The organism is Pseudomonas sp. Con_6 (assembly GCF_059379395.1).
Genome location: NZ_CM182011.1, coordinates 2748101 through 2805238 on the forward strand (window position 1 = coordinate 2748101; position 57138 = coordinate 2805238).

The 57138-nt window shown below is 65.5% G+C and carries 44 protein-coding genes and 2 pseudogenes (1 of these 46 running past the window's edge); 22 read left to right on the forward strand and 24 right to left on the reverse strand.

Annotated features, from left to right (window positions below):
* The 3 genes from AC5QPF_RS12300 to AC5QPF_RS12310 all read left to right on the forward strand — a co-directional run.
* A protein-coding gene (locus tag AC5QPF_RS12300) for an SDR family oxidoreductase (protein WP_494963468.1) crosses the window boundary here: on the forward strand, positions 1-145 show its final stretch. Its footprint begins 620 nt before the window's first position; the window shows 145 of its 765 coding nt (coding positions 621-765); the start codon falls outside the window, past its left edge; it ends in the stop codon at positions 143-145.
* Between the two features lie 95 nt (positions 146-240).
* A complete protein-coding gene (locus tag AC5QPF_RS12305; RefSeq protein ID WP_494963469.1) occupies positions 241-1647 on the forward strand; it encodes a cytosine permease in 1407 nt (468 codons plus the stop codon).
* Between the two features lie 76 nt (positions 1648-1723).
* Complete coding sequence (locus AC5QPF_RS12310; protein ID WP_494963470.1) at positions 1724-2548, forward strand: LuxR C-terminal-related transcriptional regulator; 825 nt, start codon at positions 1724-1726, stop codon at positions 2546-2548.
* On the opposite strand, the gene AC5QPF_RS12315 is transcribed toward AC5QPF_RS12310, so the two are convergent.
* From AC5QPF_RS12315 to AC5QPF_RS12325, 3 genes are all read right to left on the reverse strand, one after another.
* Entirely contained in the window at positions 2545-3708 is a 1164-nt protein-coding gene (locus AC5QPF_RS12315; RefSeq protein WP_494963471.1) for an MFS transporter, read from the reverse strand. The genes AC5QPF_RS12310 and AC5QPF_RS12315 overlap by 4 nt on opposite strands.
* 121 nt (positions 3709-3829) lie before the next feature.
* Positions 3830-4372: a 2-amino-4-hydroxy-6-hydroxymethyldihydropteridine diphosphokinase gene (gene folK, locus AC5QPF_RS12320; RefSeq protein WP_494963472.1), complete on the reverse strand. Its 543-nt coding sequence runs from the start codon at positions 4370-4372 to the stop codon at positions 3830-3832.
* A gap of 49 nt (positions 4373-4421) precedes the next feature.
* Positions 4422-4523, reverse strand: coding sequence for a hypothetical protein (locus AC5QPF_RS12325; protein WP_494963473.1), 102 nt, complete (start codon positions 4521-4523; stop codon positions 4422-4424).
* 309 nt (positions 4524-4832) lie between these two features.
* Here AC5QPF_RS12325 and glnQ point away from each other — a divergent pair.
* Positions 4833-4961 (forward strand): annotated as a pseudogene (gene glnQ, locus AC5QPF_RS12330) (glutamine ABC transporter ATP-binding protein GlnQ); the annotation flags it as partial.
* 203 nt (positions 4962-5164) lie between these two features.
* On the opposite strand, the gene AC5QPF_RS12335 reads toward glnQ, so the two are convergent.
* The 4 genes from AC5QPF_RS12335 to AC5QPF_RS12350 are packed head-to-tail and all read right to left on the reverse strand — an operon-like array spanning position 5165 to position 8332.
* Positions 5165-6226 carry a beta/alpha barrel domain-containing protein gene (locus tag AC5QPF_RS12335; RefSeq protein ID WP_494963474.1) on the reverse strand — a complete coding sequence of 354 codons (1062 nt, stop codon included), beginning with the start codon at positions 6224-6226 and terminating at the stop codon, positions 5165-5167.
* Positions 6227-6234: 8 nt separating this feature from the next.
* On the reverse strand, positions 6235-7167 hold the full coding sequence (locus AC5QPF_RS12340) for a DUF6282 family protein (protein ID WP_458976395.1): 933 nt from the start codon (positions 7165-7167) through the stop codon (positions 6235-6237).
* A 17-nt stretch (positions 7168-7184) separates the two neighbouring features.
* Complete coding sequence (locus tag AC5QPF_RS12345) at positions 7185-7943, reverse strand: aldolase/citrate lyase family protein (RefSeq protein WP_494963475.1); 759 nt, start codon at positions 7941-7943, stop codon at positions 7185-7187.
* Positions 7940-8332, reverse strand: coding sequence for a cupin domain-containing protein (locus AC5QPF_RS12350; RefSeq protein WP_494963476.1), 393 nt, complete (start codon positions 8330-8332; stop codon positions 7940-7942). Before AC5QPF_RS12350 ends, AC5QPF_RS12345 begins: the two co-directional genes overlap by 4 nt.
* A 178-nt stretch (positions 8333-8510) precedes the next feature.
* Between AC5QPF_RS12350 and AC5QPF_RS12355 the strand changes: the two genes are divergently transcribed.
* The 5 genes from AC5QPF_RS12355 to AC5QPF_RS12375 all read left to right on the forward strand — a co-directional run bounded on the left by AC5QPF_RS12355 (position 8511) and on the right by AC5QPF_RS12375 (position 15595).
* The gene (locus AC5QPF_RS12355; RefSeq protein ID WP_494963477.1) at positions 8511-9941 is read left to right on the forward strand and encodes an aldehyde dehydrogenase family protein; all 1431 of its coding nucleotides are present in this window, start codon (positions 8511-8513) and stop codon (positions 9939-9941) included.
* A gap of 183 nt (positions 9942-10124) precedes the next feature.
* A complete protein-coding gene (locus AC5QPF_RS12360; RefSeq protein WP_494963478.1) occupies positions 10125-11714 on the forward strand; it encodes an FAD-dependent oxidoreductase in 1590 nt (529 codons plus the stop codon).
* Between the two features lie 67 nt (positions 11715-11781).
* A complete protein-coding gene (locus tag AC5QPF_RS12365; RefSeq protein WP_494963479.1) occupies positions 11782-13122 on the forward strand; it encodes an MFS transporter in 1341 nt (446 codons plus the stop codon).
* A gap of 75 nt (positions 13123-13197) precedes the next feature.
* Positions 13198-13998 carry an IclR family transcriptional regulator domain-containing protein gene (locus tag AC5QPF_RS12370; protein ID WP_494963480.1) on the forward strand — a complete coding sequence of 267 codons (801 nt, stop codon included), beginning with the start codon at positions 13198-13200 and terminating at the stop codon, positions 13996-13998.
* A gap of 235 nt (positions 13999-14233) precedes the next feature.
* On the forward strand, positions 14234-15595 hold the full coding sequence (locus AC5QPF_RS12375) for a winged helix-turn-helix domain-containing protein (RefSeq protein WP_494963481.1): 1362 nt from the start codon (positions 14234-14236) through the stop codon (positions 15593-15595).
* Here the strand turns inward: AC5QPF_RS12375 and AC5QPF_RS12380 are convergent.
* A complete protein-coding gene (locus AC5QPF_RS12380; RefSeq protein WP_494963482.1) occupies positions 15583-18366 on the reverse strand; it encodes a winged helix-turn-helix domain-containing protein in 2784 nt (927 codons plus the stop codon). The two genes, AC5QPF_RS12375 and AC5QPF_RS12380, sit on opposite strands and share 13 nt — an antisense overlap.
* Before the next feature lie 299 nt (positions 18367-18665).
* Between AC5QPF_RS12380 and AC5QPF_RS12385 the strand changes: the two genes are divergently transcribed.
* The 4 genes from AC5QPF_RS12385 (at position 18666) to AC5QPF_RS12400 (ending at position 23684) form a co-directional block, all read left to right on the forward strand.
* A complete protein-coding gene (locus AC5QPF_RS12385) occupies positions 18666-19298 on the forward strand; it encodes an antibiotic biosynthesis monooxygenase (RefSeq protein WP_494963483.1) in 633 nt (210 codons plus the stop codon).
* A gap of 112 nt (positions 19299-19410) precedes the next feature.
* On the forward strand, positions 19411-21249 hold the full coding sequence (locus AC5QPF_RS12390; RefSeq protein ID WP_494964163.1) for an amidohydrolase family protein: 1839 nt from the start codon (positions 19411-19413) through the stop codon (positions 21247-21249).
* 57 nt (positions 21250-21306) lie between these two features.
* Entirely contained in the window at positions 21307-21936 is a 630-nt protein-coding gene (gene ycaC, locus AC5QPF_RS12395; RefSeq protein WP_494963484.1) for an isochorismate family cysteine hydrolase YcaC, read from the forward strand.
* Between the two features lie 173 nt (positions 21937-22109).
* Positions 22110-23684, forward strand: a complete 1575-nt coding sequence (locus AC5QPF_RS12400) for a hypothetical protein (RefSeq protein WP_494963485.1) — start codon at positions 22110-22112, stop codon at positions 23682-23684.
* Positions 23685-24061: 377 nt separating this feature from the next.
* On the opposite strand, the gene AC5QPF_RS12405 is transcribed toward AC5QPF_RS12400, so the two are convergent.
* The 10 genes and pseudogenes from AC5QPF_RS12405 to AC5QPF_RS12450 form a co-directional block, all read right to left on the reverse strand.
* Positions 24062-25120 carry an autotransporter domain-containing protein gene (locus tag AC5QPF_RS12405; protein ID WP_494963486.1) on the reverse strand — a complete coding sequence of 353 codons (1059 nt, stop codon included), beginning with the start codon at positions 25118-25120 and terminating at the stop codon, positions 24062-24064.
* Between the two features lie 300 nt (positions 25121-25420).
* Complete coding sequence (locus AC5QPF_RS12410; protein ID WP_494963487.1) at positions 25421-27895, reverse strand: hypothetical protein; 2475 nt, start codon at positions 27893-27895, stop codon at positions 25421-25423.
* 2 nt (positions 27896-27897) lie between these two features.
* Positions 27898-28248, reverse strand: a complete 351-nt coding sequence (locus AC5QPF_RS12415; RefSeq protein WP_494963488.1) for a hypothetical protein — start codon at positions 28246-28248, stop codon at positions 27898-27900.
* A 68-nt stretch (positions 28249-28316) separates the two neighbouring features.
* A pseudogene (glgX, locus tag AC5QPF_RS12420) lies at positions 28317-30459 on the reverse strand (glycogen debranching protein GlgX); the annotation flags it as partial.
* Positions 30460-30573: 114 nt separating this feature from the next.
* A complete protein-coding gene (locus tag AC5QPF_RS12425; RefSeq protein ID WP_494963489.1) occupies positions 30574-30852 on the reverse strand; it encodes a DUF2934 domain-containing protein in 279 nt (92 codons plus the stop codon).
* The gene (locus AC5QPF_RS12430) at positions 30849-33641 is read right to left on the reverse strand and encodes a malto-oligosyltrehalose synthase (RefSeq protein ID WP_494963490.1); all 2793 of its coding nucleotides are present in this window, start codon (positions 33639-33641) and stop codon (positions 30849-30851) included. Before AC5QPF_RS12430 ends, AC5QPF_RS12425 begins: the two co-directional genes overlap by 4 nt.
* Entirely contained in the window at positions 33638-35704 is a 2067-nt protein-coding gene (gene malQ / locus AC5QPF_RS12435) for a 4-alpha-glucanotransferase (protein ID WP_494963491.1), read from the reverse strand. Before malQ ends, AC5QPF_RS12430 begins: the two co-directional genes overlap by 4 nt.
* A complete protein-coding gene (gene treZ, locus AC5QPF_RS12440) occupies positions 35701-37464 on the reverse strand; it encodes a malto-oligosyltrehalose trehalohydrolase (protein WP_494963492.1) in 1764 nt (587 codons plus the stop codon). Before treZ ends, malQ begins: the two co-directional genes overlap by 4 nt.
* A 3-nt stretch (positions 37465-37467) precedes the next feature.
* Positions 37468-39027, reverse strand: coding sequence for a glycogen synthase GlgA (gene glgA, locus AC5QPF_RS12445; protein WP_494963493.1), 1560 nt, complete (start codon positions 39025-39027; stop codon positions 37468-37470).
* Positions 39028-40002: 975 nt separating this feature from the next.
* Positions 40003-40359 (reverse strand): response regulator, encoded by a 357-nt coding sequence (locus AC5QPF_RS12450; RefSeq protein WP_494963494.1) that lies wholly within the window; start codon positions 40357-40359, stop codon positions 40003-40005.
* A 269-nt stretch (positions 40360-40628) separates the two neighbouring features.
* On the opposite strand from AC5QPF_RS12450, the gene AC5QPF_RS12455 reads away from it, so the two are divergent.
* The 6 genes from AC5QPF_RS12455 (at position 40629) to AC5QPF_RS12480 (ending at position 48508) form a co-directional block, all read left to right on the forward strand.
* Complete coding sequence (locus tag AC5QPF_RS12455) at positions 40629-44129, forward strand: response regulator (protein ID WP_494963495.1); 3501 nt, start codon at positions 40629-40631, stop codon at positions 44127-44129.
* On the forward strand, positions 44102-44947 hold the full coding sequence (locus tag AC5QPF_RS12460) for a CheR family methyltransferase (RefSeq protein ID WP_494963496.1): 846 nt from the start codon (positions 44102-44104) through the stop codon (positions 44945-44947). Before AC5QPF_RS12455 ends, AC5QPF_RS12460 begins: the two co-directional genes overlap by 28 nt.
* Entirely contained in the window at positions 44944-45519 is a 576-nt protein-coding gene (locus AC5QPF_RS12465) for a chemotaxis protein CheB (protein WP_494963497.1), read from the forward strand. The genes AC5QPF_RS12460 and AC5QPF_RS12465 overlap by 4 nt, the downstream gene beginning before the upstream one ends.
* Positions 45513-46748, forward strand: coding sequence for an ATP-binding protein (locus AC5QPF_RS12470; protein WP_494963498.1), 1236 nt, complete (start codon positions 45513-45515; stop codon positions 46746-46748). The genes AC5QPF_RS12465 and AC5QPF_RS12470 overlap by 7 nt, the downstream gene beginning before the upstream one ends.
* A gap of 53 nt (positions 46749-46801) precedes the next feature.
* Positions 46802-47179 carry a response regulator gene (locus AC5QPF_RS12475; RefSeq protein ID WP_494963499.1) on the forward strand — a complete coding sequence of 126 codons (378 nt, stop codon included), beginning with the start codon at positions 46802-46804 and terminating at the stop codon, positions 47177-47179.
* A 93-nt stretch (positions 47180-47272) separates the two neighbouring features.
* Positions 47273-48508, forward strand: coding sequence for a phospholipase effector Tle1 domain-containing protein (locus tag AC5QPF_RS12480; protein WP_494963500.1), 1236 nt, complete (start codon positions 47273-47275; stop codon positions 48506-48508).
* A gap of 66 nt (positions 48509-48574) precedes the next feature.
* Here the strand turns inward: AC5QPF_RS12480 and AC5QPF_RS12485 are convergent, their stop codons facing one another.
* The 3 genes from AC5QPF_RS12485 to AC5QPF_RS12495 are packed head-to-tail and all read right to left on the reverse strand — an operon-like array spanning position 48575 to position 51231.
* Entirely contained in the window at positions 48575-49177 is a 603-nt protein-coding gene (locus tag AC5QPF_RS12485; protein ID WP_494963501.1) for a TetR family transcriptional regulator, read from the reverse strand.
* A gap of 6 nt (positions 49178-49183) precedes the next feature.
* A complete protein-coding gene (locus AC5QPF_RS12490) occupies positions 49184-50035 on the reverse strand; it encodes a 3-hydroxybutyryl-CoA dehydrogenase (protein ID WP_494963502.1) in 852 nt (283 codons plus the stop codon).
* A gap of 11 nt (positions 50036-50046) precedes the next feature.
* A complete protein-coding gene (locus tag AC5QPF_RS12495; protein ID WP_494963503.1) occupies positions 50047-51231 on the reverse strand; it encodes a beta-ketothiolase BktB in 1185 nt (394 codons plus the stop codon).
* 174 nt (positions 51232-51405) lie between these two features.
* Between AC5QPF_RS12495 and AC5QPF_RS12500 the strand changes: the two genes are divergently transcribed.
* A complete protein-coding gene (locus tag AC5QPF_RS12500; protein ID WP_494963504.1) occupies positions 51406-52416 on the forward strand; it encodes an AraC family transcriptional regulator ligand-binding domain-containing protein in 1011 nt (336 codons plus the stop codon).
* On the opposite strand, the gene AC5QPF_RS12505 is transcribed toward AC5QPF_RS12500, so the two are convergent.
* Positions 52413-52850 (reverse strand): carboxymuconolactone decarboxylase family protein, encoded by a 438-nt coding sequence (locus tag AC5QPF_RS12505; RefSeq protein WP_494963505.1) that lies wholly within the window; start codon positions 52848-52850, stop codon positions 52413-52415. The two genes, AC5QPF_RS12500 and AC5QPF_RS12505, sit on opposite strands and share 4 nt — an antisense overlap.
* Positions 52851-53067: 217 nt before the next feature.
* Positions 53068-53919 (reverse strand): LysR substrate-binding domain-containing protein, encoded by an 852-nt coding sequence (locus tag AC5QPF_RS12510; RefSeq protein ID WP_494963506.1) that lies wholly within the window; start codon positions 53917-53919, stop codon positions 53068-53070.
* Between the two features lie 91 nt (positions 53920-54010).
* On the opposite strand from AC5QPF_RS12510, the gene AC5QPF_RS12515 reads away from it, so the two are divergent.
* A complete protein-coding gene (locus AC5QPF_RS12515) occupies positions 54011-54469 on the forward strand; it encodes a deaminase (RefSeq protein ID WP_494963507.1) in 459 nt (152 codons plus the stop codon).
* Positions 54466-55680, forward strand: a complete 1215-nt coding sequence (locus tag AC5QPF_RS12520; RefSeq protein WP_494963508.1) for a cyanate transporter — start codon at positions 54466-54468, stop codon at positions 55678-55680. Before AC5QPF_RS12515 ends, AC5QPF_RS12520 begins: the two co-directional genes overlap by 4 nt.
* Here the strand turns inward: AC5QPF_RS12520 and pdxR are convergent.
* Entirely contained in the window at positions 55673-57106 is a 1434-nt protein-coding gene (pdxR, locus tag AC5QPF_RS12525) for a MocR-like pyridoxine biosynthesis transcription factor PdxR (RefSeq protein ID WP_494963509.1), read from the reverse strand. The two genes, AC5QPF_RS12520 and pdxR, sit on opposite strands and share 8 nt — an antisense overlap.
* Positions 57107-57138 lie beyond the last annotated feature (32 nt).

The following is a 57138-nucleotide window of genomic DNA, read 5'->3' on the forward strand; positions in this document are numbered from 1 at the left end:
TTCCGACACCGCGCTCGAAGGCATGCAGGGCCGCCTGTGCGATCCGGCTGAAGTCGCCAGGGCTGCACTCTTCCTCGCCAGCGACGATTCCAGCTTCGTCAATGGCACCCATCTGTTCGTCGACAACGGCTACACCGCCGCCTAGCCACACGGAGCCCGCACGCCCTGAAAAAGTGCGGCTCCTGATGACCTGTACTGCCAAAACAAAACCTACAACATCCCGGCAAGAAGGAACGTTTTATGCAGATCGAAAGCAGAAGCGTGGAGTTCATTCCCGAGAATGAACGTTATGGCTCGCCCAAGCGGCTGTTCACCATCTGGTGCAGTGCCAACATGCAGGTCACCACCATGGTGATCGGTGCACTGGGCATCGTCGCGGGGCTCAATCTTGGCTGGACCGTGCTGGGGCTGATCCTGGGCAACCTGATCGGCTCGATCTTCATGGCCGCCCACTCCGCGCAAGGCCCGCACCTGGGCATTCCGCAGATGATCCAGAGCCGTGCGCAGTTCGGCGTGGTCGGCGCCGGCTTGCCGCTGGCCATCGTGGTACTCGCCTACATCCTCTTTACCGCTGCGAATGGCGTGGTGATGCGGGATTCCATCAAGGCGGTCGTGCCGGTCTCGGACAACGATGCAATCATCCTGTTCGGCGTACTCACCTTGATCGTCGGCTATGTGGGATATGAACTGATCCACCGCATCGGTGCGTGGATGAGCGCGATCTCCAGCATCATTTTCGCCCTGGCGGCCTACACCGTCTTGAAGCACGGATTGCCGGACGGCGTGTGGCAGTTGTCGGCAAGCTCGTTCAAGTTCGCCGTCTTCTGCCTGGTGGTGACCCAGGCCGCTTCCTGGACGCTGGGCGCCGGCCCCTATGTGGCCGACTATTCGCGCTATCTACCGACCAGCACCGCGACGCGTTCGACGTTCTGGTACAGCTACCTGGGGATTGTGGTCGGCTCCTCTGTCGTGATGTTGCTGGGTGCGATCATGGCAACTGCCGCCCTCGACGTACTTTCCGATCCCGGCAGTGCCATTGCCAGGCTGTTCCCCGGCTACGAGCAGCTGGCGTACTTCGTCATCATCGTCGGGGTGCTGGAGTGGAACGTGATGAACCTGTACAGCTCGTACATGTCCACCACCACCATCTTCACCGGTTTCAAAGGCACGGCACGGATCGGCAAGCTGGCCAAGTTCTTCATCATGGCGGTCGTTGCCGTGATCGTGACCTGGATCGCGATCGCCGCCCAGTACAACTTCGGCGCCTATTTCAGCGACATCCTGATCGGCCAGGTGTATGTGCTGGTGCCATGGAGCGCGATCAACCTGGCGGACTACTACTGGATCCGCAAGGGCCGCTACAGCGTGGCAGCGATGTACGACGTCAATGGCATCTACGGCAAGGTCAACTGGAACACCCTGGGCATCTACGCGACCGCCGTGGTGATACAGATCCCCTTCATGGAACTGTCCTCCTACAAGGGCCCGATCGCGCAGATGGTCGGTACGGACATCTCCTGGCTGCCCGCGCTGATCGTTCCTGGCGTGCTGTACTACCTCGTGAACCGCAACAAGCAACTGCACCTGACGCCGTTCGAACGCACCTCATCACCTGCCGCCCCGATCAGTGCCCTCAAGCAGGCATGACGCGGACGGGGGACCACTGGCAGCCGGTAGCGAGGGAGCGCTATCCTTCCAGGGGCCCTGGCACAGGAGGATTTCGATGGACAGCCAAGACGTCGGCGTCGCGGCAAGACTGATCACTGCCATCGGTAGCTCGAACATGGGGCGGTGCCTCTGTGCACTGCTCGATGGCAGGGTCAGCTTCGACATGAGCTGCCTTTATCTCTTTCGCTTCGACCAACCCGCCGAGCTGCTTCACAACGGCTACGGCGGACTCGTTTCCGCACGGACCCTGGATGGCTACAGCCGCGGCGGCTACCTGCTCGATCCGTTTTATGTCGCCAGCATGAACCGTCATCCGGGTGGGCTGTGGAGGATGACCGACCTGGCACCGGACAGCTTCTTTTCTTCCGGTTTCGCCATCTCGCCTGACCTTCATCCCTGCGTCTCTTCCACCCATGGCAGCGAGATCGACGAGATCGGCTATATCGTCCATCTGCAGGCGCGTGCCGCGCTGGTGTTCACCTTGATGAAGGCGCAGGAGCACGGTGCTTTTACCGAGTCCGAGATTGACTGTCTGCAGCAGCTCACGCCGCTGGTCCGGGCGGCGCTGGAGCAGCATGGGCGGCAGTTGCCGTATCAGGTGGAAGCCACGGATGTGGACAGCAAGCTGGAGAGCGCTTTCGTCGGCGTCCTTGGCCAGCTCACCGAGGCCCAGCGCTTTATCGCCAAGTTGCTCCTGCAAGGCCATAGCAACGCTTCCATCGCGCGTCAGCTGGGCATCTCCGAAGGGACGGTGAAGGTGCACAAGCACAACCTCTACCAGCGCCTGGAGATTTCCAGCCATGCGGAACTGTTCCGCCTCTTCATCAGCTATATCGCCCAGGCGGGGGATCGTGTCCCGGGGCCTGGTGTAGATGCTTAGCGCTTGTCGCCAAGACGCCAGGCCAGCCAGCGACCGCCGCTGACCAGCCATACCACCCCGGCAATCACCCAGACCCCCACCAGCATTCCCTGCACCCCGGCCTGTCCGATCAGCTTCCCGGCGACGAAGGGAAACCCGAACACACCGATGAAGTACGCCAGGCTGAACAGCAGCAAGGCCTGCGCCGTCAGCCGCTCGTGTGCCTCGTTGGCTGCCAGGCCATTGATCACCGAGTAGTTGAGTCCATACCCGACGCCGAGCAGCGCCGCCGTCAGCACATAGCCGACACTGCCCTGTACCCACTGCCCGAAGCCGAGCACCGCCACCAGCATCAGGGTGGTCAGTACCCAGGAACTGGCGAACGGATTGCGCTTCACCACCCATCCCGCCACCAGCAGCCGGCAACAGATCGCCGCACCCATGAAGCCGATGAAGAACAGCGAGTAATCCAGCCCGAGGCTGGCGGCGTAGCTGGTCTGGAAACTGCCCAGGCCACCGAAGATCGCACCGCCCAGGCCCACCAGCAGGATGGAAAACGCCGAGCGCGAGCGAAGTACCCGGGCGGTGGCGGCGAGGCTGATATGCACCGGGTCGGAGGGACGTGCTTGCTGGCCGCTGCCCAGGCGCCAGAAATAGGCACCGCTGAGCGCCGCCGCCAGTGCCGCGCAGAAGAACGCCACCTGCACCGGCAGGCCTGCCAGCGCGGCCAGCTTGCCGAGCAGCGGACCGCTGCCGATGCCGGTGAGCATGCTGCCGGAAAGCAGGGCGAAGCAGTGGGTACGGCGAGTGGGTTCGACCATGGCCGCGACCATGATCGGGCCGACGGTGTAGAAGATGCCCCAGCCGATCCCCAGCAACACGCCGCAGGCCAGCAGCGGCGTGCCGAGGCCGGGGACCGTGGCGAAGCCCAGTGAGGCCGCCACCAGGCACAGCGCGGCCACGGCGACGCTGCGGGCGGCGCCGATGCGCTGCATCAGGTGGCCGGAGCCGAGCACTGCCAGCAGGGTGCTGACCATGGCCACGGCAAACACCTGGCCCGCGTCCCGCTCACTGCCGCCGAAGGAATGGACCAGCAGCGAGAGGAGGAAGGTGGCGCCGTAGGAGATGGACAGCAGGAAGCAGGCGATGCAGAACAGGGTGAAGCGCGATGCGGCGGACATTTCTACCTTCCGGTGCGGGGGAAGGTGCCTTTCTAGCATGGGGCTGGAAAGGGAAAGTCATGGGAATGCCGGAGTTGAGTGGGGCAGAAATGGATCTGTCGTCTCTCCCACAGGGGCCCGGTTAATTCAGGGACATATGTTGTTCCGTTGGAGGCTTGCCCGGGATAAGTCCCTCGAAGCCAAACGGAAACCTGACCGGCGCCAACGCAGGCCCCGGTTTCAACTGCGTCCACAACTCCGCCATGCTCAACCCGAACTCCGGATGCCTCAACTGCGGCGCCAGCAACTGCAACGGATACAACACGAATGCCCGCGTCAGAATCTCCCCCCGCGGCACCCGCACTCCATCCACCAAGCCGGCGAAATCATCGAACAGCAACAGGTCGATATCCAGCGCGATCAGGCTCTGCGCCCCACGCCGCCGCCCGTGCAGTTCCTCGATTTCCTTGATCCAGGCAATCAGCTCGCGGGCCGACAGCCGGGTGCTGGCCGACACCACCAGGTTGAAGAACGGCGGATGCTCCCCGTCCAGCGATTCGCTCTCGTACACCGGCGAGCAACGCATGTCCCGCAGGTGCTCCCCGAGCATGTTCAAGGCGATATCGATATGGCTCTCCCGCTGGACATTGCTGCCCACGCCAAGGAATACGCGGTGGTCTGTCATGGCCATATGGCTCGCAAAAGGGCGCCGTCCGTGGCGCGATGCCCGGGACTCAGCCCAGGGTGTAGTTCAGCAGCAGCGTCGCCAGCAACGCGACGAGCGAGGCCACCACGGTACCGCCGGTGAACTTTTTCAGCGCTTCTGAAAGCGACACGTTCAAGTACTCCTTGACCACCCGGAACGCCAGATCGGTGACGTGGGTATCTAGCCGATGGTCTCGGACGAGTACGAGTCCGGCGAGGGCGGGAACACGATCGTCTTGTTGTCGTTGAGGAACACCCGGCCATGCACGTAGGCGTGATTACCTGGAGCAGGTGCGGATTCCCGACCAGGCGCACAATCCGCGGACGCGGGCGTTTCTCAGTCAGATCCTGCATTGAGGTAGCCAGGACTGGCCAATCGCTGGCAAGCCAGCTCCCACAGGTTCTCCACTGCCTTCGAGAGTGGTGCGGTCCTGTGGTAGCCGACCTCGGCGCTGGACCCGGAGATGGTCAAGGAGGTGCTGGATACCATGGTGGGGCTGGCGGAGGACGGCATGACCATGTTGTGCGTGACCCATGAGATGGGATTTGCGCGGACGGTGGCGGATCGGGCGTTTCTCAGTCAGATCCTGCATTGATGTAGCCAGGACTGGCCAATCGCTGGCAAGCCAGCTCCCACAGGTTCTCCACTGCCTTCAAGAACGGTGCAGTCCCTGTGGGAGCTGGCTTGCCAGCGATGAGACCATCAGCCGCACCTCGGATCTTCAGGGCGCCAACATCCGCCAACTCTCAGTGATCTCCCGGCACAATCTTTTCACCCGGGAAACCCCGTCGACTTTGGGGCGAACTCCTGCCACCAGCCGGGGCGACTTTCCTGTTGTTGATAGGTCTGCACCTGGTCGGCAGCACTGCCAAGCAAGGCTTGCACACTGCTATCACGACCGGCGACATAAGCCTCCAGCTCCTCGATAGCCTTGCTCAACACCCCATACCCCCCGGTAAACACCGCCGAGGTCATCTCCGTGGCACAGGCTCCGGCCAACAGGAACCGCGCCACATCCAGCCCGCTGCGCGCACCGTTGGTCGCGATCAGCGGATAGTCATCGCCCATGGCCTTGCGCGTCAGCATCAACCAGCGCGCAGTCAGCGGCAGGGCCCAGGACCCACCGATCGCCGCACTGGTTCCCAGCAACGGCTGGCCTGTCTCCAGATCCGGCAAAAAGCCCATGAACCGCCCCATCATCACCACGCTGTCGGCACCGCCCCGGCGCGCCGCCTTGGCCAGCCCGACCACGTCCTCGCTCTGCCCGGTGAGCTTGATCCACAAGGGCAGGGTGGTCGCTTCACGGATGCGCCGGACGATGGTCTCGATGCGCTCGGCGCCACGTTCCAGCACGATGGCGCCCTTGGCTGCTTCCTCGCCATGGGGTGCGCCGATATTCAGCTCCAGCACCCGCAACCCGGCTTGTTCGATGCGTCGGGCATACTCGGCGCATTGCTCCAGATCGCTGAGGATCAGGCTCGGCACCACGTAGGCATCCAGCACCCGGGCCTCGCGGTCGAGGCCGGCGAGTTCCTCGATCCACTCGTCGAAGTCGCGCTGCACCAGCCCCGAGCGGCCGAACAGGCTGGCATCCGCCGGCGGCGCGAAGTTCCAGGGCAGGCGCTGCCACTGGCTGTCCAGCAGCACGTAGTCGGTCTTGTCCAGTTGCTCCTTGGCCGCTTGCGACTCGTTGGTGGACTTGGCGATCACCGCGCCCGCGCCAGTGTGCAGCGCAGTGCGGATCGCCTCGGCGGTCATGGTCTGTTCGCCGGCGCCGCAGATCACCGGGTTCTTCAGCACGAGCTGGCCGATGCAGGTACTCAGTCGGGTCATGGCGGCGCTCACAGGTTCATCAGCCGGGCGGCGTTGCCGGAGACCATCTTGCGGATGTCGGCGTCGCTGTAGTCGAGGTCGATCAGTTGGCCAATGACATTGCGGAAACCGTCGGCGATGCTCGGGTTGCCCTGCTGGCCAAGGTCGGAACCGAGGATGGTGAGGTCGATGGTGCCGGCCTCGATCACCTGGCGCAGGAACACGTCGTCATAGAACTTGAACTTGGAACCCGGCACCCACATGCACATCGAGTGCTCCATGAACACGCCTTCCTTGGCCAACTGCCGCATGTCGTCCAGGGTGGCGTCGACCACGTAGGTCGGGTGGTTGACCAACAGGCGCTTGACCCCGCGCTTGCGTGCTTCCTCGAACAGCGGCCAGATCTCGCGGATGTTCAGGTGGCCGGCGGAAAGCACCACGTCCTGGGCAGCGATCAGGTCGAGGATGGCCTTGACCTCTTCCTTGAGCTTGCCGTCATCGTCCAGCACGGTCAGCGGGATGGGTTGCAGCATGCGCTGGGTGGTCTGCGGGAATTTCTCGACGAACTTCACGTCCTGGTGGTGGTGGGCGATATGGTTGGCCGAGGAGAAGGTCGGCATCCACACCAGCTTGGCACCGAGGTTCAGGCCGTGCTCCACGGCGTGGACGTTGAGGCCGCCCACCGAGTTGTTCAGCGGCACGCCCGAAAGCATGTGCACGTTCAGCTCGCTGAAGTGCTTGTTGAGCAGCTCGGTAACTGGCGTGCAGCTGTAGTAGTGGTCCTTGAGCAGCACGGCCTTGAGCCCGGCTTCCGAGGCTTCGCGCATGGCTTCGACATGGTCGCAGTAGCGCGGCATCACCGAGGGGCCGCTGTGGCAGTGCAGGTCGATGGCGCCGCGCAGCAGGCTGTCGATGCGGGCCTGGCGTTCTTCGTTGGCGGCGGGGGTGAGGATGGCGTTCATTGGGGTTACCTCTCTTGTTATTGGGGGCGGTGCAGGTGCTTGACCTGCTGGCTCCAGCCGGTGCGCAGCAGCGCCTGGTCGGAACCGAGAATGAAGAAGCTCACGCCGCGGGCGGCGAAGCGGTCGAGATCGTCGAGGTTGGCGACAAAAAGTCCGGCGGCCTTGCCGGCTTCGCGGGCGGCGTCGATGGCGCGCAGGGTGGCGTCTTCCACCCGCGGGTCGTCGAGGCGGCTGGCACCTAGGGAGACGCTGAGGTCGGCGCGGCCCACCAGCAGGCAGTCGATCTGCTCGACGGCGGCGATGGCGGCCAGGTGGTCGAGGGCTTCGGCGTCCTCGATCTGCGCGACGATGGCGTGGCGACCGTCCTCGGCCGCCATGTGCTCGGCCAGGTTGGCGCGGCCGTAGCCGCCGGCCCGTGGCGAGTTGGAGAAGCCGCGGCAGCCGTCGCGGTAGCGGGTGGCCCGCAGCAGTTCACGGGCCTGGTCGGGGTGGATGATATGCGGCAGGACCAGGCCGTCGGCGCCGAGGTCAAGGGCTTGCAGCAGGGTCGCAGGACGCTGGTCGGCCACCCGCACCAGCCCGCCCAGGCCGCTGGCGCGGCAGGCGAGCAGGGCGGTGTCGAGGCTGGCCGGGGTGAAGGGTGCGTGCTCGGCATCCAGCACCACCGCATCCAGGCCGACATCCCCGGCGATCTCCACCACGGCATGGGCCGGGGTCTTGATGAAGCTGCTGAGCAGGGTGTCCCCGGCGCGCAGCCGTTGGGTGAAGGTGCTCATGCCGAGACGTCCGCGTCGGCGAACTCGGCGGCCTGGTATTCGATCAGGTGGCGGTAGTCGTCGCGGATCGGCGAGAACACATCGAGGTTCATCACCACTTCGTCACCCAGCGGCTCGGCGTAGTGAACCACATGAGGCGGGATGCGGATCATGCTGCCCGGCCCGCCCTCGACCACCTCGTCGCCCAGGTGGAAGCGCACCCGGCCCTGCACGATGATCACCAGCTGCTCGAAGGTGTGGCTGTGGGGGAAGACATCCATGCCCGGGCTCAGCCAGTTCATCACGCACAGGGTGTCGTCGCCGCGGAAGGCGACGCGCTCGACGCCCTTGCGCACGACTTCGCGGGGCAGATCGTTCCAGTTATGCAGCAGGGCTTGGGCGAGGCTCATCGGTATCACTCCGTTTTGTTTCTTTTGTAGGAATATTGTTTCGCTGTGGGATAAAGCTAATCCTCGCCGGCGGCAGCGGTCAAGTGCCTTTTTCATGCCTTGACAGGTGCCGGAATGCGCTCATAGGATGTGTCACACATCAAAACAATATTTCGATGTAAGAAATAGGAGCTGATCAATGCGCGTAATCGAATCCCTTCTCATCGACGGCCAATGGTCCGCGGGCGGCCATGAGCGCCAGGCGGACGTGTTCAACCCGGCCACGGGCGAACTGATCGCCCGCCTGGGCCTGGCCTCCAGGGCGGACCTGGACCGCGCGCTGGACGCCGCCCAGCGTGGCTTCCAGGCCTGGCGCAAGGTGTCTGCCTATGAACGTTCGAAGGTGCTGCGCCGGGCCGCCGACCTGGTCCGCGAGCGTTCCGACGAAATCGCCGCGCTGATCACCCTGGAGCAGGGCAAGCCGCTGGCCGAGGCGAAGATGGAAGCCTTCGGTGCCGGCGACCATATCGACTGGTACGCCGAGGAGGGCCGCCGCGCCTACGGCCGGGTGATCCCGCCCCGTGCCCGTGGCGTACGCCAGACCGTGCTGCGCGAGCCGATTGGCCCGGTGGCGGCGTTCAGCCCGTGGAACTTCCCGGTCAGCCAGCTGGTGCGCAAGATCGCCGGGGCTTTGGCCGCTGGTTGCTCGATCATCGCCAAGGGCCCGGAGGAAACCCCGTCCTCGTGCATCGAGCTGTGCCGCGCCTTCCAGGACGCCGGTGTGCCGCCGGGCGTGCTCAACCTGGTGTTCGGCGTGCCGGCCGAGGTGTCCGACTACCTGATCCGTTCCGAGGTGATCCGCAAGGTGTCCTTCACCGGTTCCGTGCCGGTGGGTCGCAGCCTGGGTGCGCTGGCCGGGCAGTACCTCAAGCGCTGCACCCTGGAACTGGGCGGGCATGCGCCGTTCATCGTCTGCGATGACGTGGATGTCGAGGCCGTGGCGGCGCTGGGCGCGGGCTTGAAGTTCCGCAATGGCGGGCAGATCTGTGCCTCGCCGACCCGCTTCTATGTGCAGGACGGTGTCTACGACCAGTTTGTCGCGGCGTTCTGCCGGGCGGGGGCGGCGATCAAGATGGGCGATGGCCAGGACCCGTCCAGCCAGCTCGGCCCGCTGGCCAATCCACGGCGGATGGCGGCGATCCAGGAATATGTCGACGACGCCCTGGCCGTGGGCGCGCAACTGGCTCTCGGTGGCCAGCGCGGGGAGGGTGGTGGTTTCTACTATCCGGCCACGGTGCTGACCGATGTCCCGGAAAATGCCCGGGTGATGAGCGAGGAGCCGTTCGGCCCGATCGCCTCCATCGTGCGTTTCTCCAGCGTCGAGGAGGTGATCGACAAGGCCAACAGCCTGCCCTTCGGCCTGGCTGCGTTCGCCTTCACCCGCTCGATCCAGCGCGCCACCTTGCTGGCCGACGAGCTGGAGTCGGGGATGGTGTCGATCAACCACTTCGGCCTGGCCGCACCGGAAACGCCGTTTGGCGGGGTGAAGGACAGCGGCTATGGCAGCGAGGGTGGCAGCGAAGGGCTCGAGGCCTACTTCACCACCAAGTTCGTCAGCCAGGTGGGCTGACTTCAATCATCGGTTTAACGCTGTCGGTGTAGGAGCGGATTTATCCGCGATCGGCGGCGCAGCCGTCGTAAAACCTGAGTCCCGAGTTTGTCTGGCATATCCGGGATACAGGTTTTATGGCCGCTTTGCGCCCAATCGCGGATAAATCCGCTCCTACAGGGGACCGCGTAGAGAATAAGAACAATGCAAACCTTCGACTACATCGTCATCGGCGCCGGTTCCGCCGGCTGTGCCCTAGGCGCTCGCCTGGCCCGGGCCGGGCGCCAGGTCCTGTTGCTGGAAGCAGGGCCCGCGGACAACCATCCGTACATCCATATCCCCGGCACCTTCATCCGCGTCCACGGCACCAAGCGCACCTGGATGTACCGCACCGAGCCGGAACCCTTCGTCAACCAGCGCCAGGTCTTCATTCCCCAAGGCCGTACCCTGGGCGGCGGCAGCGCGGTCAACGCGATGATCTACATCCGCGGCCAGGCCGAGGACTACGAGGAATGGAAAGCCAGCGGCTGCCCCGGCTGGGGCTGGGACGATGTGCTCCCGGTATTTCGCCGCTGCGAGGGCAATGCGCGCCTCGGTGGACAACTGCACGGCCAGGACGGCCCGCTCAAGGTCAGCGATCCGCGCCACCGCCACCCGCTCAGCGAAGCCTTCGTCAGTGCTGCGGTGCAGGCCGGGGTGCCGGCCAACGACGACTTCAACGGCGCCCGCCAGGAAGGCGCCGGCTTCTATCAGACCACCACCAGCGAAGGCCGTCGCGCCAGTTCGGCGGTGTCCTACCTCAAGCCGCTGCGCGGCGATCCACGGCTCACGGTGCTGACCGAGACCCTGGCCACCAGCCTGCTGTTCGACGGTGACCGCGTGGTGGGGGTCAAGGCCAGCGACAGCCATGGCCAGCCGGTGACCTTCCGCGCCCGCGCCGAGGTGATCGTCAGCGCCGGGGCCATCGCCTCGCCGAAGCTGCTGATGCTCTCCGGCATCGGTCCGCGCGAGCACCTGCAGGACATGGGCATCACCCCGCGTGTCGACCTGCCCGGTGTCGGCGAGAATTTCCAGGACCACTTGAGCGCCTCGGTCTATGCCCGCACGCGCAAGCCGGATAGTCTGCTCGGCCATGACCGCGGCCTGCGTGCCCTCGGTCACGGGCTCAAGTACCTGGCCTCGCGCAAGGGCCTGCTCAGTTCCAACGTGGTGGAAAGCGGCGCCTTCGTCGATGCCACCGGCTGCGGCCGCCCGGACGTGCAGTTCCATGTGGTGCCGGCGCTGGTGGGGGATATCGACCGGCTGCCGCCGGAAGGCCATGGCCTGTCCGTCAACCCCTGCGCCCTGCGCCCGCGCTCTCGGGGCCGCCTGCGCCTGAAAAGCGCCAACCCGCTGGACGAGGTGGCGCTGAACGCCAATTACCTGAGCGATCCGGAGGACATGAAAACCATGGTCGCCGGGGTGAAGATGGCCCGCCGCATCCTCCGTGCCCCGGCCCTGGCCGAGGTGGTGGAGGGGATGCTGATGCTGCCGGACGAGGACGACGTGCCGGACGAAGTGTTCGAGGACTACGTGCGCAAGGTCGCCAAGACCGTGTTCCACCCCGCCGGCACCTGCCGCATGGGCCAGGACCCAGGGGCGGTGGTGGCACCGGACCTGCGGGTGCATGGCGTCAAGGGCCTGCGCGTGGCCGATGCCTCGATCATGCCGTCCATCGTCAGCGGCAACACCAATGCGCCGAGCATCATGATCGGCGAGCGCTGCGCGGACTTCATCCTCGCCGCCCAAGCCTGACCGGAGGTCTTCCCGCAAGGATGCGGACTCATTACTTCGCCGATACAACAATTACAAGAGTGCCGCGATGAACCTCATAGCCCGCAACACCTTCGACAACGAGCATGACAGCGTCCTGTACAACCGCATTGCCTGGCGGCTGCTGCCGTTTCTTTTCGTGCTCTACATCATCGCCTTCCTCGACCGGGTCAATGTCGGCTTCGCCAAGCTGCAGATGGCCGCCGACATCGGCCTGAGCGACCTGGCCTTCGGCTTCGGCGCCGGGGTGTTCTTCATCGGCTACTGCCTGTGCGAGATCCCCAGCAACATGATGCTGCAGAAGGTCGGTGCACGCTTCTGGATCACCCGGATCATGGTGATGTGGGGGCTGCTGTCGGTATCGATGCTGTTCGTGCAGACCCCCAACCAGTTCTATGTGCTGCGCTTTTTGCTGGGCATGGCCGAGGCCGGTTTCTACCCCGGCGTGGTGCTGTACATGACCTACTGGTTCCCTTCTTATGCCCGTTCCCAGGGCATGGCCTGGTTCAACCTCGGCATCGCCATGGCGGGTGTGATCGGCAGCCCGCTGTCGGGCTGGATCATGCAGACCTTCGCCGGCGTGGGCGGCATGGCCGGCTGGCAGTGGCTGTTCCTGCTGGAAGGCATGCCGGCGGTGATCCTCGGCGTCGTGGTGTTCTTCTACCTCGACGACCGTCCGGGCAAGGTGCACTGGCTGAGCGCCGAGCAGAACGCGCGGGTGGTGCGCCAGCTCGCCGAACAGCGCAGCGCCCAGGAGCAGGCCGGGGCCGGCCACAACTTCCGCGCGGCCTTCGTCAACAAGGACCTGTGGCGCCTGATCTACGTGAACTTCGCACTGCTGTGCGGCACCTACGGCGTGTCGTTCTGGTTGCCGCAGATCGTCCGCAACCTGGGTATCGAGAGCCTGACCCAGACCGGTTTCATCGCCGCCATCCCGTTCGCCGTGGCCTCGGTGGTGATGATTCTGGTCAGCCGCCATTCCGACCGCACCCGCGAGCGACGCTGGCATGGCACGCTGTGCAACCTGGCCTCGGCGGCGGGCTTGGCCATGGCGGCGTTCTTCCATGACCAGCCAGTGCTGTCCCTGGCCGGCTTGAGCCTGGCCATGTCCGGCGGGCTGGCCGGTTTCTGTGTGCTCTGGGCCTTGCCGGGCGTGCTGCTGACCGGCACTGCGGCGGCGGCGGGCATTGCCCTGATCGCCACCATCGGCAACCTGGGTGGCTATGCCAGTCCGTTCATGATGGGCTGGATCAAGCAGAGCAGCGGGCACCTGGAATATGGCCTGTACGTGCTGGCGGTGATGACCGTGCTGGGTGCGCTGGCGATGTCCGCCGTGAAGCCACCGAGCAGCAGGCAGCAGCGTCCATTAGGACAACCTTCGACGATTTAGTGTTGCGCACCAACACAAGTGTTTCGCCGAGCGATACAATCGGTCACTTTCCCCATCACGGATCGAGGTGACCGATTGGACCAGCAAGAAGAAAAGCCCAGCAGCGGTCCGGCGCTGCTGGAGTCGGTGGAAATGGTCTTCCGCCTGCTCGATGAACTCACCGCCGCCCGGCGTCCGCTGGGCGTCACCGAGCTGGCGCAACTGCTGCAGACGGCCAAGCCACGCACCTATCGCCACCTCGCATCCATGCGCCAGTTGGGCATCCTCGAACAGGACCCGGCCACCGAGAAGTACATGCTTGGCGCGCGACTGGTGGCCTATGGCGAGGCGGCCGGCGAGCAGTTCGACCTGCGTGCCATCGCCGACCCCTATCTCACCCGCATCCGCGATGCCACGGGGCAGACGGCCTTGCTCGCCGTGGCAACCCATGACACGGCGCTGGTGGTGTCCTGTGTCGAATCCAAGGCCAATGTTTGCATTTCGGTGAAACCGGGCAACCGTGTATTGCCGTATTGCTCGGCTCAGGGCCGTACCGTGCTGGCGTTTGCCGATGCGGCGAGCCAGCAGCGGGTGATGCGGCGCAAGATGCCGCAACTGACCGAGCGTACCTTGCATGAGCCGGAGGCATTGGCGCAGCGGCTGGAGCTGATTCGTGAGCGGCTGTATGACGATGCGGATGGCGAGGTGACGCTGGGGATCAATGCCTTGTGCTGCCCGATTTTCCGCGAAAACGACCAGATCGTCGGGACCATTGGCATTGTCGGGTCGAGCGCGGCGATCCCGTCGCCACCGCCGGCGGCGATGCTGAGGGAACTGCAGTCGGCGGCGGCGGAGATCAGCGAGCGGTTGCATGCGGGGACCTACCAGCGCCTGTGATATCGCATCGCGGGCAACGCCTGCTCCCACAAGGTTTTCGGTCGCCTTCGATACCGAGGCCTGACACAACACTCTGTGGGAGCGGGCGTTGCCCGCGATGGCGTCCGGACAGACAACACCCATGTGTCCGTCTCCTGCACCCCTTTGGCCGTATCACGCCCCCCGCCGCCATTGTCCCGCCACCCCAGCCTGCCAAGATGAATCCACGGATTCACGACGCAGGAGGTGAAAGGTTTTGGGGGCGCTGGCCAGTATTTCGAACAACGACGCGGTGCTGCATTTTGGCCGCTACGCACTGCACGCCAACCAGCGCCAGCTCCTCGCCGGGGACGAGCCGCTGCGTATCGGCGGGCGTGCCCTGGATATTCTCCAGGTGCTGCTGGAACAACCCGGCAGCGTCGTCGACAAGCAGACCCTGATCGCCCGCACCTGGCCCGACAGCGTGGTCGAGGAAATCAACCTGCGGGTGCATATCTCCGCCCTGCGCCGGGCCCTCGGCGACGGTTTCATCGCCCACGTACCCGGGCAGGGGTACCGCTTCGTCGCCCCGGTGCGGCGCGAGGGACAGGGCGCCTCGCACAACCTGCCCACCCGCCTGACCCGACTGATCGGCCGCGACGATGAACTCGCCGCCCTCGGCAAACTACTAGCGCAGCGTCGCCTGGTGACTCTCAGCGGGCCGGTGGGCGTGGGCAAGAGCGCCCTGGCCCTGGGCGCGGCCGAAGGGCAGGTGCAGCGCTGGCGCGATGGCGTCTGGCTGATCGATTTCGCCCAGGCACGATGCCCGCGGGAAGCGGTAACCATGCTGCTGCGCGAAAAGGGCCTCGACCCGTGCGAGGACTGTCCCCTGGGCGGCCTGCCCGGCTACCTGCTGGAACGCCGCCTGCTGCTGGTGCTGGACCATTGCGAAGCCTTGCCCCAGGGCAGTCGGCGCCTGGCCGAGGCGCTGCTGGCGCTGGCGCCGGGGGTGACGATCCTGGCGGTAAGCCGCGAGCCGCTGCGCATTCGCGGTGAAACCCTGCTGTCGCTGCTGCCCCTGGCGGTGCCACCCAGTGGCGATGGGCACAGTGTCGAACAGTTCATGAGTTATCCCGCAGTGCGTCTCTTCGTCGCTTGCGCCCAGGCCCGGCAGGCGGATTTCTGCCTCCGCCCGCAGGACCTCAAGCCGCTCTGGGAAATCTGCCGGCGACTGGACGGTCTGCCGCTGGCCCTGGAACTGGCGGCAGCGCAGATCGACGTGCTGGCCCTGTTGGGCCTGCGCGCACAACTCAATGCAGGCTTGCAGGTGCTCAACCGCGGCCGGCGCACCGCCCAGGCCCGCCACCAGTCCCTGCGTGCGGCGCTGGACTGGAGCTTCCAGCGGCTTTCCACCACCGAACAACAGGTGCTGCGCCGCCTGGCGCAACTGAGCCGGGCGTTCAGCCTGGAACAGGCGGTGGCCCATGTCGCGATCGAGGGCATCGGCCCGTTGCGGGCGGTGCGGGCGGTGGAGCAACTGGCGGCCAAGTCGCTGCTGACGCCGCACGACGCGCCGCTGACCTACCGGGTGCTCAACAGCACCCGCTGGTACGTGCAGCAGGGCGCTCAGCCGGCATAACGGTCCCGCGAGGCCTCGCGGGCGGGCAGTCGCTCCAGCAGTTGCCTGGCCTGCAGCAACTCGGTGGTGTCGAATCCTTCGCTGAAACGCGCGTACACAGGCGCCAGCAGTTGCCGCGCCGGCAGTGGCCGGCCGTCCTCCAGCCACAACTGCGCCAGGGCACAGGCGCTGCGCAGCTCCCAGACCAGCGCCTGCTGCTTGCGGGCGATGCCCAAGGCCTTGAGCAGCAGCACTTCGGCGTCCTGGCGGTGGCTGTCCAGCAGTTGCGTGGCGCGGGAGCAGAGCAGGGCGGCACTGGCCCAGCCGGCGTGGCCGTTGTGGGCGCGGGCCAGTCGGGCGTCGTCGACCCGCCCCGGGACCAGTGTCGCCAGCAGGTCGCCGAGCAGGCCATCGGTCGGTGTCGGTGGCGCCGGGTCGATGTCGACGGACGCGGCATAATGCCCGGCCCAGTCCTGGAACAGCCACAGCGCATGGCGCTCGGCGTAGTCGCGCAGCAGCAGCACCCGCTGCCGGGCCAGGTCGCGTTCGCCGTTGTACCAGGGCATCAAGCAGCCGCTCAGGGCCAGGGTATAGCACACCGTGGTGCCGTGGTTGATCTGCAAGGCCAGGTCGAGCGCCTGGTCTGCGGTGCGCGCGGCCTGTTCCAGAAAGCCTTGCAGCCAGAGGATGCGCGCCAGCAAGGTGAGGGCGGCGACGCTCTGGTCGTACTGCACGCCGAAGCCGTGGGTGAAGCGGTTGAGACGGCCACTGTGGGCCATGCGCTGCAGGGCGTCCTCGGCTTCGCGGCGGGCCGCTTCCTGGTCGCCGCAGAAGTGCAGGCCCAAGCCCCTCAGGCGTTGTGCGCTGAGGGCCAGCAACGGGTCCTCGGCCGGTCCGTGGCGGTCGAAATCACGGCTCAGTTGCAGGGCCTGCGGGTATTCGCCGCGGTACAGGTTGACCGCCATATGCCCGGAAATCGCCCGCAACTGGCCCGGCAGGTCGCCATGCCGTTCGGCCAGTTCGCGGGCGCTGGCGAAGGCCTCCAGGGTCTGCGCGGTGCCGCCCTGGCCGTGGTAGCTGAAGGTGCCCATGGCCAGCTTGAGGTTGACGTGCAGTTGCCAGCCGGGATGGGCTTCGCTGTCCAGGCGGCGCAGGGCCTTGCGGATATACCGACCGTGTTCTGCGAGTAGCGACAGTTCTTGCCAGAGGGGCGCCGACGCCGCGGTCAGGCGCGCGCCGAGCAGACCGGCATCGCTGCTGGCGAAGCTCCATTCCAGCGCGGCGCGCAGATCGTCGAGGCCGCGGGCGTAGCGCTCCAGCCACTGCCCGGTGCTGGTCAGCGCCCATTCCCGTTCGGCCTGCTGTATCACCGCCAGCAGGCGCTCGGCGTGGCGCTTCTGCGCATCCGGCAGCTCGCCGGCCTGTTGCAGCTTGCCCTGGGCGTAGCAACGGGTGGTGTCGAGCATGCGATAGAACACTTCTTCATCGCCGACATCGACGTTCAGCAGCGACTTGCTCACCAGTTGGCTGACCGCGTCGAGCACGTCCTCCGGGGCCAGGCGTTCGCCGGCGGCCAGGGCCAGCGCCGAGTTGAGGGTGAAGCCGCCGCGGAACACGCTGAGGCGGCGCAGGCAGGTGCGTTCGCTGTCGGCGAGCAACTGGAAGCTCCAGTCGAGGGTGGCGCCGAGCAGGTGCTGGCGGCGTTCTGCGGCGGGCGGCGTGGCGAGGTGGCGGCGCAGGTCGTCGAGCAAGGCGTCGAGGCCGAGGGTGTCCAGTTGCGCCGCCGCCAGTTCCAGGGCCAGGGGAATACCGTCAAGGTGACGGCAGAGGGCGATCACCGTGGCCAGGTTGTCCGTGCCCAGTTCGAAGCTTTCCCGGCTGGCCATGGCCCGTTCGACGAACAGTTGCACCGCGCCGTAGCCGAGGGCCTGCCGAGGGTCGACCACGCCCTCGGCAGGCGGACATTCCAGGGCATCCAGGCGTTGCAGGCACTCGCCCTCGGCGCGCAGGCTTTCGCGGCTGGTGACCAGGATCTGCAACTGCGGGGCGCAGCGCAGCAGGTGTTCGACCAGGGTGGCGACCGAGTCCACCAGGTGCTCGGCGTTGTCGATCACCAGCAGCAGGTGGCGCTCGCGCAGCCAGGTGCAGAGGGCGTCAAGGGGGGCCTGGTCGGGCAGGGTCAGGCCGAGCACGCCGGCGAGGTTGCTGACGATGGTGGAGGGGTTGCTCAGCGGGCTGAGGTCGAGCAGGCGCACGCCGTCGCGGTAGTGGCCGAGCAGTTGCTCGGCGACCCGCAGGGCCACGGTGGTCTTGCCGATCCCGCCGGGGCCGGCGAGGGTCAGCAGGCGCTGGCTGGTCAGTTGCCCGAGCAACTGGTTGACCAGCATTTGCCGGCCGATCAGGCGGGTGCGGCGCAGCGGCAGGTTGTGCTGCGCCTCGCCTGGAGTGGGCGCCGGGGATTCGCCGGCCTGCACCAGCGGGGCGACGAAGCTGTAGCCGCGCTGGGCCACGGTGACGATGTAGCGCTGGCCGTTCTGGCCATCGCCGAGGGCCTTGCGCAGGGCGGCGATATGCACCCGCAGGCTGATTTCCTCGACCACCGTGTCGGGCCAGACCCGGGCCATCAGCTGTGGCTTGCCCACCACTTCGCCAGGGTGTTCCAGCAATACCAGGAGGATGTCCATGGCGCGCCGGCCCAGGCGCAGGGGACGGTCGTTCTCGACGATCAGGCGCTGGTCGGGGAAGACCCGGTAGGGGCCGAACTGCACGGCCGGTTCACGGTTGCGACTCAAATCTGGCTCCTGGCCTGTTCCGACTATCGGCAGAGTCCCTGCGAGGGCTCTGGCCTGTGGTTTTCGCGCATGGTGGGCGGGTTCGTGCGGGAACGCAACGCCTGGACGTCATCCGTGCCGTCTACGCTTGTACCTCCCGGCGCGGCGGGGCCCTTGTGGGGGCGGGTGAACCCGCTCTCACAAAGGCCCGCGTCGAAAGACATTACGCCGCCAGGGGGGATAATTAACAACGATTAACTCGGCATCACCCGCTTCACGCTCAAGAATCCACTGGATCAAGCGCTAACGGGGAACCTCGCATGACCGAATCATCCACGTCGCGGCCATTGGCAGGCCAGCCCACCGCGACCAACGGCGAAGTGGTGACCCTGGTGGTGCGCCACCGCATCAAGGCCGGGCACGAGAGCGCCTACGAAACCTGGCTGCGCCATACCGTCAGCGCCGCCGCGCAGCGCCCCGGTCACCTCGGTGTCGACGTGATGCGTGGCCACGAAGGCGGCCTGCACACCTTTACCAGCGTCCTGCGCTACAGCTCGGTCGACGCCCTGCAAACCTGGCTGGACTCCGACGAGCGTCGGCAACTGGTGAGCCAGGCCGAGGCGATGCTGGCCGATGGCGATCAGGTCGAGCAGCACGCGCACAAAGAGTTCTGGTTCACCCCGAGCAACGACGCCGACAACGCTCCTGCGCCGCGCTGGAAACAGGCCGTGGTCACGCTGCTGGTGATCCTGCCGCACACCTTGCTGGTGCCGCTGCTGTGGCAGCCGCTATTCAAGCTCGCGCCGTGGCTGTCCGGCTACTTCGTCGCCACCTTGCTCATCACTCTGACCATCGTTCTGTCGGTGTGCTACGTCTGCATGCCGGCAGCGACCCGCCTGTTCGCCCCCTGGCTGCAACCCGCGACGGAGGATGGCCATGACCGACAAGGATGATCGCACCGACCCTACCCGCCGCCACCTGCTGGCGGGCTCCCTGCTGACGGCTGCCGCAGCATTGCTGCCACGGCTGTCCTTCTCTTCACCGACTCCAGACCAAGGACCTGCGATGAACGCCGATCTGATTCTGTTCAATGGCCGTTTCCACACCGTGGACCGTGAAAACCCGGAGGCCACCGCGGTGGCGATCAAGGACGGGCGTTTCCTCGCCGTTGGCAGCGATGCCCAGGCGATGGCCACCCGTGGCAGCGCCACCCAGGTCATCGACCTCAAGGGCCGCTGCGCCATTCCCGGCCTCAACGACTCGCACCTGCACCTGATCCGTGGCGGCCTCAATTACAACCTGGAACTGCGCTGGGAAGGTGTGCCGTCGCTGGCCGACGCCTTGCGCATGCTCAAGGACCAGGCGGCGCGTACGCCGACCCCGCAATGGGTGCGCGTGGTAGGCGGCTGGAACGAATTCCAGTTCGCCGAAAAGCGCATGCCGACCCTGGACGAACTCAACCAGGCGGCGCCGGACACCCCCGTGTTCGTCCTTCACCTGTACGACCGTGCGCTGCTCAACCGCGCCGCGCTGCGCGTGGCCGGCTACACCAAGGACACGCCGAACCCGCCGGGTGGCGAGATCGTCCGTGACGCCCGTGGCGAGCCCACCGGCATGCTAGTGGCGCGGCCCAACGCGATGATCCTTTATTCGACCCTGGCCAAGGGACCGAAGCTGCCGCTGGAGTACCAGGTCAACTCGACCCGCCAGTTCATGCGTGAGCTCAACCGCCTCGGCCTGACCAGTGCCATCGATGCCGGCGGCGGCTTCCAGAACTACCCGGACGACTACGAGGTGATCGAGCAACTGGCCAGGGAAGATCAGTTGACGGTGCGTATCGCCTACAACCTGTTCACCCAGAAGCCCAAGGAGGAGCTGGCCGACTTCAAGAACTGGACCAGCAGCGTCAAGCTGCACCAGGGCGACGACATGCTGCGCCACAACGGCGCCGGCGAGATGCTGGTGTTCTCCGCCGCCGACTTCGAGGACTTCCTCGAACCGCGCCCGGACCTGCCGCCAGGCATGGAGCAGGACCTGGAGCCGGTCGTGCGCCATCTGGTCGAGCAGCGCTGGCCGTTCCGCCTGCACGCCACCTATGACGAATCCATCAGCCGCATGCTCGATGTGTTCGAGAAGGTCAACCGCGACATTCCGTTCAACGGCCTGCCGTGGTTCTTCGACCACGCCGAGACCATCACCCCGCGCAACATCGAGCGCGTGCGTGCCCTGGGCGGCGGCATCGCCATCCAGGACCGCATGGCCTTCCAGGGCGAATACTTCGTCGACCGCTACGGCGCCAAGGCCGCCGAGGCCACCCCGCCGATCAAGCGCATGCTTGCCGAGGGCGTGCCGGTGGGCGCCGGTACCGATGCCACCCGGGTGTCCAGCTACAACCCGTGGACCTCGCTGTACTGGATGGTCAGCGGTCGCACTGTCGGCGGCCTGGCCCTGCACCAGGAAGGCCTGCCGCGCGCCACCGCCCTCGAACTGTTCACCCACGGCAGCGCCTGGTTCTCGTCGGACCAGGGCAAGAAGGGCCAGGTCAAGGTCGGCCAGTTGGCCGACGTGGCGGTGCTCAGCGCCGACTTCTTCAGCGTCGAGGAAGAAGCCATCAAGTGGATCGAGTCGGTGCTGACCGTGGTCGGCGGCAAGGTGGTCTACGGTGCCGGCGACTTCGGTCCGCTGGGGCCGAAGGACATCCCGGTGCTGCCGGACTGGTCGCCGGTGGCCAAGGTCCCGGGGCACTGGCGTCCGACCTCTCCCATGGTGGCCCAGGTACACCAGTGCAGCGGCCCGTGCGCGGTGCACTCCCACAGCCATGAGCGGGCGCGCCTGTCCAATGTCCCGGTCAGCGACTTCCAGGGTTTCTGGGGCGCCTTTGGCTGCTCCTGCTTCGCCTTCTGAGTTCCACCCCGGCGCGGGCAGGGGCCCGCGCCTCCTTCAATGCAGAGGAGTCATGAGATGAGCAACGACTACAAGCGCCTGAACAAAGACGATGCCGTGGTGTTGCTGGTGGATCACCAGACCGGCCTGATTTCGCTGGTGCAGGATTTCTCGCCGAACGAGTTCAAGAACAACGTCCTGGCCCTGGGCGACCTGGCCAAGTTCTTCGGCCTGCCGACCATCCTCACCACCAGCTTCGAACAAGGCCCGAACGGCCCGCTGGTGCCGGAGCTGAAGGAGCAGTTCCCGGACGCGCCGTACATCGCCCGCCCTGGCCAGATCAACGCCTGGGACAACGCCGACTTCGTCCAGGCCATCAAGAACACCGGGCGCAAGCAACTGATCATCGCGGGCGTGGTGACCGATGTGTGCGTGGCGTTCCCGACCCTGTCGGCGCTGGCGGAAGGTTACGACGTGTTCGTCGTCACCGATGCTTCCGGGACTTTCAACGAGACTGTGCAGCAGGCAGCCTGGGCGCGCATGAGTGCAGCCGGTGCGCAGTTGATGAACTGGTTCGCGGTAGCGTGTGAACTGCACCGTGACTGGCGCAACGACATCGAAGGCCTGGGCAACCTGCTGTCCCAGCGCCTGCCGAACTACCGCAACCTGATGAACAGCTATGCCGCGTTGACCGCCGCGCAGAAATAAGGCACGGCTGCGACGCGGACCCGTGGGAGCAGGTTTGCTCCCACGGGCTCCTGCGTTGGATACCTTGATGGCAAAACGCTATTTCCCCTGTCATCCCATCTCCCTACAATCGAATGCTCACTCAACGGGTTGGATGGTCCAGCCACTGGTGCAGCATAGGGAGAAACGCCTCGATGTTCGACTCACCGCTTAAGTTCGGCATATCCATTTCCGCCCGCGGGCTGATCGAAGACACCTGCCTGGCGATGATTCCTGGCGCGGTCGTCGATATCTGGGACGTCTTGCACCAGGACCATGGGCGCGGGGGCTACGAGGAGGTCAACGCACAGCTGGACCGACACCTTGAGCCGTTGCAACAGGTGCGCTCGCGTATCGCTTTGCTCGAGCGCAAGGTCGCGGCTTATCGCCTGAACCTGGACAAGTACGAGATCGCTCCGGCGCTCACGCTGATCGAGTCCATCTACCACGATTACGATCAGGCCCTGGAAACGCTCATTCAAGGCATCCGCGAACAGTCCGCCGGCGGCCCGCAGGGCGCGGCCGACCACTTTGTCGGCCGCGGCCGCCTGAACGGGCTGGGCAGCCGCGTCAGCGAGGAGTTGGGGGAGAGCCTGCTGACCCTGCAGCGCATGCTCAGCACGTCCTACGGCCAGTACTTCCTCAGGCCGTTCTACGAGGACCTGAAACAACGCGACTTCGTTTCGTTCTTCTACAACAGCAAATACTGCTATGCGCGGTTCTTCCTGGCTCAGGTCAAGGCGTTCCTGCTGCTGCATCTGGTCCAGGCCGACTCCTGCCTGCCGTTCCGCATCCAGAACGAGCTCGACGATTTCGAGGTCTTGCTGGGCCGTCAGGAAAGGGAGTTGACCCACTGGCTGCCCGACGAGGTGCTGGCCCTGGTCCAGCAATTGGCGCGCGAGCCCGAGGGCATGCGCGGCGCCGCATCGGTGAGCTTGCGCTCGGGCTTGGGGGACAACGGCCTGCGCTTCGGCGACGACGGCGGTGTACACCCCTGTGTTGAGGTTCAGGAGTGGCGCCTGGAGCCCATTGACCCCTTGGTTTTCAACCCGCAGGTCGACCAGCGTTTTCACCTCAAGCACGCGGTGTCGGGGAAGATTCTCCAGCTTGGCGGCGCGACCGGAGTGATGGGGTGCACCGACTACAAGGCGATCAAGGGCGGCTGGAAGATCAGCTGGAACGCTGCGCATGAGGTGTTCAACCTGCAGTTCAAAGGTCAGGCGAACGATGCCAACAACGACGTCCGGCTGGTCTCCCGCAGCGCCCCGAGCAAGTCGATCCATGAGGTGCGCCTGGATGGCAAGCGTGTCGATCATCCCTACGAGAACGAACAGCAGTTCTTCATCCAGCCGTATTACTATGTGTTCGCCGGGCGTGACCGGATGCAGGTGGACGAGCATCTGGTGCCCAATGGTTTCGTGATGTCGCAAGGCGGAGACTACACCTTGCTGTATCGCACCAACGGCTCGGTGATGCTGGTCAGGGATTCCGATAGCAAGACGGTCTGGATCGCAGCCGAGGGGCATGGGCGACCCCCGGCGCGCCTGATGCTGCAACCGGACGGCAACCTCGTTGCGTATGACATCGACGGCAAGGCTTATTGGGCGTCGGGCAAGTACTTCAAGGACCAGCAGGCCGTCTACAAGCGCTCCGTGCTGCGGGTGCGCAAGGACGGGCGAGTGGAGATCCGGGTGCCGGGACAGGAGATCTTCTGGATCACCCCGGCGTGAACGACGAGGGCCGCTGCGCGGCCCCCTCGCAAGTCGGCGGCCTGATCAGCGGTTCGGTTGTACCACCCAGTCCCTGTCGGGCGCCTCTGTGCATTCGCTCGATCGAGCCGGCAGGCCGGGCGTGCCGTTTGACAGGCCGTGGAGGCACAACGGACGCGGGCTGCCCGACGTACTCGTCATAGTTGGTGCAGCGCTCCAAGATCGGGACATCACCGTAGGTTCCGGATCGTCAACCCCTGCTTGTCCTCGGTCCAGAAGACATCCTTGCACCCGGTCTGTGGTTCGTCGTTCCGACGAGCGGATGAACTGCCCCCAGGGTTGGGCTCCCGTCCAAGCCTGGGGGACAGTCCGGCGGCTGTTGCCGACGGGAAAGCCGGTTACCACCTCACCCTGACCCCGAGATTGCCAATCAACCCATTCAGATCATTGTCATCCACATCACTGCTGTAGTCGGCACTGACGAACAGCGCCACCTTAGGCGTAACCCTCGCCACCAGCCCCAGCCCCAACTCCACCGTGGTCGAGTTGCGCCCGCTGCTGATCTTGTCGACCTTGTCCAGCGTCACCGTGTCGGCATTGGAGAAGTCATACCAGACGTTGGTCCGCACGAACGGCTCGATCGGCATGCCGCTGACCACATAGTGCCCGGACAACCTGGCGCCGACCCGGCCACTCCAGCTCGGCTGGCCGTCATACGCCTGCAACGCCTGGGCCTGGGCCTGGTTGGCGGCGAAGTACTGCTGATTGACCAACTGCGCCTGCGGCTCGATCACCCAGTTCTTGCCCAGGCCAATGGGGAATCCACCCTCCACCGAGAAGGTCAGTGCATGCCCGTCGCCATCGATGCGCTCGCCGCTGGCATTGCGTCCGTTGGCATCGAAACGGGTGCCCATGGCCACCGCATCCACATGCCAGCCCTGCTCATGACGCAGGCTCCAGTACATGCCGACGCTTTCGCCCTGCAACTGCACGCTGCTGCCCTTGTCGCCCAGCGCTGGCCGCCGACCGTCGAAGCCGCTCTGCAGGTTGCTGTGGCTGACGAATATCCCCGCCCGATGGGTATTGCCACCTGCGGTTTCACGGACGAACAGATCGGGGCTTATGCGCAGGTCATTACCCGGGGCTTCCAGGCGCGCTTCGGCCAGTGCCGGGCGTGCTGCGGTGGGGAACAATTGCGCCCACTGGCCTTGCAGCAACTGCGGGGTGGCGAGGACATCACGCTGTGCTCGACCCTCGGCGAAGGCGCCCAGGGTCTCTCGGCCAAGGCCGCTGAAACTCACCGGCTGCAGGGTCAGGGTGGGCACGGCGAAGGCCGTGGACGGGTCCTGATCGTCGAGGTCGAGTACTTGCGATTCCACCGGGGTTGCCAGGAGCAGCGACGTGGAAACCGCGAAGAAAAACGATTCAAAGCCCGAAGGGTTCGACAGTTTTTGCATGGCGGATCTCCTCACAGTAACAGCCAGGGTTTCTGGCCTGATGTCACGGCTCGAGGAGGGGCGACCCAAACCAGCAAGCGAACCCCGTCCCGCGCGAAAAGGCGCGAGCTAGACGCTCGGATTGAGTGCTGGACGGATGTCGCTAAGGTGAAGTCAAGGAGATGGGGGAGGGGGCGTCAAGATTATGTGAAAAACCTGTGAGACTTTCGTGCCATGAGCCAAGCCATTGAAAAGACTGAGGTGGTAAGCCGGCATAGAGAGGCGCGCTCTTTCAGCCGGCCGCGCTATTTCGAATGATTGCTAGGCCAGCAGCGCATCGCCACTGACTGCCACGCCGATATTCTCGGCCGGCACGATGGTGGGGTTGCGTTTCAGGTGGAGTCGGTACAGCGCCAGACTCAGTTGATCAAGTTGCGCGGAGCCGCAGTGGGCGCTGATCGCGGTGAAGTAGGTGGCGACTTCGCTGGTGCCGGCCTTGGCTTTGTCGAAGAAGTTCGCGAGCCGGGAGATATCCGCCGCCTCGGGAGCGGCTTTCTGGAGCAGTGCCGTGAGCTCGCGCAGTGCGTTCACGTGCTCCTCTTCGTCTGGTTTGCTGGCGTACTGCGTGGTCTTCAGCTTCACCGACAAATGTGGAAGCCCCGCATTCAAGAGCAGCCCGGCGGTGTTCGCGCCCTCGAACAGCACCGGCAATTGCGAGCGCAGGACCATTTGCTTGAACAGCGGGCCGGGCAGGGAGTCCGCCGTGGTCAGCAGGATCGCCTTGGTCTCCACGCTGCCGATGGCCTCGACGAGGCGTGCGACGGGGTCCGCCGCCTCCAGGTTGACCACCGCAACGCCCCCGACACTCTGGAAACCCTCGGCGAATGTGGGTCGTTTGCAGGGCACCAACAGGACGACTTTCGGTGCAGCCATGCAGGCCAAGGCCTTGGCCATGATGACCCCGGCAGCGTTCGCCTTCTCCGCTTGGTGAAGCCCGTAGCCGACCTGCAGGCGGATCGATCCGGCACCAAGCTCATGCAGAAGTCTGGTAAACACCGGGCGCAATCGTGCCGGTGCCTGGGCTATGGTTCCTGCATCGTCCAGTCGGGCCGGAACGCCGTAGACGTAGGCGGCCTGCCTGGGCAGGCAGAGGTCATCGAACGTGTCGTCGGCGAAGAGATAGCGCCGGTGCGGGTACCACAGGTAGGGTTGCAGGATCAGTACCTCGGGGCTCTTGAGCGCGGTCTTGAAACCGGCAACCTCGTGTTTTGTCGTGGCCATCTCGGGATTACCGAGGTCGAAGGCGGGCAGGATGCCGATGATGTTCGCACGCTTGCCGGCTTCGAAGTCCTCGCTGCTGCCGACATGGCTGGCGTTCGCATATACCGCCTTGATATCGCTGGCGAGGACGTCCAGGCGTTCACGCACGGAAACCGTGTCAAACGAACGGATCTTCAGGTCCAGCACTACCGATTTGATGCCTGGATGGGTGGTCAGCCGGTAGTTGGCACCCGCGCTCGTGTAGCACAGGATCGCGTTGTGCATGCCGATGGATTCTGCGCAGTTGTTTTCTGCCGTGAGGCAGTTGTGCACATGCTTCGGCGAACCCTCCGTGCAGTCATCGAGCTCTGCCAACTCGCGATTGATAGCGAGGGTGGCGTTCACGCCGTCGGGGCTGACCTCGAACTGCGGTACCGGCTCCAGCTCCGGAAACAGTTGCTTGGCGAGCGCTGTTGCCAACGCTTGCAACTGGTCGGTGGTGACCAGGCTGCCATCTCTCAAGGTAATCAGGATGTCGATCCTGGGAGGGGCCTCGTCGGGAGATGTGCCTGTCACGTTCAGCGTGAGTCGAGGCGCGGGACTCGGTGCGTATTGGTTGAATTCGGACTCCTGCTTCAGTTGCAGGTCCACCAGGCCGAGCGTGGCCGCGCAGGCCTCCTTTTGCACCAGCGTTGCGACGTCGAGCAGATGATTCGGGGAGGTTTCATCTTCCTGCGAACCATCCGACAAGGTCGTCGTGTGGCAGGTCCGGAGCATTGTCAATTGCGCAGACTTTCCGTCCGGACCGAGGGTGTAGGTGATCCGTTGCGGGGGCAGGTCCGGCCCCTCCGGGTCGCGTGGAACTGCGAGGCTCAAGTAGCGCTGCCAGAAGGTCTTCAGATTGGCCGGCAGGACATCCGTGACCCGCGCCACCAGTTTGTACGGGTAATCGGTGAGTTCTGATGCCTGCGACAGGATGCGCACCATAGGCCGCTCAGCGTCGGCGTAGGCCGCTCGTCTGACCAGCAGACTCATTTCCTGGAGAAAGTCGATGGTGGCGGCCTGGTTGCCTAAGTTCGCGCCGTCGGCCACATACAGCCGCACATCGCTGTTCCTGAGCAGATCATTGACCTTCCCGGCGAGGTCCGCTGGCGGCGTGACCCAGTCCGGCGCCAGGGTCAGGGTGATTTCCTTGTGCCCACCTGGGAGGAGGGTCAGCGCGTAGCTGACCTCCTCGGGCTCAAAATCTACCTTCGGCTTGGATGCATACTGCCCGTCTGGCGGCGGAACGAAGATGAGCTTAAGGGAGACCTGCTCGGTCAGCTGCGCGCCGGTAAAGGTGAACCACACCCAGCCCTGCGCGTTGGTCTGCGCACTGATGGCCTGGTGCCCTTCCCGTGACAGGCTCAGGGTGATGCCAGCAACGCCCTGGTGCAGGTAGCACTCCACCACCCGAACCCGGAGGTGGACCCGCAGGCACTGGGCGACCATCTCCCCGGGCGGTTGCGGGAGCACGTAGGGTTTCTCGGTGAACACGCCTAGCTCGCCTCCCTACGGCTTATTTCGGCATGCGCCCTTTCCATGAACTCGCCATGGGCAGCGCTGGCCGACAGGTGCGGGTCATGCAGCGGCGCGACCCAGCCCCCTTGCCAGGGCGGGGCGCCGAACGCGGCAAACACGGCCGCGCTGAGCAGGATGAAGGTACTGTCGAGCATGCGCCGTTCGGTCGCCCAAGCCATGGCCGCGTCGACCAGTCGGGCCGGGTCCTGCCCGCTGCGGGCCACGGTTTTCGGCCAGTCGGCCTGCAAGCGCCTGGCCAGTTCGGCCAACGCCGTGGCGCGCCGGACCCTGGCCATGGCTTCCATCTGGGTTTCGCGAATGATCAGCATGACCGCTCCCCGACTCCTGTGAGACGACGAGGATAGTGGCATTTTGATTTTGCGAGAAGAGGGCGAGATCAGCTCTCTTCATCACGCTGCAACTCCAGCAACACCAGGCTCCGTCCGGTCACCTCGTACTGACTGTCGAAGTCGTGCTTGCGCGGTTTGCGGCGCTGCGGCTGATCGGTGTCGATCAGGCAGTTCCAGTACTCGCCCTCGGGCACTTCCGGCAAGGTGAACGGCACCGTGTCGTGGTGCGCGTTGACCACAAGCAGCAAGGTGGCGTCGGCCCCCGGCTTGATGATGCCGCTGACCTGAGCGCGGCCGTCCATCAGCATGCCCAGGCATCGGCCCTGGCTGTCCTGCCACTGTTCCACGGTCATCTCGTTGCCATCCGGCGCCAGCCAGGTGACGTCCTTGACGCCGATTGCCTCATTGTAGTCGCCGACCAGGAAGCGGGCGCGGCGCAGGATCGGGTAGGTCCGCCGCAGGCGGGTCAGGCGCTTGACGAAGGCCAGCAGTTGCCTGCCGTCCTCGTCCAGGTCCCAGTTGATCCAGCCGATCTCGCTGTCCTGGCAGTAGGCGTTGTTATTGCCGTGCTGGGTGCGGCTGAACTCATCGCCGGCGACGATCATCGGCGTGCCTTGGGCCAGCAGCAGGGTGGCGAACAGGTTGCGCATCTGGCGCAGGCGCAGGGCGTTGATTTCCGGATCGTCGGTCGGGCCTTCGACGCCATGGTTCCACGACAGGTTGTTGTTGCTGCCGTCCTGGTTGTTCTCGTCGTTGTCCTCGTTGTGCTTGTCGTTGTACGAGACCAGGTCGCGCAGGGTGAAACCGTCGTGGGCGGTGATGAAGTTGACCGAGGCGTAAGGGCGGCGGCCACGGCGGTTGAACAGCTCGCCGGAGGCGGTCATGCGCGCGGCGAAGTCGGCCAACTGACCTTCGTCGCCTTTCCAGAAGGCCCGCACCGTATCGCGGAAGCGGTCGTTCCATTCGGCCCAGCCGGGGGCGAAGTTGCCCACCTGGTAACCGCCGGGACCGCAGTCCCAAGGCTCGGCGATCAGCTTGACCTGGCGCAGCAACGGGTCCTGGCGGCAGGCGACGAGGAAGCTGTGGCGCTCGTCGAAGCCTTCGTGATAACGCCCGAGGATGGTCGCCAGGTCGAAGCGGAAACCGTCCACGTGCATCTCGCCGGCCCAGTAGCGCAGCGAGTCGGTGACCAGTTGCAGCACGCAGGGGTGGCTGAGGTCGAGGGTGTTGCCGGTGCCGGAATCGTTGATGTAGAAGCGCTTGTCGTCGGGCATCAGGCGGTAGTACGAGGCGTTGTCGATGCCGCGCATGGACAGGGTCGGGCCCAGTTCGTTGCCTTCGGCGGTGTGGTTGTAGACCACGTCGAGGATCAGCTCCAGGCCGGCATCGTGCAGGTGCGCGACCATTTCCTTGAACTCGGCGATCTTGCCCTTGGCCAGGTAGCGTGGATGGGGCGCGAAGAATGCGATGCTGTTGTAGCCCCAATAGTTGTTCAGGCCCTTTTGCAGCAGGTGCTGGTCGTTGACGAAGGCGTGGATCGGCAGTAGCTCGATGGCGGTGACGCCGAGGTCCTTGATATGTCCGATCAGCTCGTCGTTCATCAGCCCGGCGAAGGTGCCGCGGGCGGCGTCCGGCACGGCGGGGTGGCGCATGCTGATACCACGTACATGGGCCTCGTAGACGATGGTCTTTTCCCAGGGCGTGGCCACGCGCTGGTCGCGGCCCCAGGTGTAGGCCGGGTCGATCACCTTGCACTTGGGCACGAAGGGCGCGCTGTCGCGCTCGTCGAAGCTGAGGTCGCCGTCGGGGTGGCCGATGGTGTAGCCGAACAGGGCTTCGGACCATTTCAGCATGCCCACCAGCTGCTTGGCGTAGGGATCGATCAGCAGCTTGTTGGGGTTGAAGCGATGGCCGTTGTGCGGCTCGTACGGGCCGTGCACGCGGTAGCCGTAGATCAGGCCGGGGTGGGCGTCGGGCAGGTAGCCGTGGAAGATCTCGTCGGTGTATTCCGGCAGCTCGATGCGCTCGATCTCGGTCTCGCCACTGGCGTCGAACAGGCACAGCTCGACCTTGGTGGCATTGGCCGAGAAGATCGCGAAATTGACTCCCAGGCCATCCCAGGTGGCGCCCAGCGGGAAGGGCAGGCCTTCACGGATGCGCGACGGTTCACGGTGTACGGGTTCGACTTTTTCTTTGCTACGGCTCATGGGTCACCTGGAAAACACGGGATTTCGGGAACAGTTGCCCGGCGCGGCAGCCCGAAGGCCGCCACGGCGGGTAGAACGATCGGGAGCGCCGGGGGCGTCAGAGCGCGGCGGGTTTCTTCGGCGCGCGGGGTTTTTTCGCTGCCGCCGCCGGCTTGGCCGCTGGCGTCTTGCTACCCAAGGCTGGCGCCGGCTCGGCCTTTGGCTTGGCCGAGGCCGCGCGCGGCTTGCGCGGGGTGCTGGCCTTGGGTGCCAGGGCCTCGGCTTCGGCGAGCTTGCGCGCCATGTCCCAGTGGCGGTCTTCCTGGCCTTCCGGTTTGCCTTCCGATTCCCAGATCTGATATGCGAATTCGCGAATGCGTTTTTCCTCGACACTCATGGGTACGCTCCTGATGACTCGTTGTGATCGATGAAGAGATTCACCGGAAACTGATCCAGCGCGGTGTTCAGCCACAACTCTCTGTTTTTTGTGACTGCGCGCCGGTCGAAAAGTCCCGTGCAGTTTCCGGGCGAAACGGCGAACGGCAGCAGCACCCGCGTATCGCCCCAGTTCTGTGCCGGGATCAGCGGTTGCGCCGTGTTGCCGAGCAGGGGGCAGGCAAGGCGGGGAAGGATGACCACGGCGCGTTGGCCATCGTTGATACGGGCGAAGGCCAGGACCCGGTCGGCGTGTTGGCCTTCGATCTGCAGCGGCAGGTAGTCGCCGCGCAGGAACAGCTCGGGGAAGCGCTGGCGGCGTTCCAGCACCTGGGCGATCAGCGCCTGCTTGACCCGGCCGTCGCGCCAGTCGGCGAGCAGGGCGGCGGCGGACTGGCTGTCGTCCAGGGCCTGGCGCCGGGCCGCGAAGTCCACCGGGCGGCGGTTGTCCGGGTCGACCAGGCTGAAGTCCCAGAACTCGGCGCCCTGGTACAGGTCCGGCACGCCCGGAGCGGTCATGCGTAGCAGGGTTTGGGCCAGGCTGTTCAGCGCACCGGGACAGGCCAGGGCCTTGGCGGCCTCGGCGATGGAGTGGCGCAGTTGTTGGCACTGACTGTCGAGCAGGATGGTGTCGAGGAATGACGCGCAGGCCTGCTCATAGGTTTCGTTGGCCGCGCTCCAGCTGCTGCGCAGCTTGGCTTCGCGCAGCGCCTTGACCTGCCACTGGCGCAAGCGCTCGGCATAGCTGCGCAGGGCCAGGTGATCGTCGGCGGACAGGTCCAGCGGCCAGCTGCCGAGCAAGGTCTGGTAGAGCATCAGTTCGTCGCCGGCCGAGGGTGCTGGCCCGTCGGTGAGTGTCTGGCGCAGCGGCTCGGCCAGCTCGCGCCAGTGCTCGACGCGATTGGCGTACCAGTCGGGGCGCTCGCTGATGACCGCCAGGCGGGCTCGCATGTCCTCGCCCCGCTTGTGGTCGTGGGTGGCGGTGGCCAGCAGGTTGTCCGGGAAATCGCGCAGGCGCTGTTGGCAACTGTCGTGGAAGGCCTGCGGCGGGGCGCTGAAACGCTCGGCATCGAAACCGACATCGTTGCGTGAGAGCAGCACCGCCGAGCGATAGAAGGCGGTGTCCTCCACAGCCTTGGCGGCGGTGGGCGAGGTCAGTTGCTGGAAGCGCACACAGGCGTGGCGCAACTGTTTGCGCGGGCGACCCGGTGGCAGGCGTCGCCAGGATTCACCGCCGAGCCAGCGTTGCAGGTAGTCGAGAACCCCGGCATCGGCGTCGCCCAGACTGATCCGCGCCTGTTCCAGGGCTTGCTGGAAGAAGGCTTCGTCCTGTTCCGGCCGGCCGCAGGCATTGATATAGGTGCGGTACACCGGGTAGTGCTCGACCAGCGCCTGCAAGGCGCGGCGGATGGCGCCCAGCGTCAGGTCGCGGCTCATCAGGTCATTGCGCGCCACCTGCAGCAGGGCCTGGGCCACCGACTCGAAATCCCCGGCCAGGGTGCCTTGCAGCACCAGCTGGCGGGCCTGGCGTACCTCGTCGGCGAAGGCCGGGCGCTCGCTCAGGTCATGCCACAGCGCAGTCAGCTCCGCCTCGCCGGCGGGATCATGCTGCAGCAGCGAAACCTGGTTCATGAACTCGTAGCCGGTGGTGCCGTCCACCTGCCAGTCACGGTGCAGGCGTTCGCCAGCGCCGAGGATCTTCTCGACATAGATCGGCAGGTGCTCAAACGCTGCGTCCAGCGGCCGTCGGGCAAGCAGGGCAGTGGTGCGTCTGCGCAGCTTGCGGCAGTAGCCGCGCGGGTCGGCAAGGCCGTCGATATGGTCGATGCGCAGGCCGTCCACCAGGCCGCGGCCAATCAGCTCGAAGACCTTGCCGTGGGTGGCCTCGAACACCACCGGTTTCTCCACCCGCAGGCCGCCCAGTTCGTTGACGTCGAAAAAGCGCCGCCAGTTGATGTCGTCCGCCGCGGTGCGCCAGCTGGCCAGGCGGTAGTGCTGGCGTTCGAGCAGGGTGTGCAGGCGCTCGAAGCCCTCGGGATGGCGCGAGTTGAAGCCTTCCAGCAGCCGCTCCACATCCACCGCGTGCTGAGCATGCCGGGCAAAGCTGGCGAGCAGGTTGTGCAGCGGCTCGGCTTCGTCGGCCGTGCTGGCGGCGGCGAAGCGCCCGGCCAGTTCGCGCAGGTCGGCAAGCTGGCTGCCAGCAAGGATCAGCGCGTAGTCGGGCGGGCTGACCGGGAAGCGATGCTCATAGTGATGGACTACGAAGCGACCATTATCGGGATCGAAGCGCAGCGGGACCTCGCCGGCCTGCAGCACCTTGCCGTAGTCGTCGCCGAGGAACGGCAGCAGCAGTTGGCCCCGCAGCAACGGGTCGGGGGAGTGCCACTGGATATCGAAGAACTCGGCGTAGCGGCTGTTGCGGCCCCAGGCCAGCAGGTCCTGCCACCAGTGGTTGTGCTCGCCGCCCACCGCCATATGGTTGGAGACGATATCCAGCAGCAGGCCCATGCCGTGCTGGCGCAGGGCGGCGACCAGGCGCTCAAGTGCCGCCTCGCCGCCCAGCTCCGGGTTGACCCGGGTCGGGTCGACCACGTCGTAGCCGTGCATCGAGCCTGTGCGCGCTTCCAGCAGCGGCGAGGCATACACATGGCTGATACCGAGACGGGCGAAGTAGGGCACTAGCGGCACTGCGTCGTCGAGGGTGAAGCCGGCGTGGAATTGCAGGCGCAGGGTGGCGGTCATGGGCTTCATCGGTCGCGCTCCCAGGCCTGTTCACGGGCTTGCGCCAGCAGTTCCAGGCGCCGCGCGGCATCGACATCGTCGAGCAGTTCGCGGGCCGGCGCGGCGAAGCGCCGCCGCCAATTGGGATGGCCGTCGATGGTGCCGGGCAGATTGGGCTGTTCGTCCACTCCCAGCAGGTCTTCCAGTGGCAGCAGCACCAGCGGCGCGCGGGTGTGGCCGAGCAGGCGCACGCTGGCGTCCATCACTGCGTCGTTGTCCGGCAGGTCGTGGTGGTAGTTGCTTTCCAGCAATTGGCGAAGTCCCTTGATTTCGGCCTGGCGAGTCTCGCGCCAGTCCCGTTCGGTAATGGCGTCGATCAGCTTCAGGCGCTGGTTCCATTCGATGTCCCGCGCCACTAGCCAGCCGGCGAGGGGTGAAAGGTCGTGGGTGCTGGTAGTGGCCAGGGCGCTGTCCGGCCAGTCGAGGATCGGCTTGAAGCGCCCCGGCGGGTCCTGCTCGAACAGCAGCACACGCATGCCGAGGATGCCCCGCGCCGCCAGCTTGTCGCGCAGGCCCTCGGGCACGGTGCCGAGGTCTTCGCCGAGGATGATCGCGCGGTGGCGCACCGACTCCAGGGCCAGCAGGCGCAGCAAGTCGTCCAGCGGGTAATGCAGGTAGGCGCCGTCCGGCGCGGTGGCCCCGGCGGGGATCAGCCACAACCGGTACAGGCCCATGACATGGTCGATGCGCAGGCCCCCGGCATGGGCCAGGTTGGCCCGCAGCATCTCGATGAAGGCACGGAAGCCGTTGCGCTTCAGGCCTTGGGGCGAGAAGGCGCTGATGCCCCAGTTCTGCCCGGCGCGGTTGAGGATGTCTGGCGGTGCGCCAACATGCACCTCAGCCAGCAGTTCGTCCTGGCGGCTCCAGGCCTGGCTGCCGGCGCCGTCGGCACCCACCGCCAGGTCGGCGATCAGGCCCACCGCCATGCCCTGGCTGCGCGCGGCTTGTTGCACGCGTTCCAGGCCGCGGGTCATCAGCCACTGACAGAAGGCGTAGTACTCGATGGCGGCGGGGTAGTTGTCGGCGAACTGGGCAACTTCGGGGCTGCGCGGGTCGCGCCAGCCGTCATACCAGCGCCGCCAGTCGGCGCTGCTGCCGCGGCTGGCGGCAGCGTCGAGCAGGGCTTCGTAGCGGCAGTGGTCTTCCAGGGCCTGACCGCCGGCCTTGCGGAAGCTGGTGAAGTCCTCCCGCTGCGGGTGTTCGCCACGGCTGAAATCCCGGTACAGGGCGCGCAGCAGCTTCTGCTTGGCGGCGGCTGCCTGCGGCCAGTCGATCAGAGGCAATTGTTCGAGCTCGTCGACGGGTAGATCCAGCGCTTCCCGGGCCACCCGCACCGCGCGCTCGCCGAGGAGGATTTCCGGACTGGCGTACAACGCATTGAAGAACAGCCGGCTGGACGGCGAATAAGGGCTGAAGGTGTGGCTGTTGTTGGCAAACATGGCGTGCATCGGGCTGATCGCCAGGGCGTCGGCACCGCGTTCGGCGGCGCTGCGGGCCAGGGCTTCCAGGGCCAGGCAGTCGCCGAAGCCGCCGTCGCCGGGGCGGCGCAGGCTGTAGAGCTGGGCGGCGATGCCCCAGCTGCGTGGGGTGGCCTGTTGTTCTGCGTCGGCCAGGGTGTAGCAGCGCAGCGGGGCGACCGCGATGCTGAAGCTCTGCGCGTTGATGCTCAATTGGTGGTAGCCGATGGGCAGGCCGGCCGGCAGCACGCCGGAGCGGTCCAGGCGCAGGGCCTGTTCGCTGCCGTCTTCGAGGCGGGCGTGGCACAGGCTGCCGCCGTCGAACCAGCGCGACAGGTCGAGGCCGGCATCGATATCCACGGTCAGCAGGGGTGGCAGGTGCTGCTCGTCCTCGGCCTCTTCCAGTTGCTCCAGGCTGCGCTCGATGCTGTCCAGGTCGTCGGCAGGATGACCCAGGGCGCCGAGGATGCGCCTCAGGTTCTCGTCACTGACTTGCTGCGCGCGGCCGTTGGCATCGATCCAGTCCACCGCGACGCCGGCGCGTCGGGCCAGGTAATGCAGGTGCAGGTCACTCATGGGGCAGGCTCCGCTGCGCGGGTGGGGTTCAGGCTGACCCGGGCGCTGTACGGGTGCAGCGTGCCGGGTTGTTGCACTGCATCGGTGCAGTTGAACAGCGATTGATGGGCGTCCGGCAGGTGCGATTGCACCGGGGCCGGGCCGAGGTTGAGGTCGATGCGCAACTCGCGGCCATCGCCCAGGCGCCAGCGCGCGCTGACGGCCTTGTCGCCGATGACCTCGGCACCCAGGGCGCGAGTGCCGTCCAGGTGCGGAACGATGTGCTGGCGGCGCAGGGTCAGCAGGTGGCGATGGAAGTCCTCCCAGTTGCCACTATGGGCGTTGCGCCGGGGGCGCGAGTCGAGAAAGGTCTGCAATGCATTGGGATCGGGAATCCGCTCGCGCTGCTGCGGATCGGCAAAGGCCGCGAAGCCCTTGAACTCGGCGCGTCGGCCTTCGCGCACCGCGTCGGCCAGCTCGTCGTGGTGGTCGGTGAAGAACAGGAAGGGCTGTTCGCTGGCCCATTCGTCGCCCATGAACAGCAGCGGGATCATCGGCGACAGCAGCAACAGCGTGGTTGCCGCACGCAGGGCCTGGGGCGGGCACAGGGCCGAGAGGCGCTCGCCCAGGGCGCGGTTGCCGGTCTGGTCGTGGTTCTGCAGGAACAGCACGAAGGCACTGGGCGGTAGATGCGCGCTGGATTCACCGCGAGGCGTACCGTGGTGGCTGGTTTCGCCCTGGTAGACGAAGCCCTCGCCCAGGCAGCGGGCCAGACGCGCCGTGGGGTGCTGGAAGTCGGCGTAATAGCCTTCCTTTTCGCCGGTGAGCATGACGTGCAGGGTGTTGTGGCCGTCGTCGTTCCACTGGCCGTCAAAGGCTTGTTCCAGCAGCGAGGCCTGGTTCGCTTCGTTCTCCAGCACCAGCCAGCAATGGCGGTGGTCGCCGATGTGCTGGCGCACGGCACTGGACAGTGCACGGAGGAAGTCCGGGTCGTCGATGGCATGCACCGCGTCGAGGCGCAGGCCATCGAAGCGGTAGTCGCTGAGCCACATCAGGGCATTCTCGATAAAGAAGTCCCGTACCTCGTCGCGACGGAAGTCGATGGCTGCGCCCCACGGCGTCTGCCGGTCTTCACGGAAGAACCGGTCGGCATAGCGGTGCAGGTAGTTGCCGTCCGGGCCGAAGTGGTTGTAGACCACGTCCAGCATGACCATCAGGCCCAGGCCGTGGGCCTGGTCGATCAGCGCCATCAACTCGTCCGGGCTGCCGTAGCTGTGCTGCGGGGCAAATGGCAGCACGCCGTCATAACCCCAGTTGCGCTCCCCGGGAAACTGGTTGATCGGCATCAGCTCGATGGCGGTGATGCCCAGCTCGGCCAGGCGCGGCAGTTCGCGCATGACCCCGGCATAGCCGCCGAGCAGGCCGACATGCAGCTCCTGGATCACCGCTTCGCGCCAGGGCCGGCCGCGCCAGTGCGGATTACGCCAGTGATAACGCTGCGGCGCGACTACCTGGCTCGGGCCATGCACGCCTTGGGGCTGGAAGCGCGAGGCCGGGTCGGGCACCGACAGCTCGCCATCGATGCGATAGCGGTACAGGGCACCGAGGGGGCAGCGGCGATTCAGGCGAAACCAGCCATCGGCCTCGGGGCCCATGGCGAAGGTCGCGCCGTCCAGTTCGAGTTCGACGCTGCGGGCATCCGGTGCCCACAGCGAAAAGCGGGTGCGCTGGCCGTCTTCCACCAGCGCCCCGTGGCTGAAACGCAGGGGCAGTGCCGCCATGGCTCACCCCCGCTGGCACATGGCGCGTTCGACCAGTTCCTCGTACAGCCGGGCGTAGGGTTCGACCGCCTGGCACCAGTTGAAGGGTTGGGTCATGGCCAGGCAGCGCATGGCGTTGAGCAGGTCCTTCTTGCCGTAGACATAGAAGGCCCGTTGCAGCGCCTCGCGGTAGCTATCGACGGTGGATTCGTCGAAGAGGAAGCCGGTGACGCCGTTCTCGATGGTGTCGGCCAGGCCGCCGGTGTTGCGCGCCACCGGCAGCGAACCGAAGCGCTGCGCGTACATCTGGCTGAGACCGCAAGGCTCGTAGCGCGACGGCATGAGCAGGAAATCGCTGCCGGCGAACATGCGCCGGGCGTCGGTCTCGTTGAAGCCGATGCGCACGCCGATGCGGCCCGGATGACGCAGGGCCAGGTCGCGCATGGCCTGTTCTTCCTCCGGCTCGCCGCGGCCGATCACGCAGATCTGCCCGCCTTGCTGGACGATGTAGTCGGCCACACCCAGGGTCAGGTCCAGGCCCTTCTGGTAGACCAGGCGCGAGACCACGGCAAACAGGGGGCCGGTGGACGGCTCCAGGCCGAACAGGGCGCGTACCTCGTCGGCGTTGGCGGCCTTGCCGTCCCAGTCGTTGAGACCGAAACGGTGTTGCAGGTGCTCGTCGGTGGCGCAGTTCCAGCTTTCGTCGATGCCGTTGGGGATGCCGCTGAGCAGGCCCTGCTGGGCCTTGCTATCGAGGAAACCGTCCAGGCCGCAGCCGAACGCCGGGGTGGTGATCTCGCGGGCGTAGGTGGCGCTGACCGTGGTGATGTGGCTGGAGTAGGCCAGGCCGGCCTTGAGGAACGACAGCTTGCCGTAGAACTCCATGCCTTCCTGCTGCAGTGCATGGTCGGGGATCGCCAGTTCCGGGCAGCAGGCACGGCTGACCACGCCCTGGTAGGCGAGGTTGTGGATGGTGAACAGGGTCGGCGTGCTCAGGCCGCGCCAGTGCATGTAGGCCGGGGCCAGGCCGGCTGGCCAGTCGTGGGCGTGGATCAGGTCCGGGGTCCAGTGCACCATGCCTTCGCCGGCGGCGATTTCCGCAGCGGCCAGGCCCAGGCGGGCGAAGCGGATATGGTTGTCCGGCCAGTCGCGGCCGTTGTTGGCGCCGTAGGGAGTGCCTTCGCGCTGGTACAGCTCGGGGCAGATCAAGACGTAGATGACCAGGCCGTCGGGAAGGTCCATGCGCCCGATCTGGCAGGGTGGCAGGGCAGCGTGGCCACCGAGTTCGCCGACCACGTGGATGGGGTTGTCGCTGTCCATCACCTGCGGGTAGCCGGGGATCAGCACGCGCACGTCGTGCAAGTGGCGCAGGGCCCGGGGCAGGGCGGCGGAGACGTCGCCCAGGCCGCCGGTCTTGACCAGGTCGGCGATTTCCGAGGTGACGAACAGGACTTTGCGTTTGTGCCGGTTCTGCCTGTTATCGCCGACGAAGCCGCGGCCGGTGCTGACGATATCGCTGCCCACGGGGGCGCTGGTGTCTGGGTTGAAATGTTCGAAATGCGGTTCGACAGCGGCACTGATCATTTACTTCTCTCCGTCCCTTGTTCTTTGGGCGATACGCCCGAATGCGATGCCTGTGCGGTGTGCTCTCTTCTGTTTGTGCGGTATTGCGTCCCTGGCACCCGTGCAAGCGCTGCGCCAGACGGCGCTCCTGCCGTTGACGAGGTGACGAAGTGTAGGGATGGGCGGGCCGCGTCCGGGAATGCCGGAAACGATGACCTACTTGAATTCCTGACTGGCCGGGATCACGGAAGGTTCAAAGTTTTTCGCCGAGTGCTTCCGGGCGGAACCAGGCAGGATTCCTGAGTGTAGGAGAGGAGGGAATAAAAGGGTGACCCGTTGGTCACATTTCAATCTGAAGACAACGCGGTATCTGTTGTGGCTTTAGGATCAAAGGCGGGTGGTGCTGGTGCTGGTGATCGTGTGTTGATCCATTAGTGATGGCGACGCTGAGTCACCTTTTCGCCCCCCGGCGACCCACTTTTGAAAAGCGCAAAAGTGGGCAAAACGCTCATGCTCCTGCATCCGGCCCTACGCTTCGCTCCGGGTTCCTTCCTTCCGCACTGACTCCTGATGTCGCGGGCAGATCAAGAGCCAGATCAAAAGCAAAGCAAGAGCAAAAACCAGCGCAGCCACCACCATTCTGGAAAACACCATCGCCGGGCAAGAGCGCAGCGAATTGTGCTTTTGATCTTGATCTACCTGCGACATCAGGAGGCCGAGTGGAGCGCTGATGTAGGGGGTGGAGGGCCATGGATGGCGCGGCCCCCGGAATCAGTGCGGAGGGAGGGAACCCGTAGCGAAGCGAAGGGCCGGATGCAGGAGCGAAAGCGTTTTGCCCACTTTTGCGCTTTTCAAAAGTGGGTCGCCGTAAGGGCGAAAAGGTGACTCAGCGTCGCCATCGCAAATGGATCAACACACGATATCCAGCACCAGCACCAGCACCAGCACCAGCACCAGCACCAGCACCAGCACCAGCACCAGCACCAGCACAAACAGTTATCCCAGAATCGTGCGCATCTTCTCGCGCAACTGATCGATGCTGAACGGCTTGCTGATCATGTGCATGCCCTCGGGCACGTCAATGCTCTGCCCATAGCCACTGGCAAACAGGATGGGCAGCATCGGCCGCATCTCCCGGGTCTGCCGGGCCAGCTCCTTGCCGTCGATGCCCGGCAGGCCGACATCGGTCAGCATCAGGGCGAAATGTTCACCTGGATCGCCCAGCAATTGCAGCGCCTGCTCGGCGTCCTCGGCCTCCCTGACCTCGTATCCCAGTTCTTCGAGGACGTCGACCATCAGCATGCGCACGATGTTGTCGTCCTCGACGACCAGAAGCGGGGAAGTGGCGGGCATGGGTGACTCCTGCGGTAATGATTGGTACTAGCTCTGTAAACAGCACGGCGCCGGAAGTTCCCCGGCATCCCTGCGTGCAGCATAGCGGGCCGCGATAATGCACGGAACGAATGCGCGCGTCATGCCTCAAATACTGGCTTTGTGCCCTGTCGGAAGCCGCGAAGACGGATAGACTGTGAGCACAGCGCCGTTCCATCTGGCCTCCAAAGCGCCATTTCGGAACCACGAACCCAGAAAAACAACTGCCACTCTGCCGCACGGACCAACAGATGAATCAGTCAAGTTCAGTCGATCAGCAGCGTTTCCAGAAGCTGCTGGTACGCAACGTCAGCCTGCCCCTGGGAGTGGGGCTGCTGAGCGCCGTGGTGTTCATCGCGGTGATCGCGTACCTGCTTTCGGTGATCCAGTGGGTCGGGCATACCGACCGGGTGATCAACAATGCCAACGAGTCGCTCAAGCTTTCCATCGACAAGGAAACCGGCATGCGCGGCTACCTGCTCACCGGCGAGGCACATTTCCTCGACCCCTATGAGCTGGCCCGACCCCGCATCAACGCGCAGATGCAGACCTTGCGCGAGCTGGTGGCCGACAACCCGGTCCAGCTCGACCGCCTGCAACGTCTCGAAGCCCTGCAGGCCGACTGGAACGATTTCGCCAAGGAAATGATCGACCTGCGTCGCAGCGGCGGCGACTACCGCTCGGATATCGAGGCGGGCCGCGGCAAGCGCATTACTGACCAGATCCGCAAGGAATATGAGGACTTCGTCTATCTGGAGCAGCAACTGCGGGAAAAACGCAACCAAACGGTGAGCACCACCACCTGGATGTCGATTTCCCTGTACTTGCTGTTCGTCGTCGTCATCAGTGCGTTGCTGGCGTTCGTCGGCCGGCGTGACCTGCTCAACCTGTCGCGCAGCTACCAGGCCAATATCGACGCCCAGCAGCAGGCCAGCGAAGGGTTGCAGCAGCAGGCCTGGATCCGCATAGGGCAAAGCCAGTTGGCCGAGCGCGTGCTGGGCCAGCAGACCCTGCCGACCCTGGGCCACAACATCCTGCAGTTCTTCTCCAACTACCTGGGCAGCGTGGTCGCCGCGCTTTACGTGCGCGACGAGCAGGACAACCTGCACCGGGTCGCCAGCTACGGTTTCTCCCGCGAGCAGGAAGCCCGCGACCAGGTGCTGAGGCCCAACGAGGGCTTGGTGGGTCAGGCCCTTGTGCAGAATCGCCTGCTGACCCTCGATGACGTGCCGGAGGACTATTTCAAGGTCAGCTCTGGCCTCGGTGAGGGCCTGCCGCGCAGCGTGATGCTGATGCCGGCGACCAACGACGGGCAGGTCAACGGGATCATCGAACTGGGCTTCCTGCGCCCGCTGAGCCCGCGTGACAGCGAGTTGTTGGAGCGGGTCGCCGGCAACCTCGGCACCTCCATCGAGAGCGCGCGCTACCGCCAGCGCCTGCAGGAAGTGCTGGCCCAGACCCAGCAGCTCAACGAAGAGCTGCAGGTACAGCAGGAAGAGCTCAAGACCGCCAACGAGGAACTGGAAGAGCAGTCGCGGGTGCTCAAGGAGTCCCAGGCACATCTGGAAACCCAGCGCGCAGAACTGGAACAGACCAACGAACAACTGGCCGAACGCACCGAGGCCCTGGCCTCGCAGCGCGATGCCCTGGACGTGAAGAACACTGAACTGAACGACGCCCAGATGCAGTTGCAGGAGCGCGCCGAGGAGCTGCAGCGTTCCAGCAAGTACAAGTCGGAATTCCTCGCCAACATGTCCCACGAGCTGCGTACCCCGCTGAACAGCTCGCTGATCCTGGCCAAGCTGCTGGCGGAAAACCCTCAGGAAAACCTCAGCGACGAGCAGGTGAAGTTCGCCGAGTCGATCTATTCGGCGGGCAACGACCTGCTCAACCTGATCAACGACATCCTCGACATCGCCAAGGTCGAGGCCGGCAAGCTCGACGTGCGCGCCGAAACCACCCAGGTCTCGCGCCTGGCGGACGGCCTGCGGGCAATGTTCGAACCCCTGGCGGAGCACAAGGGCCTGAGTTTCGACGTGATCGTCGAGCCGCACGCACCGGCGACGCTGTACACCGACCGCCAACGCCTCGAGCAGATCCTCAAGAACCTGCTGTCCAACGCGGTGAAGTTCACCGAGCAGGGCCAGGTCAGCCTGACCGTGGACCACCAGCCCGGCGTCGGTATGATCTTCCATGTGCAGGACAGCGGCATCGGCATTGCCGCCGACCAGCAACAGACCATCTTCGAGGCCTTCCACCAGGCCGATGGCACCACCAACCGCCGCTATGGCGGCACCGGCCTGGGCCTGTCGATCTCCCGCGACCTGGCGCGTCTGCTCGGCGGGCAGATCCAGGTGCAGAGCACGCCAGGCCAAGGCAGTGTGTTCAGTCTGACCTTGCCGGAGGCCTACGAGCCAATCGTCGACCAGCCACCCCAGGCACCGCTGAACCGGCCGCAGCCGCTGCCACGCATCGCCCCGCGTCCGGCACCGATCGAGGACGCGCCGGTGCCCCTGCCAACAAGGCGTCCGGCCTTCGACGACGACCGGCAAAAGGCGCCGTTCAGCAACCGCTGCATCCTGGTGATCGAGGACGAGCCGAACTTTGCCCGCATCCTCTTCGATCTGGCGCACGAGCTGGGCTACAACTGCCTGGTGGCGCATGCCGCCGATGACGGTTTCGAGCTGGCCGAGCGCTTCGTGCCCGACGCCATCCTGCTGGACATGCGCCTGCCCGATCACTCTGGCCTGACCGTGCTGCAACGCCTCAAGGAGCAGACCACCACCCGGCATATCCCGGTACATGTGATCTCGGTCGAGGACCGCATCGAGACCGCGCTGCACATGGGCGCGGTGGGCTATGTGGTCAAGCCCACCAGCCGCGATGAGCTGAAATCGGTGTTCGCTCGCCTCGAAGAGAAGCTGACGCAGAAGCTCAAGCACATTCTCCTGGTGGAAGACGACGACCTGCAGCGCGAGAGCATTGCCCGGCTGATCGGCGACGATGACGTGCAGATTACCGCCGTGGCCACCGCGCAGGAGGCTCTGGCGTTGCTCAAGACGCATGTCTACGACTGCATGGTGATCGACTTCAAGTTGCCGGACATGCCCGGCAACGAGCTGCTCAAGCGCATGACCGTTGACCAGATCCAGTCCTTCCCGCCGGTGATCGTCTACACCGGGCGCAACCTGAGCCGCGACGAAGAGGCCGAGCTGCTCAAGTATTCGCGCTCGATCATCATCAAGGGCGCCCGCTCGCCCGAGCGCCTGCTGGACGAAGTGACGCTGTTCCTGCACAAAGTCGAATCGACGCTGTCCCATGAAAGACAGCGCATGCTCAGGACCGCGCGCAGCCGCGACAAGGTCTTCGAGGGGCGCAAGATCCTGCTGGTGGACGACGATGTGCGCAACATCTTCGCGCTGACCAGCGCTCTGGAACACAAGGGCGCCCTGGTGGAGATCGCGCGCAATGGCCGCGAGTCCATCGAGCGCCTGGAGGAGGGCGGTGATATCGACCTGGTGCTGATGGATGTGATGATGCCGGAGATGGATGGCTTCGAGGCGACCCGCCTGATCCGCAAGGATCCGCGCTGGCGCAAGCTGCCGATCATCGCCGTCACCGCCAAGGCGATGAAGGACGACCAGGAGCGTTGCCTGCAGGCCGGGGCCAATGACTACCTGGCCAAGCCGATCGACCTCGATCGGCTGTTCTCCCTGATCCGCGTATGGCTGCCACAACTGGAGCGAATTTGACTAGCGAGCGTAATACCGACATCGAGATCCGATTGCTGATCGAGGCCATCTACCTCAAGTACAGCTACGATTTTCGCGACTACTCCGGCGCTTCGATCAAGCGCCGGATCCTGCATGCCGTGCGCCAGTTCGAGTGCGCGACCATCACCGCCCTGCAGGAGCGGGTGCTGCACGACCCGGGTATGTTCAGCCAGTTGCTGCAGTACCTGACCATCCCGGTCAGCGAGATGTTTCGCGACCCCAGCCATTTTCTCGCAGTGCGCCGCGAGGTGGTGCCGCACCTGAAGACCTGGCCGTCGATCAAGATCTGGATCGCCGGCTGCAGCACGGGCGAGGAGGTGTACTCCATGGCCATCCTGCTGCGCGAGGAAGGCCTGCTGGAGCGCACCATCCTCTATGCCACCGACATCAACCCCAACTCGCTGGAAAAGGCCAAGCAGGGCATCTATTCGATGCAGGCGATGCGCGACTACGAGCGCAACTACATCGCCGCCGGCGGCACCCGTGATTTCAGCGACTACTACACCTGCGCCTACGGCAACGCCATCCTCGACGGCAGCCTGCGCGACAACGTGACCTTCGCCGACCACAGCCTGGCCACCGACAGCGTATTCTCCGAGGTGCAACTGGTGTCGTGCCGCAACGTGCTGATCTACTTCAACAAGGACCTGCAGGACCGCTCCTTCGGGCTGTTTCACGAGTCGCTGTGCCATCGCGGCTTCCTCGTGCTGGGCAGCAAGGAAACCCTGGACTTTTCCGCCTACGCCCACCGTTTCGAAGCGCTGGTCAAGCCGGAACGGATCTACCGCAAGCTATGAAGCGCATCGACGCGATCGTCATGGGCGCCTCTGCCGGAGGCGTCAACGCACTGCTTTCTGTGATGAGCTGCCTGCCCCGGGATTTCTCCATCCCGCTGATCTGCGTGCTGCACCTGCCGGACGACCACGACAGCCAGTTGGCCGAGGTCTTTGCCCGCCGGCTGCGTCGCCCTGTTCGCGAGGCGCGGGACAAGGAAAGCATCGAGCCTGGCATGATCTATGTCGCCGGGCCCGGCTATCACCTGTCGGTGGAGCGTGACCACAGCCTGTCCCTGAGCCAGGAGGAGCGGGTGCACTTTTCCCGGCCTTCGATCGATATCCTCTTCGAGTCCGCCGCCGACGCCTATGGCCCGGCCCTGGCCGGGGTGCTGCTGACCGGGGCCAACGAAGATGGCGCCGCCGGCCTGGCACGAATCAGCCAGCTGGGTGGTCTGAGCATCGTCCAGGACCCGGCCCAGGCCCAGGTCTCGGCCATGCCCGCTGCGGCACTGGCCCTGCACCGTCCCGACCATGTACTCCCTTTGAATGGCATCGGGCATTTGCTCGCCAAGCTGGAATCACACGAATGTTGAGCCACATCCAAGCCAAGCTGCTGATCGTCGACGATCTCCCGGAGAACCTGTTGGCGCTCGAAGCGCTGATCAAGGGCGACGACCGAGCGGTGTACCAGGCGAGCTCCGCCGACCAGGCCCTGTCGCTGCTGCTGGAGCACGAATTCGCCCTGGCCATCCTCGACGTGCAGATGCCCGGCATGAACGGCTTCGAGCTGGCCGAACTGATGCGTGGCACGGAGAAGACCAAGCACATCCCCATCGTCTTCGTCAGCGCTGCAGCGCGGGAGATGAACTATGCCTTCAAGGGCTACGAAAGCGGTGCGGTGGACTTCCTGCACAAGCCCCTCGATACCCTCGCGGTGAAGAGCAAGGTCACCGTGTTCGTCGAACTGTATCGCCAGCGCAAGGCCCTCGACCGGCAGTTGCACGCGCTGGAGCGCAGCCAGCAGGAACAGCAGCAGTTGCTGGAGCAGTTGCAGGCGGCTCGCGCCGATCTGGAGCGTGCGGTGCGCATGCGCGACGACTTCATGTCCATTGTCTCCCATGAGGTGCGCACGCCGCTCAACGGCCTGATCCTGGAAACCCAGCTGCGCAAGCTGCACCTGGCCAAGGACAATGCCGACGCCTTCACCCTGGACAAGATGCGGGCGATGGTCGAGCGCGACGAACGCCAGATCAACAGCCTGATCCGCCTGATCGAGGACATGCTGGATGTCTCGCGCATCCGCACCGGCAAGCTGTCCATCAGTCCGTCGCGCTTCGATCTGGCGCAACTGGCAGGGCGCCTGGTGGAGAACTTCGCCGCCCAGGCTGCGGCGGCCGGTTCGGTCATCGACCTGGAGTGCCAGGCCGGGGTAGCGGGCTTCTGGGATGAGTTCCGTATCGAGCAGGTGATCGCCAACCTGCTCAGCAACGCCCTGCGCTACGGGCGCAAGCAACCGGTGCAGGTGCGGGTGCGGGAAGATAACGGCATGGCCTGCGTCGAAGTGCGCGACCAGGGCATCGGTATCAGCCCGGAGAATCAGCAGCGTATTTTCCAGCAGTTCGAGCGGGTGACTTCGAACCACAGCGTCGCCGGACTGGGCTTGGGCCTGTATATCTCCGAGCAGATCGTCCTTGCCCATGGCGGGCGCATCAGCGTGGCCAGCGCCGAAGGCGAGGGTGCCACATTCCGCGTGCACCTGCCGCTGGTATGCGAAATGCATGAAAGCGATGAAAGTGGTCGCCCGCAGGCAACCTCTGTGTAAGCCCGGGGTCGTATGGTCATTACCCCCGAACGAATTCGAATCAAGGCGTTGGCATGAGCGTAGATGCACAAGATGTGGTACTGGTCGTCGAAGACGAGCCGGTCATCCGTATGGTCCTCAATGATTACCTGTCGGGCGAGGGTTATCGCGTGCTGCTCGCTGAAGACGGCGCGCAAGCGTTCGAGATCCTCGCCAGCAAGCCGCATCTGGACCTGATGGTCACCGACTTCCGTCTGCCCGGGGGCATTTCCGGAGTCGATATCGCCGAGCCGGCGGTGAAGTTGCGACCGGACCTGAAGGTGATCTTCATCAGCGGCTACCCGGCGGAAATCCGCGAATCCGGTAGCCCTATCGCCTTCCGCGCGCCGATCCTGGCCAAGCCGTTCGACCTCGACAGCCTGCGCGAGCAGATTCAAGCACTATTGCGCTGAAATTTCATACAGATCGGCGTTACTCCTCCCATATCCGGCGTTTTTGCCGGGTGATCCCATCGGTTCCTTGTTCTCCCCAAACAAGGAACCGTCATGCCTCAGAAACCCATCCTCCAATTCGGCCTGTTCTTCGATGGCACTGGCCTCAACCTGTACAACAGCGAGCAAGGCGCCGGGCAGCCCGGTGCCAGCGGCAGCTATGCCATGGGCAAGAGCAACGTGGCGCGGCTGTTCGCGCTGTACCGGCAGGTGCCGGGTGCCAGCCTGGCGTTGTACATCGAAGGCATCGGCACGGCCCGGGGTGAGGCCGATGCCCTGCTGACCCAGGCTACCGGGCGCGGCACCTGCGGTGTGGCAGCGCGGGTGGCTCAGGTGCCGGCGCAGGTGAGTGAAATGCTGCGCGGGTTTCTCGCCGAGCATCCGCAAGCCGTGGGTGCGCCCATCGAACTCGACCTGTTCGGCTTCAGCCGCGGTGCCGCGGCGGTGCGGCATCTGCTCAATGATCTCACTGCGCTGCAGGCAGCCTGCGACGGCCATCCGCTGCGGGTCAACTTCGTCGGTCTGTTCGATACCGTGGCCAGCATCATGGCGCCGCTCAAGGGCAACTTCAGTGCCGCCAATGCCGACTTCGACGGTTTGCGCCTGCAATTGCGCCCGCAGATGGCACGGCACATCGTGCACCTGGTAGCGGCGGATGAGCGTCGCTTGAATTTTCCCTTGGTGGCTGGTGTTGCCGACCTGGCCGTGCCGGGGGATCACTGTGATATCGGGGGTGGCTACAGGGCTGAGGAACAGGAGGCGCTGGTGCTGGAGCGGCCATTCAGCAGCACCGAACTGGCAACCCGGGCGCTGGAAAGGACACAGGCCTGGCAGCAAGCCAGCGAATGCCTGGAACGGCGGCGGGAGCAATGGCAGGCGCTGGGGCTGGAGGTGTGGCTGGAGCATGAAAGCAATGCTTTGCCGTTCCTGCCCAAGCGCGATATCCAGCGGGAAAAGCGTGTGCGGGTGAGCATTCGTGGCCAGCGCCAGGTGCGTGGCGAGCTTTCGCTGGTGTACCTGCGACTGATGCATGGGCTGGCGGTCAAGGCCAGCGTGCCTTTCGACGAGGTGCAGGACGTTCTGCCAGAGGAACTGCAGGGGGTTGCCGCGAAGCTCGTGGCCGGCGATGTTGGACTGGAACCCGCAGAACTGGCCCTGTTGCGGCGGCGCTACATCCATCTCTCGGCGAACTGGAATGCGCCGTTGCAGTCCGACAGCCCATTGCTCGATGCGCTGTTCATCAACCGGCCAACGACTGATGGCGTTCGGGTGGTCCATCCCAATCCCTGAAACCAGTGTTGCCTGTGCCGGCCTCATCGCGGGCAACGCCCGCGATGAGGCCGTAACTGTCACACCTCAAGCCGCAGAGCTGACACAAGCCGGCAAGGTCCGCTCGATCGCCCCCAGCAACATGCTTTCCATCAACGCCAGCCGCTGCACCTCCGGCACGGCAGTGTTCTGCAGCCAGCCCGGCAGGCTGTTGAGCAGGCTCGCCACCACCTGCGCGGCGGCCTCCAGGGTGTCACCGTTCAGGCGCGTGACGGGGGCGATCAGGTCCAGCAACCGCCGCTCGTATTCACGACGCATCCCGGCGATCTGTGCCTGCTGCTCCTCGCTCAGGCAACACAGGTCGCGTTCGGCAAGACGGAACTGCAACGGCCTCTCAGCATGCAGCTCCCAGTGCGCCCGGATCACCGCCGCCAGGCGCATCGAAGCGGCCTTGCCCCGGCCCGCCGGCTGCACGGTCGCCAGTAACTCCTCGTAGAGTTCTTCGATCAGGTCGAACAACAGATGCTGCTTGCTCGGAAAATGATGGTACAGCGAGCCGGCGGTCAGCCCCACATGGGCCGCCAGCTCGCGCATGCTGACCTGGCCGAAACCCTTGAGCGCGAAGAGTTCGAGGGCCTTGTCGCGACGGTCTTCATAGTCGGCGCAGCGTTCGGCGCAGGTCTTTGGCATGGCGGCTTACCCGTAGACGTGGAAACCGCGGCCGCTCTTGCGGCCCAGGTAACCGGCCGCAACCATCTCCTTGAGCAGCGGAGCCGGGCGGTACTTGCTGTCGTTGAAGCCCTCGTGGAAGGCTTCGATGATCGCCAGCAGGGTGTCCAGGCCGATCAGGTCGGCCAGGGCCAGCGGGCCGATCGGCTGGTTGCAGCCCAGGCGCATGCCGGTGTCGATGTCCTCGGCGCTGGCCAGGCCTTCCTGAAGCACGAAGATCGCTTCGTTGATCATCGGTACCAGGATTCGGTTGACCACGAAGCCCGGACGGTTGCCGGCGGTGATCGCGGTCTTGCCGACCTGACCGGTCAGGGCCATGGCTGCGGCGTAGGTCGCGTCGCTGGTCTGCAGGCCGCGAATCACCTCGACCAGGGCCATCATCGGCACCGGGTTGAAGAAGTGCACGCCGATGAAGCGCTCGGGCTGGCTGATGGCCGCGCCCAGCTGGGTCACCGACAACGACGAGGTGTTGGTAGCGATCACGCAGGTTTCGCTGACGTTGGCCGCCACTTGCTGGAGGATGCGTTTCTTCAGCTCCAGGTTCTCGGTGGCCGCTTCGATCACCAGTTCGGCGTCTTTCAACTGCGCGTAATCGGTGCTGGTGCGGATGCGTCCGGCCGCAGCTTCAGCCTGGGCGGCTTCCAGGGTCTGCTTGCTGACCTGGCGCTCCAGATTCTTGCGCAGGGTGGCCACGCCACGCTCCAGCGCGGCATCGGACACATCGATCAGGGTCACCTGGTAACCGGCGACCGCACACACCTGGGCGATGCCGTTGCCCATGGTCCCGGCGCCGATCACGGCGATATTGGCAATGCTCATTGGGTTATTCCTCAAGCGCGTTCGAACAGGACGGCGATACCCTGGCCGCCGCCGATGCACATGGTCGCCAGGGCGTAGCGACCCTGGATGCGTTGCAGTTCATGGATGGCCTTGGTGGCGATGATCGCGCCGGTGGCGCCCACCGGGTGACCGAGGGAAATGCCGGAGCCGTTGGGGTTGACCTTCTCCGGGTCGAAGCCGAGCAGCTTGGACACGGCGCAGGCCTGGGCGGCGAAGGCTTCGTTGGATTCGATGACATCGAGGTCGGCGACGCTGATGCCGGCCTTGGCCAGCACCTTCTGGGTCGCCGGCACCGGGCCCAGGCCCATCAGCTCGGGCTCGACGCCAGCATGGGCGTAGGCCACCAGGCGCGCCAGCGGCTTCAGCCCTTCGCGCTCGACCATCGCCCCGGTCGCCAGGACCAGCGCCGCGGCGCCGTCGTTCAGGCCGCTGGCGTTGCCGGCGGTGACGCTGCCGTCCTTCTTGAACGCAGTCTTCATGCCGGCCAGCTGTTCGCTGCTGACTTCGCCACGCACATGCTCGTCCACCTTGAACTGCACCGGGCCTTTGCGACCTGGAACCTCGATGGCGACGATCTGGCTGTCGAAGCGGCCTTCGGCGATAGCGCGGGCAGCACGTTGCTGGCTGGTGATCGCGACTTCGTCCTGCATCTCGCGGCTGATGCCGTGCCTGGCCGCGACGTTTTCCGCGGTGATGCCCATGTGGAAGCCTTCGAACGGGTCGTGCAGGATGCCCAGCATGTAGTCGATGCTCTTCATGTCGCCCATGCGCGCGCCCCAGCGGGCCTGGGTCAGCAGGTAGGGGCCGCGGCTCATGGCTTCGGCGCCGGCGGCCAGCACGGCTTCGGCGTCGCCCAGTTGCAGGGTCTGCGCAGCCGAGACGATGGCCTGCAGGCCGGAACCGCACAGGCGGTTGACGTTGAAGGCCGGCGTTTCCTTGGGAATGCCGGCATTCATCGCGGCGACACGGCCCAGGTAGGCATCACGGGCCTCGGTCGGGATCACGTTGCCCATCACCACATGGCCGATCTGCTCCGGGGCGACGCCAGAGCGTTCGATAGCGGCGCGGGTGACCTGGGTGGCGAGATCGGCAAGCGGCAGGTCCTTGAGCGAACCACCGAAGGTGCCAATGGGCGAGCGCACGGCGCTGACTACATAGATATCGTTGCTGTTCATGATCCACTCCAATGGGCGAAGGCGTGGCGGGGCACCTCCCGCTCTGCGAGAATGGCGCCCGGTCACGCCCAGGTTGTCTGCGAGTCTAGGCAACGCGGGTTTGCCGGCCTATGCCTTAACTGTCCAGCCTGCCTGTCATTTTTTGCAATGCAGGCCGGCCCTTGCGGAACTGCCATGCGGGAAAACGATTCGGTCGCGGTCTATTTCGTCCACATCATGCTTTACGCCCTGCGCGATCAGCCTGCCCGGGCCACAGCGCTATTGCGTCAGGCCGGTATCGATCCTGTGGTGCTTGACGATAGCAGCGCGCGGGTGCCAGCGACGGCCTTCGCGCGGCTGTGGCTGATCCTGATCGAAGCCCTCGACGACGAGTTCTTCCAGCTCGACAGCCATGGCATGCCCCTGGGCAGCTTCGCCCTGATCTGTCGCGGACTGATCCAGGAGCCCACGCTGGAAAAAGCCCTGCGCCAGTGCCTGGGCTATTTCAGCCTGTTCCTCCGTGACCTGCGCGGCAGCCTCAGTCTGCGCGGGCAACGGGCGGTGATCAGCCTGCAGTCGGACATCGCCGACCCACAGCGCCGGGTCTATGCCGAAGAAACCCTGCTGGTGCTGGTAATCAGCCTGCTGTGCTGGCTAGGCGGGCGGCGCATTGCGATTGACCGTACCGAACTGACCGATGCGCGGGTGCGCCTGGAAGACGATGCCTTGCTGTGGGGGCCGAACCTGCAACTGGGCAGCGGGCGTACCGAGGTGGAGTTTTCCGCCGACTACCTGAAATTGCCAGTGGTGCAGGACCTGGGAGCGCTGAAGACTTTCCTGCGCAGCGCCCCGCAAGGGCTGGTGGTGCGCTGGCGCAACCAGAACGGCCTGGCGGCGCGGGTCTGGCGGCACCTGCGCCAGCGTGAATACGACCAGTGGCCGACCTTGCTGGGGCTGGCGGGGGAGGTGGGGCTGAGTCCGAGCAGTTTCCGTCGGCAACTGGAGCGCGAAGGCTGCTCGTTCCAGCAGATCAAGGACGAGGTGCGCCGGGCCATGGCCTTCGAATGCCTGCGCGACAGCGACCTCAGCGTCGCCGAGATCGCCGCGCAGACTGGTTTCCAGGAGCCCAGTGCGTTCCACCGGGCGTTCAAGAAATGGACCGGGGAAAGTCCTGGCAGCTACCGCCAGCGGCTGACCGCTGTTTAAGCGGGGACCATGGCGAAGCCGACGCCGAAGCGGTTCCAGGCGTTGATGGTGGCGATGGCCAGGGTCAGGTTGACCACTTCGCTTTCCGAGAAGTGTTCCATCAGGGCTTCGTACTGGTGCTGGGGGGCGTGTTTTTCCGGCAGGCGTGTCAGGCTTTCGACCCAGGCCAGGGCGGCTTTCTCTCGTGGGGTGAAGTAGGTGGTGTCGGCCCAGACGCTGAGGGTCTGCAGGCGCGCCTCGGTCTCGCCGGCCTTGCGGGCGTCGTTGGCGTGCAGGTTGACACAGTAGGCGCAGCCGTTGATCTGTGAGGCGCGCAGACGGATCAGTTCCAGCAGCGAGTGTTCCAGGCCGGACTTCACCATGGCCTGTTCCAGGCCGATCATGGCTTTGTAGGCTTCGGGTGCGTGTTTGGCCCATTCGATTCGGGTGGTCATGGCGGGTGCTCCGTAGTGGTGGGGGAATGGAGGACACCTTAAGCGGGGAGATCGCTGGATCGAATAGCCAATTCCGGGAGATTTCGGGAGGCCAATCGATTATCTGCGCCAGTACCGGCCTCATCGCGGGCAGCGCCCGCTCCCACAGGGTTCGGTGTCGCCGCGGACATTGTAGGAGCGGGCGTTGCCCGCGATGAGGCCCCAGTGGGAGGATCAATCAGGCTTCTGCCCGCACCTCGCACAACCCCGCCAGCAGATCGCGCAACGCCAAACCATCCTCATCCAGCCCGGCCCGTGCATACAGCGCCAGCTCCAGCCCGTCGACCGGCGCAAATCCCTCTTCCCGCCCCAGCACGCGATGCCCCGGCAGCACACACCGCGCCGGAATCAGGCTCACCCCAAGCCCCGCACTCACTGCCGCTCCAAGCCCCGCCAGGCTGGTACTGGAATAGCTGATCCGCCAGGCCCGCCCGCTGCTTTCCAGGGCATGGATCATCTCCTGCCGATACAGCGCCCCCACTGGAAACACCACCAGCGGTAACGGTTCCTCCGCCACCATGCCCCGCGCGCTGCACACCCAGGACAGCGGTTCTGGCCAGCGGGCATGGGCGTCGCGGTCGGCGCCCCACTGTTTGACCAGGAGGATGTCCAGCTCGCCATTGCGGTACAGGTGCAGCAGCGGATTGCTCAACCCGCTTTCCACCTCCAGGCGCAAATGCGGACGCTCACCGATGAAGCCGCGCAGGGCCTCGGTCAGCAACTCCCCGGCCAGATCCTCAGGCGCCCCCAGGCGCAGGGCGGTCTGCGCTTGAGCCGGGCTCATGGCCTGCCGGGCCTCCTCTTCCAGACGCAGGATGCGCCGCGCATAACCCAGTAGCCGCTCCCCGGCGTCGGTCGGCCACACCTGGCGCTGGCTGCGGTCCAGCAAACGGGCGCCGACATTCTGTTCCAGGCGAATGATCTGCTGGCTGACGGTGGACTGGGTCAGGTGCAGGCGCTCGCCGGCGCGGGTGAAGTTGCCGGTTTCCACCACGGTGACGAAGGCGCGGAGCAGGAGTGGGTCAAGCATGCGTAAATCCACTGATATGCATGAAATCAATTAATTTCATGCTACACCCGCCGCCCGGGATAATCGCGCTTCATTCGTCAGGAGTCGAAACATGGCCAACGAAGCCTTCATGCGCGAAGCCCTGGCCCTGGCCCGGGACAATATCCACGCCGGCGGCCGGCCCTTTGGCGCGGTACTGGTCCGCGGCGGCCAGGTGATTGCCCGCGCCGTCAACGAGATCCATGTCAGTAACGACCCTACCGCCCACGCCGAACTGCAGGCGATCCGCCAGGCCAGCCAGGTTCTGGGGCAGCCGCGCCTTGACGGCTGCGAGATCTACGCCAGCGGTCATCCCTGCCCGATGTGCCTGGCCGCCATGCATCTGTGCGGGATCGAGCGCGCGTGGTTCGCCTACGACAACGACGAGGGCATGCCCTACGGCCTGTCCACCACGGCGGTTTACGCGCAGATGGCCCGACCACCGCAGCAGCAGTCGGTGGCATTGCGTGCGTTGAAACCGGCCGATGAGGACGGGCTCTACGCCCTGTGGCAGCAGGTGCGGCCAGCATGATCCCGGCGACCTCCCGCTGGCGCGGCGCCGCGTTGATGGCCCTGGTGATCGCGGTCACCGTCAACCTTCGGCCGATCCTAACCAGCATCGGCCCGTTGCTGGAAGACATCCGTGCCGGAACCGGCATCGGCTACCAGCAGGCGGCATTGCTGACCGCGTTGCCGGTGCTGTGCATGGGGCTGGTGCCGCTGCTGCAGCCGTGGCTGCGGCGCTGGCTGAGCGAGCAGGGCGGCTTGTTGCTGGGCCTGGCCGCCATCGGTCTGGCCTGCCTGTGGCGCCTGTTGCTGGGTAGTGGCACCGCGCTGATTGCCAGTGCGGTGTTGGCCGGGCTGGGGGTGGCCTTCGTCCAGGCGCTGATGCCGGGGCTGGTCAATCGCTGGTTCGCCCGCCGCCTGGCCTTGGCCATGGGCGTGTATTCGGCCGCGTTGATGACGGGTGGCGGCCTGGCGGCAGTGCTGGGGCCGCGGGTTGCCGAGTACTTCGGCCACTGGCAGGCCGGGCTCGGTGTGTGGTTGCTGCCGGTGCTCCTGGCGTTGCTGCTGCTCGGGCTGGTCGGTCCGACCCTGGAAGGCGCTGCCGGCCAGGGTGGCGGCGGCGGTGGGCATTTCTTCGGTAACCGCCGCGCTTGGCTGCTGGCGGTTTATTTCGGCCTGATCAATGGCGGCTATACCAGCATGGTGGCCTGGCTGCCGGCCTACTATCAGCAGGTCGGTGGCAGTGCCCGCGGTGGCGGTGAGCTGGTGGGCCTGATGACGATCTTCCAGGTGCTTGGCGCTCTTGGCCTGCCGCTGTTGCTGCGACGCATGGCTGATCGTCGTCCGGGCCTGTGGCTGGCCTTGACCGCGCAGTTGGTGGGCTTCGCCGGCTTGCTGCTGGACCCGGCGCTGTCGCCGGGGCTGTGGGTCGGTCTGATCGGCTTCGGGCTTGGGGCCTGTTTCAGCCTGAGCCTCACCCTCACCCTGGAACACCTCAAGGATCCACGCCATGCCGGTGGCTTGGCGGCTTTCGTCCAGGGCATCGGTTTCATCATCACCGGCCTGGTGCCCTACCTGACCGGCTGGCTGCGGGATATCAGCGGGGACTTTCAGGCGTCCTGGGCCCTGCTGACGGTGACCGTGGTGGCGATGTTGCTGGTCACCGGGCGTTTTGCCCCGCGCGGTTACGCGCGAGCCATGGCCGAACGCGTCTCGCCGGCCAGCGTTCTCAACTGAGGGACTGCAAGGTATCGCGCAGGCGGTCCAGGGCCGGGTCGATATCCAGCAGCTCGATGGCGCCGAAACCCAGCAGCAGGCCGGGCCGCGGCGTTGCTTGGGTATAGAACGGGCGCAGCGGATACAGGCCGACTTCTACCTTGCGCGCGAGGTTGATGACGAACTCTACGTCGAGCGCGTCCCTGGCCAGGGCGCTGAGGTGGTAGCCGGCCGTGCTCGGTACCGCCTCGAACCAGGGACTCAGGTCACCCTCCAGACGCTGCAGGATCCGCTCCCGCCGCGCCGCGTAGAGCCCGTGGCAACGGCGGATATGCTTGAGCAGATGCCCCTCGCTGATAAAGCGCGCCAGGGTCCACTGGCTCAGGGTCGAGGTATGCCAGTCGCTCAGTTGCTTGGCAATCCGCACCGGCTCCAGCAGCGCCGGCGGCAGAATGGCGTAGCCCAGGCGCAGTTCCGGCAGCACGGTCTTGGAGAAGGTCCCGACATAGGCCACCAGGCCATGTTCATCGAGGCTCTGCAGCGCATCGGTGGGGCGGCCTTCGTAGCGGAACTCGCTGTCGTAGTCGTCTTCGATGATCACCGCGCCCAGCTCGGCGGCGCGAGCCAGCAGGGCATGACGGCGCGCCAGACTCATGGGCATGCCCAAGGGGAACTGGTGCGACGGCGTCACGTAGACCAGGCGCACGCCCGCTTCGATCAGATCGACCCGAACTCCCTCGGCATCCACCGGCACAGGCTGGATCCGCGCACCCAGGGCTTCGAACAAATGCCTGGCTGGCGGATAGCCGGGGTCCTCCATAGCCACCTTGCATCCCGGCTCGATCAGCACCCGGGCGATCAGGTCCAGGGCCTGCTGTGCACCGCTGCACACCTGGACGTTCTGCGCATCGCAATGCACGCCACGGGCGAAAGCGATATGCCGGGCGATGGCTTCGCGCAGCTCCGGCAGGCCGCGGGCATCGCCGTAGCGTGTGGTGCTGCGTTGGCACTGGCGCAGGGCATGCTGGCTGCACTGGCGCCAGGCATCGAAAGGAAAGTGGACCTTGCTCGACACGCCGCCGGCGAAGTCGTAACGCGACGGTTGTTCCAGCGCCGGGCGGCCCATGGGCAGGCCGCGGGCGCGCCAGCGCTCCAGGCTGGCGGCGCTGGCTAGCGGCGTGTCGCAGCGTTCCGGCGCGGTGGCCAGGGGTTGAGGCGTGATGAAGGTGCCGCGGCCAACCTGGCCGCTGAGCAGGTTGTCATAGGTCAGCCGCGAATAGGCTTCGGCCACGGTCTTGCGCGACACCCCGAGTTGCTCGGCCAGCAGCCGCGTTGGCGGCAGTTGCGTGCCGGCGGCGAGGCGGCCACTGTCGATGCCGTCGCGCAATTGCCGGTACAGCTGGTCGGCAAGGTCCTTGCGGCCGAGCAGGGTGATGTGCAGTTCCATGGGCGGCGGAGTCCGGGTGGAGAAACAGTTGC

Bases quoted from the DNA above. Each gene is read 5' to 3' on its own strand.
- AC5QPF_RS12305 (WP_494963469.1), top strand. From the start codon at position 241: ATGCAGATCGAAAGCAGAAGCGTGGAGTTCATTCCCGAGAATGAACGT.
- AC5QPF_RS12310 (WP_494963470.1), top strand. From the start codon at position 1,724: ATGGACAGCCAAGACGTCGGCGTCGCGGCAAGACTGATCACTGCCATC.
- AC5QPF_RS12315 (WP_494963471.1), bottom strand. From the start codon at position 3,708: ATGTCCGCCGCATCGCGCTTCACCCTGTTCTGCATCGCCTGCTTCCTG.
- folK (WP_494963472.1), bottom strand. From the start codon at position 4,372: ATGACAGACCACCGCGTATTCCTTGGCGTGGGCAGCAATGTCCAGCGG.
- AC5QPF_RS12335 (WP_494963474.1), bottom strand. From the start codon at position 6,226: ATGACCCGACTGAGTACCTGCATCGGCCAGCTCGTGCTGAAGAACCCG.
- AC5QPF_RS12340 (WP_458976395.1), bottom strand. From the start codon at position 7,167: ATGAACGCCATCCTCACCCCCGCCGCCAACGAAGAACGCCAGGCCCGC.
- AC5QPF_RS12345 (WP_494963475.1), bottom strand. From the start codon at position 7,943: ATGAGCACCTTCACCCAACGGCTGCGCGCCGGGGACACCCTGCTCAGC.
- AC5QPF_RS12350 (WP_494963476.1), bottom strand. From the start codon at position 8,332: ATGAGCCTCGCCCAAGCCCTGCTGCATAACTGGAACGATCTGCCCCGC.
- AC5QPF_RS12355 (WP_494963477.1), top strand. From the start codon at position 8,511: ATGCGCGTAATCGAATCCCTTCTCATCGACGGCCAATGGTCCGCGGGC.
- AC5QPF_RS12360 (WP_494963478.1), top strand. From the start codon at position 10,125: ATGCAAACCTTCGACTACATCGTCATCGGCGCCGGTTCCGCCGGCTGT.
- AC5QPF_RS12365 (WP_494963479.1), top strand. From the start codon at position 11,782: ATGAACCTCATAGCCCGCAACACCTTCGACAACGAGCATGACAGCGTC.
- AC5QPF_RS12385 (WP_494963483.1), top strand. From the start codon at position 18,666: ATGACCGAATCATCCACGTCGCGGCCATTGGCAGGCCAGCCCACCGCG.
- AC5QPF_RS12390 (WP_494964163.1), top strand. From the start codon at position 19,411: ATGAACGCCGATCTGATTCTGTTCAATGGCCGTTTCCACACCGTGGAC.
- ycaC (WP_494963484.1), top strand. From the start codon at position 21,307: ATGAGCAACGACTACAAGCGCCTGAACAAAGACGATGCCGTGGTGTTG.
- AC5QPF_RS12400 (WP_494963485.1), top strand. From the start codon at position 22,110: ATGTTCGACTCACCGCTTAAGTTCGGCATATCCATTTCCGCCCGCGGG.
- AC5QPF_RS12405 (WP_494963486.1), bottom strand. From the start codon at position 25,120: ATGCAAAAACTGTCGAACCCTTCGGGCTTTGAATCGTTTTTCTTCGCG.
- AC5QPF_RS12415 (WP_494963488.1), bottom strand. From the start codon at position 28,248: ATGCTGATCATTCGCGAAACCCAGATGGAAGCCATGGCCAGGGTCCGG.
- AC5QPF_RS12425 (WP_494963489.1), bottom strand. From the start codon at position 30,852: ATGAGTGTCGAGGAAAAACGCATTCGCGAATTCGCATATCAGATCTGG.
- AC5QPF_RS12430 (WP_494963490.1), bottom strand. From the start codon at position 33,641: ATGAAGCCCATGACCGCCACCCTGCGCCTGCAATTCCACGCCGGCTTC.
- malQ (WP_494963491.1), bottom strand. From the start codon at position 35,704: ATGAGTGACCTGCACCTGCATTACCTGGCCCGACGCGCCGGCGTCGCG.
- treZ (WP_494963492.1), bottom strand. From the start codon at position 37,464: ATGGCGGCACTGCCCCTGCGTTTCAGCCACGGGGCGCTGGTGGAAGAC.
- glgA (WP_494963493.1), bottom strand. From the start codon at position 39,027: ATGATCAGTGCCGCTGTCGAACCGCATTTCGAACATTTCAACCCAGAC.
- AC5QPF_RS12450 (WP_494963494.1), bottom strand. From the start codon at position 40,359: ATGCCCGCCACTTCCCCGCTTCTGGTCGTCGAGGACGACAACATCGTG.
- AC5QPF_RS12455 (WP_494963495.1), top strand. From the start codon at position 40,629: ATGAATCAGTCAAGTTCAGTCGATCAGCAGCGTTTCCAGAAGCTGCTG.
- AC5QPF_RS12460 (WP_494963496.1), top strand. From the start codon at position 44,102: ATGGCTGCCACAACTGGAGCGAATTTGACTAGCGAGCGTAATACCGAC.
- AC5QPF_RS12465 (WP_494963497.1), top strand. From the start codon at position 44,944: ATGAAGCGCATCGACGCGATCGTCATGGGCGCCTCTGCCGGAGGCGTC.
- AC5QPF_RS12470 (WP_494963498.1), top strand. From the start codon at position 45,513: ATGTTGAGCCACATCCAAGCCAAGCTGCTGATCGTCGACGATCTCCCG.
- AC5QPF_RS12475 (WP_494963499.1), top strand. From the start codon at position 46,802: ATGAGCGTAGATGCACAAGATGTGGTACTGGTCGTCGAAGACGAGCCG.
- AC5QPF_RS12480 (WP_494963500.1), top strand. From the start codon at position 47,273: ATGCCTCAGAAACCCATCCTCCAATTCGGCCTGTTCTTCGATGGCACT.
- AC5QPF_RS12485 (WP_494963501.1), bottom strand. From the start codon at position 49,177: ATGCCAAAGACCTGCGCCGAACGCTGCGCCGACTATGAAGACCGTCGC.
- AC5QPF_RS12490 (WP_494963502.1), bottom strand. From the start codon at position 50,035: ATGAGCATTGCCAATATCGCCGTGATCGGCGCCGGGACCATGGGCAAC.
- AC5QPF_RS12495 (WP_494963503.1), bottom strand. From the start codon at position 51,231: ATGAACAGCAACGATATCTATGTAGTCAGCGCCGTGCGCTCGCCCATT.
- AC5QPF_RS12500 (WP_494963504.1), top strand. From the start codon at position 51,406: ATGCGGGAAAACGATTCGGTCGCGGTCTATTTCGTCCACATCATGCTT.
- AC5QPF_RS12505 (WP_494963505.1), bottom strand. From the start codon at position 52,850: ATGACCACCCGAATCGAATGGGCCAAACACGCACCCGAAGCCTACAAA.
- AC5QPF_RS12510 (WP_494963506.1), bottom strand. From the start codon at position 53,919: ATGCTTGACCCACTCCTGCTCCGCGCCTTCGTCACCGTGGTGGAAACC.
- AC5QPF_RS12515 (WP_494963507.1), top strand. From the start codon at position 54,011: ATGGCCAACGAAGCCTTCATGCGCGAAGCCCTGGCCCTGGCCCGGGAC.
- AC5QPF_RS12520 (WP_494963508.1), top strand. From the start codon at position 54,466: ATGATCCCGGCGACCTCCCGCTGGCGCGGCGCCGCGTTGATGGCCCTG.
- pdxR (WP_494963509.1), bottom strand. From the start codon at position 57,106: ATGGAACTGCACATCACCCTGCTCGGCCGCAAGGACCTTGCCGACCAG.